Annotated in this window: 38 protein-coding genes; 18 read left to right on the forward strand and 20 right to left on the reverse strand. The window is 35.1% G+C overall.

What is annotated here, in order from left to right; all coding sequences use genetic code 11:
* Positions 1 to 225: 225 nt before the first annotated feature.
* The 3 genes from HNS38_RS13860 (at position 226) to HNS38_RS13870 (ending at position 3,236) form a co-directional block, all read left to right on the forward strand.
* The gene (locus HNS38_RS13860) at positions 226 to 1,167 is read left to right on the forward strand and encodes a nitronate monooxygenase family protein (RefSeq protein WP_172284906.1); all 942 of its coding nucleotides are present in this window, start codon (positions 226 to 228) and stop codon (positions 1,165 to 1,167) included.
* A 325-nt stretch (positions 1,168 to 1,492) separates the two neighbouring features.
* A complete protein-coding gene (locus HNS38_RS13865; protein ID WP_172346622.1) occupies positions 1,493 to 2,623 on the forward strand; it encodes an ATP-binding protein in 1,131 nt (376 codons plus the stop codon).
* Positions 2,624 to 2,654: 31 nt separating this feature from the next.
* Positions 2,655 to 3,236 carry a thioredoxin family protein gene (locus HNS38_RS13870; RefSeq protein ID WP_172346623.1) on the forward strand — a complete coding sequence of 194 codons (582 nt, stop codon included), beginning with the start codon at positions 2,655 to 2,657 and terminating at the stop codon, positions 3,234 to 3,236.
* Between the two features lie 9 nt (positions 3,237 to 3,245).
* Here the strand turns inward: HNS38_RS13870 and HNS38_RS13875 are convergent, their stop codons facing one another.
* Genes HNS38_RS13875 through HNS38_RS13885 form a run of 3 tightly spaced genes read right to left on the reverse strand, consistent with a single transcriptional unit; the run spans position 3,246 to position 7,663 of the window.
* Positions 3,246 to 4,814 (reverse strand): sensor histidine kinase, encoded by a 1,569-nt coding sequence (locus HNS38_RS13875; RefSeq protein WP_172278363.1) that lies wholly within the window; start codon positions 4,812 to 4,814, stop codon positions 3,246 to 3,248.
* A gap of 15 nt (positions 4,815 to 4,829) precedes the next feature.
* Positions 4,830 to 7,097 (reverse strand): TonB-dependent receptor, encoded by a 2,268-nt coding sequence (locus tag HNS38_RS13880; RefSeq protein ID WP_172346624.1) that lies wholly within the window; start codon positions 7,095 to 7,097, stop codon positions 4,830 to 4,832.
* 44 nt (positions 7,098 to 7,141) lie between these two features.
* Entirely contained in the window at positions 7,142 to 7,663 is a 522-nt protein-coding gene (locus tag HNS38_RS13885) for a YfiR family protein (RefSeq protein WP_172278359.1), read from the reverse strand.
* Positions 7,664 to 7,819: 156 nt separating this feature from the next.
* Between HNS38_RS13885 and HNS38_RS13890 the strand changes: the two genes are divergently transcribed.
* Positions 7,820 to 8,116: a YbaB/EbfC family nucleoid-associated protein gene (locus tag HNS38_RS13890; protein ID WP_172278357.1), complete on the forward strand. Its 297-nt coding sequence runs from the start codon at positions 7,820 to 7,822 to the stop codon at positions 8,114 to 8,116.
* A 79-nt stretch (positions 8,117 to 8,195) separates the two neighbouring features.
* Here HNS38_RS13890 and lipB read toward each other — a convergent pair whose 3' ends face one another.
* The 3 genes from lipB to HNS38_RS13905 all read right to left on the reverse strand — a co-directional run bounded on the left by lipB (position 8,196) and on the right by HNS38_RS13905 (position 10,837).
* The gene (gene lipB, locus HNS38_RS13895) at positions 8,196 to 8,909 is read right to left on the reverse strand and encodes a lipoyl(octanoyl) transferase LipB (RefSeq protein WP_172278355.1); all 714 of its coding nucleotides are present in this window, start codon (positions 8,907 to 8,909) and stop codon (positions 8,196 to 8,198) included.
* 19 nt (positions 8,910 to 8,928) lie between these two features.
* Positions 8,929 to 9,792, reverse strand: a complete 864-nt coding sequence (gene lipA / locus HNS38_RS13900) for a lipoyl synthase (protein WP_172278353.1) — start codon at positions 9,790 to 9,792, stop codon at positions 8,929 to 8,931.
* 82 nt (positions 9,793 to 9,874) lie between these two features.
* On the reverse strand, positions 9,875 to 10,837 hold the full coding sequence (locus HNS38_RS13905; RefSeq protein WP_172278351.1) for a phosphatidylserine decarboxylase: 963 nt from the start codon (positions 10,835 to 10,837) through the stop codon (positions 9,875 to 9,877).
* Positions 10,838 to 10,871: 34 nt separating this feature from the next.
* Here HNS38_RS13905 and HNS38_RS13910 point away from each other — a divergent pair, with 34 nt between their 5' ends.
* Positions 10,872 to 11,078, forward strand: coding sequence for an RNA-binding S4 domain-containing protein (locus HNS38_RS13910; RefSeq protein ID WP_172278349.1), 207 nt, complete (start codon positions 10,872 to 10,874; stop codon positions 11,076 to 11,078).
* A 76-nt stretch (positions 11,079 to 11,154) separates the two neighbouring features.
* Positions 11,155 to 11,514 carry a hypothetical protein gene (locus HNS38_RS13915; protein WP_216663728.1) on the forward strand — a complete coding sequence of 120 codons (360 nt, stop codon included), beginning with the start codon at positions 11,155 to 11,157 and terminating at the stop codon, positions 11,512 to 11,514.
* Positions 11,515 to 11,591: 77 nt separating this feature from the next.
* On the opposite strand, the gene HNS38_RS13920 is transcribed toward HNS38_RS13915, so the two are convergent.
* The gene (locus HNS38_RS13920; protein WP_172278347.1) at positions 11,592 to 13,724 is read right to left on the reverse strand and encodes a translation factor GTPase family protein; all 2,133 of its coding nucleotides are present in this window, start codon (positions 13,722 to 13,724) and stop codon (positions 11,592 to 11,594) included.
* A 147-nt stretch (positions 13,725 to 13,871) separates the two neighbouring features.
* On the reverse strand, positions 13,872 to 14,858 hold the full coding sequence (locus tag HNS38_RS13925; protein ID WP_172278345.1) for an adenosine kinase: 987 nt from the start codon (positions 14,856 to 14,858) through the stop codon (positions 13,872 to 13,874).
* A gap of 129 nt (positions 14,859 to 14,987) precedes the next feature.
* Here HNS38_RS13925 and HNS38_RS13930 point away from each other — a divergent pair, with 129 nt between their 5' ends.
* From HNS38_RS13930 to HNS38_RS13940, 3 genes are all read left to right on the forward strand, one after another.
* Complete coding sequence (locus HNS38_RS13930; RefSeq protein WP_172278343.1) at positions 14,988 to 15,230, forward strand: hypothetical protein; 243 nt, start codon at positions 14,988 to 14,990, stop codon at positions 15,228 to 15,230.
* A 91-nt stretch (positions 15,231 to 15,321) separates the two neighbouring features.
* Positions 15,322 to 16,614 carry an MATE family efflux transporter gene (locus HNS38_RS13935; protein WP_172278341.1) on the forward strand — a complete coding sequence of 431 codons (1,293 nt, stop codon included), beginning with the start codon at positions 15,322 to 15,324 and terminating at the stop codon, positions 16,612 to 16,614.
* A gap of 332 nt (positions 16,615 to 16,946) precedes the next feature.
* Positions 16,947 to 18,404, forward strand: coding sequence for an NAD(P)/FAD-dependent oxidoreductase (locus HNS38_RS13940; RefSeq protein WP_172278339.1), 1,458 nt, complete (start codon positions 16,947 to 16,949; stop codon positions 18,402 to 18,404).
* A 267-nt stretch (positions 18,405 to 18,671) separates the two neighbouring features.
* Here HNS38_RS13940 and HNS38_RS13945 read toward each other — a convergent pair whose 3' ends face one another.
* Positions 18,672 to 20,393, reverse strand: a complete 1,722-nt coding sequence (locus HNS38_RS13945) for a C1 family peptidase (RefSeq protein WP_172278337.1) — start codon at positions 20,391 to 20,393, stop codon at positions 18,672 to 18,674.
* A 16-nt stretch (positions 20,394 to 20,409) separates the two neighbouring features.
* On the reverse strand, positions 20,410 to 21,354 hold the full coding sequence (locus HNS38_RS13950) for a pentapeptide repeat-containing protein (protein WP_172278335.1): 945 nt from the start codon (positions 21,352 to 21,354) through the stop codon (positions 20,410 to 20,412).
* Positions 21,355 to 21,560: 206 nt separating this feature from the next.
* Between HNS38_RS13950 and HNS38_RS13955 the strand changes: the two genes are divergently transcribed.
* Both HNS38_RS13955 and HNS38_RS13960 read left to right on the forward strand, forming a co-directional pair.
* A complete protein-coding gene (locus HNS38_RS13955) occupies positions 21,561 to 21,746 on the forward strand; it encodes a hypothetical protein (protein WP_172278333.1) in 186 nt (61 codons plus the stop codon).
* Positions 21,747 to 21,874: 128 nt separating this feature from the next.
* Positions 21,875 to 24,019: a M3 family metallopeptidase gene (locus tag HNS38_RS13960; RefSeq protein ID WP_172278331.1), complete on the forward strand. Its 2,145-nt coding sequence runs from the start codon at positions 21,875 to 21,877 to the stop codon at positions 24,017 to 24,019.
* A gap of 398 nt (positions 24,020 to 24,417) precedes the next feature.
* On the opposite strand, the gene HNS38_RS13965 is transcribed toward HNS38_RS13960, so the two are convergent.
* Positions 24,418 to 25,113, reverse strand: coding sequence for a ComF family protein (locus HNS38_RS13965; protein WP_172346626.1), 696 nt, complete (start codon positions 25,111 to 25,113; stop codon positions 24,418 to 24,420).
* Between the two features lie 41 nt (positions 25,114 to 25,154).
* Between HNS38_RS13965 and HNS38_RS13970 the strand changes: the two genes are divergently transcribed.
* The gene (locus HNS38_RS13970; protein WP_172278327.1) at positions 25,155 to 26,864 is read left to right on the forward strand and encodes an ABC transporter ATP-binding protein; all 1,710 of its coding nucleotides are present in this window, start codon (positions 25,155 to 25,157) and stop codon (positions 26,862 to 26,864) included.
* 1 nt (position 26,865) lies between these two features.
* Here HNS38_RS13970 and HNS38_RS13975 read toward each other — a convergent pair whose 3' ends face one another.
* Complete coding sequence (locus HNS38_RS13975; protein WP_172278325.1) at positions 26,866 to 27,432, reverse strand: hypothetical protein; 567 nt, start codon at positions 27,430 to 27,432, stop codon at positions 26,866 to 26,868.
* A gap of 221 nt (positions 27,433 to 27,653) precedes the next feature.
* Between HNS38_RS13975 and HNS38_RS13980 the strand changes: the two genes are divergently transcribed.
* From HNS38_RS13980 to HNS38_RS13995, 4 genes are all read left to right on the forward strand, one after another.
* The gene (locus HNS38_RS13980; protein ID WP_172346627.1) at positions 27,654 to 28,130 is read left to right on the forward strand and encodes a TlpA disulfide reductase family protein; all 477 of its coding nucleotides are present in this window, start codon (positions 27,654 to 27,656) and stop codon (positions 28,128 to 28,130) included.
* Between the two features lies 1 nt (position 28,131).
* Positions 28,132 to 28,731 (forward strand): thioredoxin family protein, encoded by a 600-nt coding sequence (locus tag HNS38_RS13985; protein ID WP_172346628.1) that lies wholly within the window; start codon positions 28,132 to 28,134, stop codon positions 28,729 to 28,731.
* A gap of 138 nt (positions 28,732 to 28,869) precedes the next feature.
* The gene (locus tag HNS38_RS13990; RefSeq protein ID WP_172346629.1) at positions 28,870 to 30,819 is read left to right on the forward strand and encodes a DUF3857 and transglutaminase domain-containing protein; all 1,950 of its coding nucleotides are present in this window, start codon (positions 28,870 to 28,872) and stop codon (positions 30,817 to 30,819) included.
* Between the two features lie 106 nt (positions 30,820 to 30,925).
* Positions 30,926 to 32,794 carry a DUF3857 domain-containing protein gene (locus HNS38_RS13995; protein ID WP_172278317.1) on the forward strand — a complete coding sequence of 623 codons (1,869 nt, stop codon included), beginning with the start codon at positions 30,926 to 30,928 and terminating at the stop codon, positions 32,792 to 32,794.
* A gap of 75 nt (positions 32,795 to 32,869) precedes the next feature.
* Here HNS38_RS13995 and ahcY read toward each other — a convergent pair whose 3' ends face one another.
* From ahcY to HNS38_RS14030, 7 genes are all read right to left on the reverse strand, one after another.
* On the reverse strand, positions 32,870 to 34,294 hold the full coding sequence (ahcY, locus tag HNS38_RS14000) for an adenosylhomocysteinase (RefSeq protein WP_172278315.1): 1,425 nt from the start codon (positions 34,292 to 34,294) through the stop codon (positions 32,870 to 32,872).
* Between the two features lie 322 nt (positions 34,295 to 34,616).
* Positions 34,617 to 34,949, reverse strand: coding sequence for a hypothetical protein (locus tag HNS38_RS14005; protein WP_172278313.1), 333 nt, complete (start codon positions 34,947 to 34,949; stop codon positions 34,617 to 34,619).
* A 135-nt stretch (positions 34,950 to 35,084) separates the two neighbouring features.
* Positions 35,085 to 35,654, reverse strand: coding sequence for a YceI family protein (locus HNS38_RS14010; RefSeq protein WP_216663729.1), 570 nt, complete (start codon positions 35,652 to 35,654; stop codon positions 35,085 to 35,087).
* Between the two features lie 28 nt (positions 35,655 to 35,682).
* On the reverse strand, positions 35,683 to 36,402 hold the full coding sequence (locus HNS38_RS14015) for a pirin family protein (RefSeq protein ID WP_172278309.1): 720 nt from the start codon (positions 36,400 to 36,402) through the stop codon (positions 35,683 to 35,685).
* Between the two features lie 98 nt (positions 36,403 to 36,500).
* Positions 36,501 to 37,403: a helix-turn-helix domain-containing protein gene (locus HNS38_RS14020; protein WP_172278307.1), complete on the reverse strand. Its 903-nt coding sequence runs from the start codon at positions 37,401 to 37,403 to the stop codon at positions 36,501 to 36,503.
* A 3-nt stretch (positions 37,404 to 37,406) separates the two neighbouring features.
* Positions 37,407 to 38,021, reverse strand: a complete 615-nt coding sequence (locus HNS38_RS14025) for a bifunctional 2-polyprenyl-6-hydroxyphenol methylase/3-demethylubiquinol 3-O-methyltransferase UbiG (RefSeq protein WP_172278305.1) — start codon at positions 38,019 to 38,021, stop codon at positions 37,407 to 37,409.
* Between the two features lie 58 nt (positions 38,022 to 38,079).
* The gene (locus HNS38_RS14030; protein ID WP_172278303.1) at positions 38,080 to 38,871 is read right to left on the reverse strand and encodes a DUF3108 domain-containing protein; all 792 of its coding nucleotides are present in this window, start codon (positions 38,869 to 38,871) and stop codon (positions 38,080 to 38,082) included.
* A 264-nt stretch (positions 38,872 to 39,135) separates the two neighbouring features.
* Between HNS38_RS14030 and HNS38_RS14035 the strand changes: the two genes are divergently transcribed.
* Together HNS38_RS14035 and HNS38_RS14040 are read left to right on the forward strand one after the other, a co-directional pair.
* Entirely contained in the window at positions 39,136 to 39,579 is a 444-nt protein-coding gene (locus HNS38_RS14035; RefSeq protein WP_172278301.1) for a TerB family tellurite resistance protein, read from the forward strand.
* Between the two features lie 148 nt (positions 39,580 to 39,727).
* The gene (locus HNS38_RS14040; RefSeq protein WP_172278299.1) at positions 39,728 to 40,315 is read left to right on the forward strand and encodes a DUF3109 family protein; all 588 of its coding nucleotides are present in this window, start codon (positions 39,728 to 39,730) and stop codon (positions 40,313 to 40,315) included.
* Positions 40,316 to 40,401: 86 nt separating this feature from the next.
* Here the strand turns inward: HNS38_RS14040 and rfbA are convergent, their stop codons facing one another.
* A complete protein-coding gene (gene rfbA / locus HNS38_RS14045; protein WP_172278297.1) occupies positions 40,402 to 41,262 on the reverse strand; it encodes a glucose-1-phosphate thymidylyltransferase RfbA in 861 nt (286 codons plus the stop codon).
* Positions 41,263 to 41,522 lie beyond the last annotated feature (260 nt).

The raw sequence follows: 41,522 nt of genomic DNA on the forward strand, positions 1-41,522 counted from the left end.
TATCACCATTAACAACTGAATTTCAGATAGTTAAAAACCGAACTCAGGTTATTAGATTATCGACATAGATAGCAAATATTCCATTGGTTGCGCTAAGATAAAAATTAAAAGTCATTTTTTGACTCATAAGTAGAATTTTCATTCCTCAAATATACAATGCTATAATAAGTAGAAATACCCATCATCTAATAATTGTCATTTTCTATCTTTGCAAAAAATACATTCATGACAAATAAAATCACAAAACTTTTCAATATAAAATACCCCATCATTCAAGGTGGAATGGTTTGGTGCAGTGGTTGGGAATTAGCATCTGCCGTTTCTTATGCTGGAGGATTAGGATTAATTGGCGCAGGAAGTATGTATCCTGAAATACTGCGAGAACATATCCGAAAAACCAAGAAAGCTACTGATAAACCATTCGGTGTCAACTTACCACTTCTCTATCCTCAAATTGACGATCATATTAATATTATCATCGAGGAGAAAGTTCCTATTGTTTTCACATCAGCCGGAAATCCAAAGAAATATACTGCTCTATTAAAAGAAAAAGGCATTACGGTAGTTCATGTGATTGCTAATATGAAATTTGCATTAAAATGCGTGGAGTCTGGTGTAGATGCCATTGTAGCTGAAGGATTTGAAGCGGGTGGACATAATGGCCATGAGGAGACTACCACTATGGCATTAATCCCTAATATTAGAGCCAAGGTGAATATCCCATTAATTGCAGCTGGAGGTATTGGGAGTGGACAAGCCATGTTAGCAGCCATGGCCTTGGGAGCTGATGGAGTTCAAGTGGGCAGTCGTTTTGCAGCCAGTACCGAAAGCTCTGCTCACGATGCTTTTAAGCAATTGATATTAGATGCTAAAGATGGCGACACTAAGTTAAGTCTAAAAGAAATTGGCCCAGTGAGACTTCTGAAAAACGAATTCTTTGAGCAAGTTGAAAAAGCTTATGCCAATCATGCCACAAAAGAAGATTTGACAGCACTACTTGGCAAAGGAAGAGCCAAAAGAGGAATGTTTGAAGGCGATTTAGTGGAAGGAGAATTGGAAATTGGTCAGGTATCTTCTAGTATTGATAAAATCATGTCTTCTGCAGAAATTATTAAAGAAATGATAGAAGATTATAATCATGCTCTTAAAAGCTTAAATAGTTTATAAAGCAATACTGTCCAATACCATTTCCATTTAAAAAAAAGATTCTTCGCTTCATTGCATTTGTTGCCATTGCAAAAAATCAAGCCTCTTCTTCCTAATCCACCAGTGAACAATTGTCACTCCGAAGTGTAGCCTGCCTGACTTTCGCAGCAAGGCAGGCGAGCTGTCTTTATAATAATGAGATAGCTATTATTTTTAAAGCTTTCTTTTTCAAACGCTTTTAATTCAAAATATACTACAATTCTAGTAACAAAATGTTAGTAACAAAATGTTACTAACATTTTGTTATATATTTTTTCATATCTTTGGTATTCAAAAGGATGAAATCATGAGCAAAAAATCACCAACACCCTTTCCTACAACTACTTATTATGGTCCAGAATACTTCTGCGATAGAGATGATGAGATTCAGAGTTTGAAAAACAACATAAATAATCATCAATCCACTACGCTTATTGCCATAAGAAGAATGGGTAAAACAGGTTTAATTAACCATTTACAGCATCATATTTCAAAAGATTGGGAAACTATTTATATTGATATTTTATCAACAGAAAACCTAAATGACCTTTTAAATAGCCTTTCGACAGCGATTTTAAAAACCCTACCAGAAAAGACAAAAATAGGACAAAAAATCTGGGATTTCTTTAAATCATTACATGTCACATTATCCTACGATCCACTTTCTGGGGAACCAAATGTGAGTTTTAATCTGAAACAAAACGAAAGTAAAACTCAGATTAGAAACTTATTAAACATGCTCGATCAGCATCACAAACCAGTATTAATCGCCATCGATGAATTCCAACAGATTACTTCCTATCCAGAAAAAGGCACTGATGCTTATCTTCGAACTATTGTTCAGCAATTAAAAAATGTAGTTTTTATTTTTTCAGGGAGTCAGCAACATATTATGCATGACCTTTTTTCAAATCCTTCCAAACCATTTTTCAGAAGTACTGCATTCTTGCATTTAGAGCAAATCGACTTTGCAATCTACCAAAATTTCATTGTTCAGCAATTTGAGAAATATAAGAAAAAGATAGACAAAGAAGTGGTTGCAGAAATACTAAATTGGACCAATGTTCACACCTATTATGTTCAATTATTATGCAATAGGGTTTTTTCTTCTTCAAAAAAAGAAGCCACAACAAAAACTTGGCAAGAAGAGGCATCCAGATTATTAAAAGAACAAGAAATGGTTTTCTTCACCTATAGAGAAATGCTCACAAAAGCCCAATGGAAACTCATAAAAGCCATTGCAAAAGAAGGCAAGGTCTATAGTATTACTTCTTCAGCCTTTATTCAGAAATATGCATTTGGAAGTTCTTCTGGAATCATTCGTTCCCTTCAATCCTTACTTAAAAAAGAATTGATAAACAAACAATACGATGAGGATGGAAAACAATATTATAGTGTTTATGATGTATTGTTCCTGCGTTGGCTTGAAGCTCTTTAATACTTATTTATATATTTGTAAATAAAAACCCATGGCAGAAACTCCAACCCTACAAATCCCATTAGGCTTTCAAGCTCCTGATTTTTCTCTTCCTGACACCATCAGCGGGAACACATTAAATTATGCTCAAATCAGAGGAGAGAATGGCACAGTTGTAATGTTTATTTGCAACCATTGTCCTTATGTGATACATGTGATAGAGGAGCTGGTAAAACTGGCTAAGGAATATATGCCCAAAGGAATCGGATTCGTGGCCATCAGTAGTAACGATATTATTAACTATCCTCAAGATACTCCTGAAAAAATGAAAGAACATGCTGCAAAGTGGGAAATGCCATTTCCCTATTTATACGATAAAAGTCAAGAAGTGGCAAAAGCATATCAAGCGGCTTGCACACCCGATTATAATATTTTTAATGAGGAGGATAAAGCTGTTTATCGCGGACAATTAGATGAAGCTCGTCCTAAAAATAATGAAGTGGTGAATGGAAAAGATTTACGAGAAGCCTTAGATAAAATATTAGCTGGACGAGAGGTAAACAAGAATCAGAAACCAAGTGTGGGATGCGGTATTAAATGGAAGAAAGAAGATGGCCTTAGACCTATCTTCTAATAGAAAAATCTAACATTTGGCAAGAGTAAAGCTAAATGTAGTTCCTTTTCCTAGCTCACTTTCTACTCGTATTTTGCCACCTTGCTTTTCAACAAATTCTTTACATAGAATAAGTCCAAAACCTGTCCCTTTTTGTGTAGATTCGCCAATAAGCTTGGTACTCACATCTATTCGGAAGAGCTTAGCAATGTCTTCTGACGCGATACCAATACCTTGATCTTTTATGGATAATTCCACAAACTTATCGTCTAAGTCTCTCGTACTAATCTCAACTTGCCCACCATTTTCACTAAACTTCACCGCATTACTCAACAGGTTTCTAAGAACGGTATGTAATAAATTAGGATCCGCATTTACATTGATGCCCTCCTCAATTTTATTCACCAGTTCTACTTTTGTACTCTGAGCATTCATTTGTAGGAGACGGATGTTTTGTTTCACTATATCATCGAGCTGCATACACCGCAAGTTCACTTCTAAAGTACCACTTTGAGTTCTCGCCCATTGCAGTAAATTATCTAATAAACTTTCCAAATACACAGCTGACTGGTTGAGGCTTTTAAGAAAATAAATCTTCTTGTCTTCCGGAATACTATCAGGATCATTACTTAAAATATCAGTAACTGAAAGAAAAGAAGTGAACGGGCCTTTTAAATCATGGGCAATAATATTGAAAAACTTATCTTTGGTTTTATTGGTTTCTTTGAGCTTTTTCTGGGATTTCAATAATAGCTGATTGAATTCCTCCAGTTCATATTTCTGTTCATTCAATCCAAAAATCATCTTATTGAAATTCTCACTTAAACTCCCCACTTCATCGTTCTGCGCCACTTTCACTTGGATATCGAGTTGCCCGCTTTGAACCAATGAAGCAGCTTTATCTAATTCCTTCAAAGGTTTAATAACCGAACGATTGATATAGCTTGCCAATAATAAAGTCCCAAAAGCTATAGAAGCAGCGATAAAAACAATCAATAGCTTAAAAGCATTCATCGACTTTTTAGATTGCTCCTTTACATCCTCAGATTTCAAGGATAATGTCAACATAAACTCATTAATTTCATCAATTAAGCTAGTAGTTACCAACATCACAGGGTCTGATTCATCTTCTACCAGTGACTGAGCCTGAAATACCAATAATGCATTATTATAATCGTCGAAGGTGGTCAGAATCGCCATTACTTCTTGCTGAGCAGGAACCAGATTGTCATTAAAATATAATTCCAAATGTTGTAATACCTTCTTTTCATCCTCTTCCCAGTTCTCCGATAAAACCCTCAATTCATCTAGGATTTGAGGAATATCGGTATCCAGTAATTGTTTAAGTCTTATTTTATCGGGAGAATGCGTTTTAGGACTCACGAAAACCCAGTTTTTAATCAGCATTTTGGTTTCGGTCACCTGATAAGAAAACTTTTGTAATAAGGCCGTGGAAGGAGAATATACATCTGCCATACTTTGCAGCAGCTTGTAATTATTATTTAAAGCAAAGAAAAGCATAATGGCACCCAATAGAATAGTCAATGTACTCAGGGCATAGGCCAAGCCTAATCTATTTGTTATGGATTTCTTTTGCAAGCTATAAAGTTAACATTATTTCTTTTTACCCCAGCGAAGGCTTACACCAAGCAAAAACTCAGCTCCCACCCTATCACCAAATATAAACTCATAATCATCGTTGGCCAGCATATTTCGTCCAGAAACAAATACCTGATGTTGACCATAGAAGCGGTAGCCGATTTTAAGATTCACAATGGCTTTAGAGTTTATCTTTTTCATTCCATCATAAGTAAACACATTTTGAGTACTTAAGAAGTATACATCGGTATTGGCAGAAATCTTGGAATCTCCTCTATAATTGATATTAAAGCCTCCAGTAAACTTGGGAGTAGCTTTATGAATTTTCGAATCGTTATTAATGATTACAATTAAGGTGTCATTCAGGTCATAACTGCTAGTCACCATATCCAGATTTGTCATTTGTAGGGTTCCAAACAATTTGGCATGAATATGTTTTAATACTAAAGTCTCCACACTTAAACTGGCCCCCATCTGTTTGGAAACTAAAGGAAGGTTTTGCTTAGTTACTTCCAACAAATAACTATTCTGGTTGATTTGATATAGCTCTCCTTCAGGAAGATTATAATTAGTAGTTTGGTTATAGAAGAAACTTCCATCGGCAGTTACATTTTTCGATAAATGCGACCTAAAACCAAACTCAAACAGGTGCATCTCTAATAATTTAAGATCAAGATTCTTATTATAATTGGTTTCTAAGGTGGTATTCCCATATTGAGATATTTCAGAGAAATTGACATGATAATCCCACATAAAAGGACCACGATTGGCTTTAGAGTAAACACCTCTAACCACACTATGTTCATCAATAGTATAACTTGCCGTAAACTGATAACTGAAATAATCATCTTTGGGATATTTAAACCATTCCCATCGTCCAGCAGCAGTTAATCTCAACTTCTCAATCAAAGTATAGTCAAATCTTATAAACACAGCAGTATTACCCAAATCTTGTCGACCACTAAAAATTCCAGATTCCCCTTCGGGTAAATACCTCTGATCGTCATAAAACACATATTGATAACTAATTCCTGGCAATACTTTTAAGTTTTTCCACTTATATAAATACTCTATACTCGATTGAAAATTACCATATACAAATTCATAACCCGGATAACCCAATGCTAAATTCTGTTGTCCTAAATTATAAGAGGCATTAAAGTTTAAGCCTTTGTAATAATACTTAAGATTACTATAGCCTGATAAACTTTGTCGGCCTGTTAAAGAAAACTCTCTGGTATCGAAAAATATGCTTTGTATATCTGACTGCTGAATTCCTGCACTAAAGGCTATCCCTTGGTCTTTTGCTTTTTGATAATAAAGAAACAAGTTGGCTGCTTTTCGCTCTGAAGATCTTAATGGATTAGGGAATTTACTTGCTGTATTTGGCGCGAAATATTTAATGGAATCGGAAGGAACATAACGTCCTTTTCTAACAGTGTCGAAATAATTTTCAAAGGCAAAATAGTCATCTTGAAAGCGATCGAGTTTTTGATAGTTTGCTGTGATTCGTGCCGTAAATTTACTATTCCCTAGTGCAATGTTAGCTTGTAGATCTTGCGAGCCCTCAGCGCCCATTTGAGCTTGCACATGGCTCTCTAAGCCTTCAACATTATTACGTTTGGTGAAGATGTGAATAACTCCACTCACTGCATTTGGGCCATAAAGTGCAGATGAAGGGCCATAAACCACTTCTATTCTATCAATATTCTCCATGTTCACAGGCAATGTTTCCCAAAAAGTTCCACCTTGAAAATGATTATAAACAGGCCGCTCATCAATCATGACTAGGGTTAGAGAGTTTTCACTATAGAATAAAGTTTGACCACTCGGAATATTATCATTTCCACGAATATGGACATCGTAATTTCCATTGGTTTTTTGTCTCACAATTAAACCCGGAATTAATCGAAGCGCCTCTGGAACATTAAGAGCGCCGGAGGCATCAATATCATCACCAGTGATAACGGAAATACTAAGAGGGGACTCAAAATACTTCTCATCAAACTTTGAGGCTGTCTTTACTTCTGGGTTTAAAACTTTCTCGTATAACTCCTCCAAAGAAGAAAGCTTAAACCTTCTCACCAAGGCCATTAATTCTTCTAAAGGCATTTCCAACAATTCACTTTGGGTGATTTTTCTGATCTCATCGGTACTCATACTTTCCACCTCTTTTTGCGCATGCAAAACAGGTGTAATCACAAGAGAAACAAGAATCAGAATAAGTATCTGAATATGCTTTCTATGGGTCAAGTTTGTATTATATTTTGTTTCAGGTTTCAAAAGTTAAAATTAAGTTCTAATTATATATTATTGTTTACGTGATTTTACTGATTTTCGATTTCTATTTTTCCGAGCTGAATTAACATATCACTCAGCTTTAAACCTTTATCTCTAATTAATTCTGGCCTAATGATAAATTCAAGGCCATCACTAGTTTCAAAAAGGTTAATATCGGTAAATTTTGCGTTTTTATAGTCACTAACCAATAATATTGGTCTGTTTTTTATCCAAGAAGCAACCTCAGGAATATATTTACGTTTAGAATAATCCACATAAATTAAATCAGCTAAAACCAAATCCTCAACTTCGTCAATATAGTCTACTTGAATAAGTCTGTCGCCAGCTAATTTAGTTTCTGCGATCTTTAAAATAGATTCATAGGTGTTTTTATCTCCATATATCACAATATGAAAATTCTCATCAGATTCAATAATTGGCCATTCTATTCGCTTAATAAAATTATATATATAGAGAGATTTATAATTAGACATTTGCCCAAACACAAACTGGGTAAGAACCACAAAGGTAATCACCATCAATATTTTATGTATTGGAAATTGTCTCATATTATTAAGCAAAGGTAGAATTTAATTTTTCTTTAAAAAAACATATTTCATTCTATATTAACACAAAAACAAGGCCAAATTAATCTCTAAAAGTTGCCTAAAGAACTTGTTTTTTTATTAACGAAATCTATTATTTTTGCAGTAAAAATTAGAAAGATGTTCGATAAACTAATGAGTCAGATGGGTCCTATGAAAGAGGCCATGGATCAAAGCAAACAAAAATTAGAAACCATAACTGTTAAAGGTGAAGCAGAAGGTATTCAAGTATATATTAACGGAAACCGTAGAGTTACCGAAATTAAAATAAGCCAAGCACTTATTGATGAAGGTGACAAGGAAGCCATAGAGGAATTATTACAAGTAGCTACTAATAAAGCTCTAGAAAGTGCCAATAATGTGAATGAGATGGAAATGGCAAGTGCAGCACGTGGCATGATGCCAGGCATGTTCTAGAAATCCTAAACCCATAAAAAGAAACCCCAAATGCTATCATTAGTGTTTGGGGTTTCTTGTTTCTTCATGTAATAAAAAGCTATAAATCTGCATATTCAATCTCAAAGACTTTTGCCATATTATCTTTTACTTTGGCTTTCACCTCCTCAAAATCTATTTCTCTTCCCAATTCTTTTTGTAAACTAGTCACACTCTTATCTAAAAAACCACATGGATTTATATAATTGAAATAATCGAGGTTGGTATTGATATTTAAAGCAAAACCGTGCATACTCACGTGCCTACTCACCTTTACTCCAATAGCACAAACTTTTCTCTGTGGCAAAATATCCGTAGCTTTTAACCAAACGCCAATAGCTCCCTCTAATCTACCACCCTTTAATCCATAATCGGCAATCGTTAGAATGATAGCCTCCTCCAAATTATAAATATATTCTTTTACGCTCATTTGCATCTGTTCCAAATTAAAAATAGGATAGCCTACCAATTGCCCTGGTCCGTGGTAAGTGATATCTCCTCCTCTATTGGTTTTTATAAATTGAGCATCGCGAGCTTGTAGTTCTATTTGATTAATTAGCAAATTCTGTGCATCACCACTTTTGCCTAAAGTATATACATGAGGATGTTGACAGAAAATCAAATGCTGAAATTCGGCTAACTTCTCACATTGTGGCAAATTAAAATTTTGTCTTTTTAATCCAATCAACTCATCGAACAAACTCTCTTGCCTGTCCCAAACTTCTTGATATTCAGATAGCCCTTCTAAATCTGAAAAATAGGTTGTGTTTTCCATTTGGTTCTAATTTCGAGGTTTAATGAATATGCTTTTCGGCTAAATAGGAGGAGCGAACCAATGGACCACTCTCCACATGACGGAACCCTTTTTCTAATGCAGACTTACGATACATTTCGAAAATATCTGGATGCACATATTCTACGACATCGAAATGCCAATCGCTAGGACGTAGATATTGACCAATGGTTAAAACCTGACAGTTTACTTTTCTGAGGTCATCCATGGTTTCCAGAACCTCTTCTTGTGTCTCACCAATTCCAACCATAATTCCAGATTTACTCACCAAACCAAAATCGCCAATGTTTTTAATCACTTCTAAACTGGTATCGTATTTGGCTTTATTTCTCATTTTTGGGGTTAAGCGACGAACTGTTTCCATATTGTGAGAAATCACTTCTGGGCGACTTTCCATCACCGTTTTTAAATCTTCATAATCACCTTGAAAATCTGGAATTAGACTTTCAATGGTGGTATTTGGCATCTCCTCTTTGATTTTTGTGATGGTTTCAGCCCAAATAGCAGCTCCACCATCTTCCATATCATCTCTATCAACCGAAGTTAAAACAACGTGTTTCAGATTCAATAGTTTCACCGATTCCGCTACTCTTCTGGGTTCATCATAATCAACAGTTTCTGGTTTTCCTGTTTTCACATTACAGAATCTACAAGCTCTAGTACAAACATCACCGAGTATCATTAATGTAGCGGTTCCACGTCCCCAGCAATCTTCCATATTAGGACAATGACCACTGGTGCAAATGGTATTTAACTTATGCTTTTTAATGATCTCTTTAACTCCGATATAGGTTTTTCCCATTGGGACTTTTATCTTCAACCAGTCTGGTTTTAGACGTTTATTTTGTTTTATAGTAGTTGGCATATTTTCTATTTTAAGGCGGCAAATGTAATTTTAAAAATTCAAATAGATTGTTTTTTACACTTTTTTTGGTTTTCTCTATTTACTACTTTACTCGAGCCACTCCTTCACCCATCAACACAGAGGTTTCAATTTGATTCTGACTATTTAATAATAAGTCTGAATCTATTTCAATTTTACCCTCCTCAAAAAACAATATCACTGTTGAACCTCCAAATTTGAAATATCCTTTTTCTTGTCCTTTTTCAATGAAAGGGTCCGAGTAAGTAGTAACCATACTTCCGACCATGGTAGCTCCAACTTCCGACATAATAACATCTCCAAAATCTTCGGTTTTAATGACTGTATACTCACGTTTATTTTGTGCAATCAATTTTATTTTTTTCTTTAATGCAATGGGCGAAACAGAATAATAATCTCCATCTATCTTAGATTCAAAAGCTACCTCTCCACCTATTGGGAAATGATATCGATGATAATCTGTTGGACAAAGTCTAAATATCATTAAACTACCATTTTCATATTTTTGAGCTATTTCGTCATTCTGAAAATAATCGTAGACATTGAATCTATAACCTTTCACAATGAAGTCTTGTTTAGAAATATCGGAGTAGGCCAACACTTTTCCGTCTGCAGGAGAAACCAAAACTGAGGAGTCTAAATTGATTGGCCGGGCTTCTTTTTTTAATTTTCTATAGAAAAAATCATTAAAGCTTTCAAAATCCTTCTTTACGGCTTCTGACAAATCCATTTTAAAATCCGAAACGAAGTCCTCTATCTTCTCTTTAGAGGAAGGCTTATCCATTTGCTGGCCATACCAAGAAGAAAGGAATTTATTCTTTACCATGGTATTTAAACTCAACTCACCGACCGGATTATAATAAAGCCAATAAAGCCAAGCTTCACCGGGAACTTTCTCTATTCTTTCTTCTCCACTTGTTCTTTCTACATAAGTGATGGGCTCTATCTCTTTAAAAGGAATGAAGGCCAAAACAATAAAACCCACTAATAAAAAGAAAAAGATATTTTTAAGATTCAGATTGCGCATTTGTTCTATATTTGAGGCCACAAATTTAGAAATAATGGAGTTTGAATTAGGACAAAAAGAGTTTATTGAGTTAAATAAACTGTTAAAGCTTTTAGGCTGGGCAGAAAGTGGTGGTAGAGCTAACTTATTCATAAGTGAAGGCGATGTAAATGTTAATGGCGAGGCTGAGTTTAGAAAAAGAAAGAAGCTCGTCAAGGGCGACATCGTTGAATTTATGGACCTGAAAGTGATCGTAAAATAAAACTCTTCCCTTTTTTTGAGTTCTTGACATTTCAGCTCAAAGCCATTATCTTTGAGAAAAAAAGCTAAAGATGTCAATGTCCTCAACATTCAAATGGGCTAATTTCTCTCGGTTAACTGCCCGCATATTGGGTTTGATTTTTGGAATCCTCATTTTTATATTTGCCTTGCTTTCTGGTGCCGAAGCATATGGTAATGATTTTATGGCTATTCTCAAAAACAGTCCAAATGCCTTACCTTGGCCTTTCTTTCTATTGCTCATTTGGTTAGCTTGGAAAAATGAATTTCTTGGGGGAACCATCATCACCATAATAGGCATCGCTATGCTGTTTTTATTTCAAATTATTGGAAATTTCATGATTTCCACTTTTGTCATAATATTAATGGTTCTATTTATTGGGAATTTGTTTTTATTGAGCTGGTGGTTAAGGAAATAAAAAAAGCCTCCGAAAATCGGAGGCTTGTGCAAGTAGTTTAGAAATTTATTTAATTAAATAAGAATCTTCTAAGAAGACTAATCTTCCTCATCCAAAGACTCTTCGTATTCTTTCAATAGTTTATCCTGAACATCAGTAGGAACTTGCTGATATTGGTCATAAGTCATACTAAATGTACCACGACCAGAAGTCAAGGAGCTTAAAGAAGTAGAATATCTGTGCATTTCAGCCAAAGGTACTTTAGCCTTAATGATTTGATAATGACCATCGGCTTCCATACCCATAATCATCGCTCTTCTTCCTTGGATATCTGTCATAACAGCACCCATGTTGTCTTCAGGAACTCTAATACTTAAATCATAAACTGGTTCCATAATTTTTGGTCCAGCATGCTTAAAAGCATCACTAAATGCAAAACGACCCGCTAATTTAAATGAAATCTCATTAGAATCTACAGGGTGCATTTTACCATCATAAATATAAACTGAAATATCGCGAGCATAAGAACCGGTAAGAGGTCCTTGGTCCATTCTCTCCATGATACCTTTAAGGATAGCAGGATTGAAGCGTGCATCAATAGCACCACCAACAATACAATTGTTGAAGACTAATTTACCACCCCAAGGTAGTTCATGCTCTTCTGTTCCTCTAACTGGGAAGTCAGTAGGCTTAGGCATATCTTCAGAATAAGGTTGGATGAACATATGAACTTCACCAAACTGCCCACTACCACCCGATTGCTTTTTGTGACGATAGTCTGCATAAGCAGATTTCGTAATCGTTTCACGATATGGAATCTTAGGAGCATAATATTCAATATCAATATGATAAACATTATCAAAATACCACTTGATGGTATTTAAATGTAGCTCACCTTGTCCTTTAAGGATGATTTGACGTAGTTCTCTACTGTGCTCCACAATAATTGTAGGGTCAGATTTACGCATGTCATTCAAAATAGAACCCATTTTTTCATCATCAGCAGAAGCTTTAGCCTTTACAGCAGTACTAGCAATTGGCTCTGGGAACGGAATAGGCTCAAACTTTAATCCTGATATTTTAGCATCAACCAAAGTATCATTCGTTTTAGTATCTTTTAATTTAATTGCCGATGCAATATCACCAGGATAAACTTCAGCAACCTTATCTCTCTTCTTACCAGCAACTACCATTAATTGTGGCAGTCTTTCTTTATTACCATGACGAGAATTAATCAAATCCATTCCCTCGGTTACTTTACCACCATATACTTTAAAGTAAGAAACCTCACCCATATGGGGCTCTACACTAGTTTTAAAAACGAAGAATGCAGTAGGGTCGGATTGAGAACAAGTAAATACCGTTCCGTCAGTAGCAGTTCTAGGTCTTCCTGATGGAGCAGGACAAGAATGATTAACGAAATCCATTAAACGATTAACTCCTACACCAGTTTTAGCACTAGTACAGAAAATGGGGAAGATAGCTCTGGTTCTCATACCTAAACGAATACCTTCTCTCATTTCTTCAAGAGTCAATTTATCATTTTCGAAATACTTCTCCATTAACTCATCACTACCAGCAGCAGCATTTTCCATTAACTTCAAAGATAATTCGGCAGCTTTATCAGCTTCAGAAGCAGGAATATCAACAATTTCACATGCTCCGCCACCCTTAGGGAATTTCAACATCTTATTTAACACTAAGTCGATGATGCTATCAAAACCTTCACCGGCATTGACTGGATACTGAGCTCTTGATACTTTATCACCAAAAAACTCTTTCAACTGACTTACAGTTGAATCGAAATTAGCTTTTTCGTGATCTAATTGATTAGCAATAAATAAAACAGGTGAATTAGATTTCTCAGCTTGACGCCATGCATTTTCTGTAGTGGCATCAACTCCTACATGAGTATTTGTTACTAATAATGCGGTCTCGACTACTGAAAGTGCAGAAACTACTTCACCAACATAATCATTGAATCCTGGAGTATCAATAATATTGATTTTTTTTCCGTCAAATTCAGTATACATGATTGTAGAGTGAACAGAGTTCTGTTTTTTAATTTCAATATCGCGATAATCAGAAACTGAGTTTTTGTCGTCAACTGAACCTTTTCTGTCTATCACTTTTCCTTCAAAAAGCATGGCTTCGGCAAGAGTAGTCTTCCCGCTTTTCGCCCCGCCAACAAGAGCCACGTTTTTGATCTCATCTGTTTTATATACTTTCATATTGCTATATTTTTAATTAAAAAAGATTATTTTCTGTTTGAAAGGCTTGCAAATTTATTTAAAAACTTTGTAAAAGGAAATAGCACAAGCAATTAAATGATTTTCAATCCATAGTTTAGAATGATTCAACCAAGCCTTTCCTAGGCCTTAACTGGCCTTAATTTTTACTACTTCTTCTAGAATTTCTACCCAAGTATTATCATTAATGGAAGCTCCCATTTCTTCAATTACTTTTCCGGCTAGTAAAGAACCTATTTTTCCTGCTTGGCCTAAAGATAATCCATTGAGATATCCATATAAAAACCCGGAAGCATAATAGTCACCTGCTCCAGTTGTATCAATTGGCTTGGCTTCTATAACTTCAATTCGGGTTGTGTTACCTTCTTTCAAAATCAAAGAACCATCTTTTCCCACTTTTACTATACTGATATCAACTTGTTCAGCTATAGCTTCTAAAGCTTTCTTAGGGTCTTCAAAGCCTGTAAACGATTTAGCTTCTTCTTCATTAGCAAATAAAATATCAACATAGTTGTCTGCCATTCTCTTTAAGAAATCTAACTTTGCATCCACCACATTGAAACTTGCTAGGTCTAAGCTCACTTTCAAACCTGCTTCTTTTGCAGTTTTAACGGCTTTCTCAATCAACTCTTCATTAAATACTAAATATCCCTCAATGTGAAGAACATCGTAGCCTTTAAACAATTCAGGTTGAATATCGTCAGCAGAAAGCTCAACAGCTGCACCTAAATAGGTAGCAAAAGTTCTTTCCGAATCTGGGCTAACCATGGCTACTGCTCTACCAGTCTCTGTTTCAGAATAAAATAGAGAAGGGCTTATATTACTTTTTACTAGATCGTCTTTAAATATTCTACCAAAATCATCATTCCCAATTTTACCAACAAAGGCTGTTTCCATGCCTAAACGGGCAATTCCATGTATGGTATTGGCTGCGGAACCACCACTAGCTAAAGAACTTTTTAAATGAGAGGTGAGTTTTAAAATTTCATTGCTTTTTTCTGCATCCACCAATTGCATACTTCCTTTTGGAAATTCTATTTGAGATAATATATTATCATTTTCCAAAGGGGTCATGATATCAACTAGGGCATTTCCCAAGCCTATAACTTTTGCCATTTTATATTCTGTTTTATTTTTAGAGATGCCAAATGTAGTAAATTACGAGCATATTATTTCCACATTATTTTTAATGAATGTTAAACGAAAAATAGTAACTTTAGCCGTTCACTTAAAAAACAAATAATTATGACAGAATGGAAATGCACAAACTGTGGAAACAGAGAAGTTTCGGACATTAAACCTACGGTATGCCATATTGAGTGCTGCGGCGAAATTAACACCTTCGAAAAATATGCAGACCAAGTTTTACCGAAAGCTTATACCTGGAAATGCACCAATTGTGGAAATAGAATTTCTACTTTAGCACCACCTATTGTTTGCCCAATCACCTGTTGTCAAGCTACCAATTCCTATTCTCCTATGGCATAGCATAGCATGACTTAATTTAGTAAAAAGAGTCTTTGAAAGTCAGATTTAATTCTGGCTTTTTTCATTTCAAGAGCTTCCCTACTTTTGCAAAATGAAAAATCCGATCTTAAAGCTAGCCCTCCCCAATATACTCAGCAACATCTCTGTTCCGCTAGTGGGGATGGTAGATTTAGCTTTAATGGGGCACATGGATTCTGAAATCCATTTAAATGCCATTGCTATTGGTGGTAGTATTTTTAGCTTTATCTATATGAGTTTTGGTTTTTTAAGGATGAGTACAACCGGTTTTGTAGCACAAGCCCATGGCCAAAACAATAGCAATCAGATTGTTCAGGTTTTCAGCCGTTCGATGATGGTCGCTTTTTCTGTGGCTTTAGTATTAATGAGTTTACAAATCCCAATAGGTAAACTTGGAGTAAATTTGCTAGGAGCTAGTGAAGCCATTAATTCAGAAGCTTTAAAATACTTTCACATTAGAATATTTGCCGCTCCAGCCACATTAGGCCTTTATGCTATCATGGGATGGTTTATTGGTAGGCAAGACACCAGAACTCCTCTTTACTTAGCATTACTTATTAACATTGGGAACATCCTTTTTAATATCATTTTCGTTTTTGGATTGGATATGAAATCGGAAGGCGTGGCTTGGGGAACTTTAATAGCTCAATATATAGGTTTTACTACTGGATTATTTGTACTGATAAAAAGAAGCAAACCCATGTGGAAAAATTGGACTTTGATCGAAATGCTAGAATCCTCTGAATTGAAAAAGTTCTTTGGTGTAAACAGAGATATCTTTATCCGCACTATTCTTTTACTTGTCAGCCTCACCTTCTTTACCGCTAGTTCAGCTCGAATGGGACAAGAAATACTAGCCATCAATACGCTCCTCTTTCAATTCTTTTTATTCTTCACTTATTTTATTGATGGATTTGCAAATGCCGCGGAAGCTTTAGTTGGAAAGCATATTGGTGAAGACAAACATGCTAGCCTCAAACCTTTGGTCTACAAAATTTTTACTTGGGGATTTTTCATCAGCCTTCCATTTTCTTTATTATACTTTCTTTTTGGAAGTCAAATCATGGGAATACTAACCGACCTTCCGCATTTAATACAAAGTGCCCAACCTTATTTTATCTGGATCGGAATCATGCCCATCATCAGTTTTGCTGCATTTATATGGGATGGGGTTTATATAGGTGCTACAGAAGCTGTACCTATGCGAAATTCAATGATTGTAAGTTCTCTTTTTGTGTTCTTTCCTCTATTTTTTGTGCTATACCCTTTATTTGGAAATCATGGATTGTGGTTTGCATTTATCGCCTTCTTAATGAGTCGAGGTTTATTTTTACATTGGATTTCGAAAAAGTATATTTTTAAATAGAATCTCATCCAGTTTTATCAATTCACGCTTCGGTTTGAAGTAATGAAACTAAAAAACCATATCAAATACAAACCCAAAAGTCTATAAACGCCTTCCTAATTTAGGTATATAAATACCAAAATAATTCACAAAACTAGTCTTATTCGAATTTTTATGCAAAGCTCTATCTACTGATATATCTGTGTTACATGGGTTTTTAACTAAATTCTAGAAAATAAATTAGTGCGACCAATGCGCTACAATGATATTTTTCATAACTTTGTAAGCAGCTCATTTTTAAATAACAACACATTTAATTCGGAAATAGTCAAAACTAATCAAAATCTAACAATATGGCAAGAGTTATAGTTCTTGGCGCAGGTATTTCTGGTCATACGGCCGCCTTATATTTACGCAAAAAGCTGAATAAAACACACGAAGTAATAGTAGTGAGTCCCAATAGTAATTACCAATGGGTTCCATCCAATATCTGGGTTGGCGTTGGCTTGATGAAACCAGAGGATGTTATTTTCAAACTAAAACCAGTTTATGACAAACAAGGCATCCAATATAAACAAGCCCTAGGAATGTCTATTCACCCAGAAGGTGATGACAAAAACGAAACGGGCTTTGTAAGGATCAAATATGTAGACCCCGAGAAGCAAGGTCAAGAAGAAGATGTGGCTTATGATTATCTGGTAAATGGAACTGGTCCAACTTTGAACTTTGCAGCAACTGAAGGCCTAGGCCCCGATAAATATTCAAATTCTGTTTGTACTTACGACCATGCAGCCCATGCATGGAAAAACCTAAAAGTATCATTGGAAAAAATGGAGAATGGGGAACACCAAACTTTCTTAATTGGCACTGGACATGGAATGGCGACTTGCCAAGGGGCTGCTTTTGAATATGCTTTAAATATTGCTTTCGAAATCAATAAACGAAAACTCCAGAAAATGGCAGATATCGTTTGGATCACCAATGAGTACGAATTAGGTGATTTCGGAATGGGAGGAGCCTATGTAAAAAGAGGAGGCTATATAACTCCAACTAAAGTTTTTACCGAATCGATTTTAGCGGAGTATGGTATCAGTTGGATTAAGAGAGCAGGAGTTTACAAGGTGGAAGAAGGTATTGCGTATTACGAGAATCTTGATGGTGAAATGAAAGAACAAAAATTTGATTTCTCCATGCTCATTCCTGGTTTTAAAGGAGCCAACATGAAAGCCTTCGATAAAAAAGGCGAAGATATTACTGCTAAAGTATTTGTACCAAATGGTATGATGAAAGTAGATGCAGACTATAGTGGCAAACCATACGACGAATGGAAAGCTAGTGATTGGCCAGAAATTTATCAGAGCCCTGCCTATGATAATATGTATGCCAGTGGAATTGCTTTTGCACCTCCTCATGGAATGTCAAAACCCATGAAAAGTAAAAACGGAACTCCCATTTTCCCAACACCTCCAAGAACAGGAATGCCTTCTGGAGTAATAGGTAAAATTGTAGCAGAAAATATCGCCTACAGAATAAAAACTGGTCGAGAAGGCCATCCTCACAAAGCTTCTATGGCAAAACAAGGAGCTGCATGCATTGTATCTGCCGGCTATGGCCCATTATCTGGTCAAGCTGCTACCATGACTGTTTCTCCTATTGTTCCTGATTGGGAAAAATATCCAAAATATGGTAGAGATATTAGCAAAACAGTTGGTGTTGTAGGACTTGCTGGCCATTGGATGAAATTATTTATGCATTATATGTTTCTTTATAAGGCTAAAGCTAAACTAGGCTGGTCATTAATTCCCGAATAAAAAAAACTAAAATATATTATTATGGCTAATTTACACGAAAGGTTAAAAAACACACCTTATAGCAATCAGTCCTTCGCAACCCGTCCCTCAAAATGGACTATGTTTTGGAGAAGGTGTTTAATTGTACAGATTTATCAATTCTTTGCTTTGAATTTAAAGATCATGAGAATTGTGGTTGGTGGACACTCTTAAGCAGAAATAAAACAAATAAAAAAAGCCAGATAAATCTGGCTTTTTTTATTTCTCAATTTATAATAGTCATTAATGCTATTTCTTTACTTTATATTTTTTCGCAGCTGGGTTTTCCGATTTAAATCTATTCAATCTTTCTTGCCATTCACCACTTTCTTTTTGTGACTTTATTACCTTTTGAATGAGGTGAGGTCTATAGGTATTCAGGTTTCGTTGCGTACGAGCAGTAGGAATGGGCGAGCTATCTCCCTTTTTAGGCTTGCTTGTCATTTGCATGCTTTTCAAATTTTTCACATTACCTGTAATGATACCATTTTCAATTCTAAGAGGTTCACCATCGGCACCAGTAAAATAGAAATAATTATTGGTCTCATCTGACTCACTTATACCATCAAAACCATCAGCAATCATCACTAAGTAATAGTCTCCGGTATACTCTGGTATGGTATATTGAAAATAGAAAGACGCATCCTCTTCTCCATAAAGTGTTTCAGCCACACCAGCTCCTGCTGGCACATCAATATAATTCCACCAGTTAGCAGCCATACCATAAACATCTCCCATTTCTTCTGTTAAAAGCCCATCTTCTCCATAATTTCCATAATCATCAGAATAATAATCATAGATTAATATATCGAATTCACTAGCATCATAAGCATTGTATATCACATAGGATATATTCCAATCTTCACTTGCAAGAATGGCTTCCTGGCCAATATTATAAACTTCATAGGTAATAACTCTATCTAAAGGACTACTACTCTCTGGGTTCGTTTCATCAATAAGATTCCAAGCAATAAGGTCTTTTCCACTTGAATTATCTTCTTCAGGATTATAACCTATTCCAGGTTCTATTGCCGCTACAAAAGCAGCAAAACAGAACTCGTCAACAAAGAAGTCATAATCAACCCATATACGACCACTATTTCCCCAAGTAGTATTCCAAGAGTTTACAACTTCAAATGCTCCTCCGCCAATACCTTTATTGTCATTATAGCCAGAAAGAGTCATGGCATGATAAGCATGCTGACCATTATAGGCATAAGAATCTGAAGAAATCACATCATCGGAATTCCAGGACATAAAATTATCTCCCAATTTAGCACCGAAAGCAATAGGACGTCCTTGGGCCAAATATTTTTTCAAGAGGTTAATTTTTATTTCTGAATCCACTTGACTATTTTGAGTTAACTCGGGAATCTCTCTATAATTATCAATTTTAAAATTATTAGCCTCATTATCCCAAGAAGATTGGGTAGCTGAAGAACAGTCGCCTAAACTCTCATAGGGAACAGTTGAATGTGTAGCTATTCCAGAAGATAACATGACATCAAAGGCATATTCAAAATTTGTTCCATCACAACTGGAACCTTTTAAATTATTAGGAATAGCCCAAAATAAATATTTAGGACTAAATTGCTTGGAAGGATCTTGTAAATCAGTACTTGAATAACCTTTGTCTTGTGCTTCTAAAGCTGTGCGCAAATTATAACCGACAGCCCATGATACACAGGTTCCATATTGACCCTGATCACCAATAGGAGGAAAATTAGACAGCATACTAACTGAACTAGGTAAATCATTGGGATCAACAGGTTCGGGATCAATAACCACATCGTCTTCAATCTCTTCGTGATTTTCATCTGTTGCTCCATCAAACAGCCAACCTAATACTATTGCCAATTCTTCGTCTTCAAGTAACAAGTTTCCATCCTTATCACATGAAGAAAGGCTTACTGACATAACAAAGGCAAATACTATAGTGCCTATTATTGAAAGGTATTTAATATTTTTCATATCGCGATATTTTAAATTAATTCTGTATTATTTGTAAGGTAGATATTTGAGCTTTTGAAAAATCAATTGATAGACCTTTATCACTATTTATATTATCAAGTTCAGGCATTCCAGATAAAAACCTGGAATTGTCAACTGAGATTTCTGCTTCAATTATAGCATTATTAAACTTCACAGGAAAAGTATAAACATTTCCTTTCATTTCGATTGGTGCATTAAAAACAGTCTGTTGAAATTCAACTCTTCCCATATAATTTCCATTATTCATAATGGCTTTTTTATGCAAAATCACGTAATTCATAATAAAATTATCGGTGGCTTTGATTAAAGATAAATCTAGATGGTCATAAAACACACATGCCCCAAACTGAACATCTCCATTAAAAGTAGCATGCTGAAAACTAGCCAATCCAAAGAATTCTGATTTCAAAAAATTAACATTACCATTAAAACAAGTTCTTTGGGCTTTAAATTTGCCATTAAAAATACATTCAGCAAAATAATTGTCAATACTTCTAAAATCAGCACCTTCAATATCTATAATACCTTCAAAAGTACTCTTTGAAAAATTGGCAAGCCCATTCACGACAATTTCTTTCAAAATAACATCAGCATTAAATTCACAATTAATGAAAGTAATGTTTTTTATAAAGCTGATTCTATGATCAGTTTTTCCTTCACTCTTATATGCCAGAATATTATCTGAAAAAGAACAATTGATGAAAGTTATTGAGGATGATATCGTTCCTCTTTTAATATGAGGTCCTTCCACATAATAATCTGTGAGCTTTGTAAAGTCAAGTTCACCTTCTATTATAGCACCTGATATATAAATATCTTTTCCTTTGGTAATACTCCTTTCTAAAGAGGAGACTTTTACTGTATTGTCATTTTCCTGAGCAATCATACAAGAACTGATGTTAAACAAAAGGGCAAAAATGAGAATGGCATATTTATTCATCTGACTATAATTTATTTCAAATATATAGTTTTTATTTTTCTTTCAGAGCTAAAAAAGGGTAAACGCTATCTGCCAACCTTTTTTTGCCTTGTATAACTTGATAATGGATATTTCATTTTGTATTTTTAATCTTTCTTAACAAAGCCATTTATACTAAATATTAGCTCGACCAGTTATTTAATAAAGCATCAAAAAAAACTGAGTCTATGTTGCATTATTGTAAAATGATACTTGAAAAAATGACTATTGATACGAGTCTATTCAAGAAAGAACTTAAGAAAGCTTATAAAATGCTCACTCCAGAAGAGTCTATAGAATTATATAACTGGGGAAAGAAAAGATTCCCAAACCTAGTAACCATTCATCCTAATCAGCTTATACTAGTTAGCTAAGGTTTGCTTGCATTGCTATAGCAAATTAGAACTGTTCCATTTTGATGGGTAAATGTGTCATTTTATCATTTTGCTCATTCTAAACCTCTATTTTTGTCTTTCTAACAAACGTTAATAATTAATCCATAATGAGAAAGATATCTTTATTATTGTTGATGGCAGTTATTATGCTATCGGCTTGCGAAAACAAAGCCCCAGAAAAAGACATGACTGAAAATCCATTTTTTGCAGAGTGGGATACTCCATTTGGCGTTCCTCCATTTGATAAAATAAAAGAAGCTGATTATATGCCAGCTTTTGAAAGAGCCATTGAAATTCAAAACGACGAGATTGCTGCTATAGTAAACAATACTGAAGCTCCTACTTTTGAGAATACCATTATTGCTTTAGACAAAAGTGGTGAAGACTTAAGAAGAGTGAGTGGTGTATTCTTCAACTTAACTGAAGCTAACACTAACCCCGACTTAACAGCTATTACTGGTAAAATCGCACCAAAATTGGCTAACCACAAAGACAACATCATGCTCAATGCTGGTTTATTTAAAAAGGTGAAAGCCGTTGCTGATCAACAAAAAGATATGAATATCGAAGTCGAAAAAGGAAACGATCAAGCATTAAACCAAGAACAAAAAGCATTGCTTGACATATTATACAAAGGATTTATTAGAGGAGGTTCCGATTTAAACGATGCTGACCAAGCAAAGTTAAGAGTCATCAATGAAAAATTAGCTTCTTTATATCCTAAGTTCGGTCATTTATTACTAGAAGAAGGTAATAACTTTTTCATGTTGATAGAAGACGAGAAAGAATTAGCAGGCTTACCAGCCTCAGTAAAAGAAGCAGCAGCTGTTGTCGCTAAAGAAAAAGGTAAAACAGGATGGGCTTTCACATTAGATAAGCCAAGCTGGATTCCTTTTATGCAATATGCCGATAACAGAGCAAAAAGAGAAGAACTCTATACTGCCTGGATGAATCGAGGCAAAAAAGAACCTTATAGTACTAATACAATTATTGCTGAGATTCTAGTTTTAAGAGAACAAAAAGCTCAACTATTAGGTTTCAACAATTTTGCAGAATATGCCATTGCTAAAAACATGGCTCAAACTCCAGAAAATGTGTATAAACTATTAATGGATCTTTGGAAACCATCATTAGCAAAAGCTACACAAGAAGCTTTTGAATTACAAGCCATCATGAATAAAAGTGGCGTAAAAGGTGAATTAAAAAGCTGGGATTGGTGGTATTATACTGAAAAATTAAGAAAAGAAAAATTCGACCTTGATGAAAATGAATTGCGTCCTTACTTCTCTTTAGAGCAAACTAAAAAAGGTGCTTTTGAATTGGCAGGTAGACTATATGGCCTTAAATTCAAGAAAAGAACTGACCTTCCCGTTTATCATAAAGATGTTGAGACTTATGAGATTTTAGAAGCTGATGGAAAAACTCATGTGGGTATCTTCTATGTTGATTTCTTCCCTCGTAGCTCAAAAAGAGGTGGCGCATGGATGGAAGCTTATCGTAAGCAATCAGGTGCTGGAGAAGATTTTGTTGCTCCAATTATTGTAAACGTATGTAATTTCACTAAACCAACAGCCGATGCTCCATCTTTATTAAGTATTGATGAAGTGGAAACATTATTCCATGAATTTGGACATGCTTTACACGGTTTCTTATCTAATGTGGAATACCAAAGCATTAGTGGTACTTCAGTGAAAAGAGATTTTGTTGAACTTCCTTCTCAAATTATGGAGAACTGGGCTTTACAACCAGAAATGTTAGAGCTATATGCTTTTCATTATAAAACAGGTGAATTGATTCCTCAGAATTTAATAGAGAAATTACAAAAGAGTAGCCAGTTCAACCAAGGCTTTGTGACTACAGAGTATTTAGCTGCTAGCTTATTAGATATGGCTTATCATACTGCACCAAAAGCAGCAGATGTTGACATGAATATTTTCGAGCAAAACACTATGGATGAACTGGGTTTAATTGATGCTATCATTCCAAGATATAGAACGAACTATTTCTCTCATGCATTTAGTAGTGAAGGATATGCAGCTGGTTATTATGTTTATATCTGGGCAGCCGTATTAGACAGTGATGCCTTTGAAGCATTTGCTGAACAAGGTTTATTCAACCGTGAATTAGGTCAAAGCCTAAGAGACAATATCATCTCAAGAGGTGGTTCAGATGACCCAATGACGTTATTTGTAAACTTCCGTGGCCAAGAGCCAAGTATTGATCCTCTTTTGAAAAAGCGTGGTTTGAAGTAAAACAATTTTCAAAAAAAGATAAAAGATGTCATCGCTTAGAGCGATGACATCTTTTTTTTATGCAATAGAGCAAGACCATTTAATAGGTTAATACTTCATTCAAATACGAGGCGGCAGATTTCTCAAACCCACAGTTTACTATTGTAAATGAGGACTTTAAAAAATAGGCAACGAAGTAGTTAGATGAAAGATTGGCTTTAATAGTCCAATTTCAATAATTATGCAATTCCCTTAAAACTACTATCTAGTGTCAGCAAGAAAACTACTGATTTTTGGAGTGCTTTGTCAGAAGGCGTCAAGTTCGAGGTTTTCGCAGTTTTGAAAATCAGGCGTTTACATTTGTAAATAACTATTTTCAAAACAAGAGTAACGAAGAAATTGGCGTTTTCTGGCAAGCACTATCTATGAGCAGCTGCCATACTCACCATACTAATTTTTACTCCTTCTACTTCCAATAACACCTGTGCACAAGCTTCTAAAGTAGACCCTGTGGTAATCACATCGTCAACCAATAGAATATGCTGATTTTTCAACTTATCGACCTCCTCTACTTTAAATTTATTCTTCACATTTTCCCAACGCTCGAGTTTGGTTTTTTTAGTTTGAGTTTCTGTTTCAGAACTTCTAATAAAGCTAGTATAATCATAAGGAATATCCATGCTTTCCGACAAACCTTTTGCTATCATTTCTGCCTGATTATAACCTCTAATTTTTTGCTTTGAATGATGAAGAGGCACTGGAATTATCAAATTAACATGCCTAAAACATTCGCTTTTCTTTAGAAAAACGCCATATCTTTTACCCAAATAAACCCCAATTTCAGGTTGCTTTTTATACTTCAATTGATGAATCAGATTCTGAACCTTGTTTCCTTTATTATAAAAATAGAAAGAAGATACCATCTCGATTGGAATCTTTCCCCAAAACAAACTCAATAAGGGGTTTTTAGGGTCTTTATGATAGAAGGTTTTAGGTAAGTGAATCAAACAGTGAGAACAAATGACTTCCTCATGACGAAACAAGGTATTACCACAAGCCATGCAGGTTCTGGGGTAAATCAAATTCAAAAAATCTTCTAACAAGGATTGAATCATAATGATTATATTTGATGCGTTAATCTTTAATCTTCATTCTATTGACATCCACCATAGAGATATCAAATTTAAGTATAGCTTTTCCTGAAGCCACAAGCAAAAAAGTGGTGGTTAATGATTTGTGTTTAACCATTCCCCGTGGTAAAACGGTAGGATTGGTGGGAGAATCGGGATCTGGAAAATCCATCACCTCTATGGCTATCATGCAACTACTCCATCAAAAAGCAGAAATCACTGAGGGCCAAATCATACTGCAGCTCAAAGATAATGAAAAAGAGGAGCTATTACAAATGAAGCCAGAAAAGTTCCGAAAATTGAGAGGAAATAGAATCTCGATGATTTTCCAAGAACCCATGAGCGCATTAAACCCAGTTCAAAAATGCGGTAAGCAATTAAGTGAAGTTATCGCTATACATCATGAAGTATCTGCAAAAGAGCTCAAATTAAAGGTTCTTCAAATAATGGAAGCCGTTCGTCTTCCTGATATTGAAAGATTGTATAAAAGCTATCCTCATGAACTCAGCGGTGGACAAAAACAAAGATTAATGATTGCCATGGCTATGGCCAATGAACCAGAACTCTTAATAGCCGACGAGCCTACCACTGCCTTAGATGTTTCTGTACAAAAAACCATTTTAGATCTCATTAAAAACCTCAAAGAGAAGTATAATACTAGTGTATTATTCATTACACACGATCTTGGAGTAGTAGCAGATATCGCAGATGAAATTGCAGTCATGTTTAGAGGAAAACTAGTAGAAAGTGGAAAAGTGGAGCAAGTATTGAATAACCCTCAACATGATTATACAAAAGCCTTAATGGCTTGCAGACCTCCTCTTGACAAAAGACCAAGAAGATTAGCATCTGTTAGTGATTTCTTGCAAGGCCACCAATCTAAAGAAATAGTTTATATAGCTCCAAAAAAAAGGAAGGCTATTCATGAAAACATGTATTCCAAACCTCCTCTGTTAAAGATAGAAGACTTGGTGGTTTCTTATGTGATGAAAAAAAATATTTTGGGGAGGGTAAAACAAAGACATCAAGCTGTAAAATCAGTCAACTTTGAATTATACAAAGGCGAGACTTTGGGTTTGGTGGGTGAATCGGGTTGCGGAAAAACTTCTTTGAGTAGAGCATTATTGGGATTGCTAAAAAGTGAATCGGGTAAAATCTGGTGGGACAAGCAAGATATCCTCCAGTTTTCAAATCGAGAATGGAGGCAATTTCGTCAGAAAATGCAGATCATCTTTCAAGACCCTTATGGCTCATTAAATCCCGCCATCAGCATAGGTCAAACAGTGATGGAGCCCATGTTGGTCCACTTAAACTACTCCAAAACTAAAGCCAAAGAAGAGGCTCTTTTATTACTCGAGAAAACAGGAATCACTCAAGACCAATTTAACAAAAAGCCTTCAGACTTCTCAGGCGGGCAGAGACAAAGAATCTCCATTGCTCGAGCGCTTGCCATGAAACCAGAAATTATCATTTGTGACGAATCGGTTTCCGCTTTAGATGTATCAGTGCAAGCTCAAATCCTCAACCTCCTCAACGATTTAAAAGATGAATTCCAGCTCTCTTACTTGTTCATCTCCCACGATTTATCAGTGGTGAAATATATGAGCGACAGAATCATGGTAATGCAAGAAGGGGAGTTTGTAGAAATAGAAGAAGCCGATGAGTTATATAAAAACCCAAAAAACGAATATACCAAGATGTTGATTTCTTCAATTCCTGGCACTCTTGGTACTTAAACTAGAAAGAGAAAGAAGCACCAAGCATAGGCTTTATGGAAACATTACGAATATTTGTGTCATTTAACAATATTTCTAAACCCGTTTCAAAAGACCATCTTTTGTATCGATACGATACTCCAACTCCAATATTTACATATATATAATCATCATCTCTATCGGCAATAAAATCATAACTAGGATATTCTATATGCCCATGACCTATCCCCAATTGAGCAAATGGTTGAAATGTAAATTCTCTGAAATATCTTCTATAATTCAGACCAAATTCAAAATTTTTATAAGAATTAGAAACAAATAGGTTAGAAAAAAAGGCATCTGCGAATACCATATCTTTATTAGATATCATATATCCAATTCTTGGTGATATGTTAATATAGGTCTTCTCACCTTCATAAAAGTTCACTCTTATATCTTGAATACCAATATGAAACTCCCCTTTCTTAGGCCTATAAATAAAAGTATTACTTTCAGACTTCGGTGCTTCTTTTGTTTCATTTTGGCCAATTAAGGCAAAAGGCAGTGTCAACAACAGCCCTAAAACAATTAGTAAAGATTGTTTTATCATGATTATTTAATTTGGATAATTTTAGACAAATATAAAACAAACATGAAGTAAAGAACAATTAAAAAGTCCAATATACCTGAATAAGGTTTAAAGAGTATCTAAAAATCACAGATTTCCTAAATGATGAATAATAACAATTCATTATAAATTCAGTTTGAGTAAAAGAAAACAAAAGCGAATTCTTTGTTGTATTTTTGTATCACACTTAATAATAAGGAATTATGAAATCTTTTAAAACATTTATCCTTTTCATCTTACTGGCTCCTCTTATAGTTATGGGTCAAAACATTGAAGTCATTAAGTTTCATGAATTAGAAAAAAAATACATGAATGATTCAGACACCTTATATTTGGTCAATTATTGGGCCACATGGTGTAAACCCTGTGTAGAGGAACTTCCTGATTTTATCAAACTGAATACTTTACTGAAAGATCAGAAGTTTAAAATGATTTTAGTCAGCTTAGACTTTCCTTCGCAGATTGATTCAAGAGTCAAACCATTTATTAGAGAAAATGGAATTCAAGCAGAAGTGGTAGTATTAGATGATGATGCTAATGTTTGGATTAATAAAGTAAATAAAGATTGGGATGGCGATATTCCGGTCACACAAATCATTCAAAAACAAAAAAAGGAATTCTATAATTCCACCTTAACCTATTCAGAGCTTATAGATATTACCGAAATTAAACTAAAATGAAATGAAAAAAATTAATCTTTTTATATTATTGCTTCTAGTGACTTCCTTCACATTTGCTCAAGGCTATAAAATTGGTGATGAGGCCATGAACTTTAACTTGAAAAACATCGATAACCAAATGGTTTCTCTTTCAGAATATAGTTCTGAAAAAGGAGTCGTAATCATTTTTACCTGTAATCACTGTCCTTTTTCTGTGGCCTATGAAGACAGAATTATTGCCTTAGATAAGAAATATAAGGACTTAGGATTTCCAGTAGTGGCCATCAACCCTAATGATCCCATCTCCTATCCTGAAGACTCTTTCGAAAACATGAAAATAAGAGCCAAAGAAAAAAGATTCTCTTTCCCCTATCTTTTCGATGAGAATCAAGAAGTATATCCCGTTTATGGAGCCACAAAAACGCCACATGTTTATTTGTTAAATAATGAAAATGGCAAATTTGTTGTTTCCTATATAGGAGCCATTGATGATAATTCAAAAGATGCATCACTGGTGGAAAAAACCTATCTGTCTGATGCCATTGATGCTCTCTTAGCTGGTAAGAAACCTGAACCTAACCTAACTAAAGCAGTAGGCTGTTCTATTAAAGCTAAAAAATAGAGAATGCTTAACCAAGCTAGCTGTTAAACCTTTTTTCAGGTTAATTTATAACCCATTAAAACGATGTCTTTAAGGTCGTTTTAATGGGTTTTGTTTTACAAATATTCCTAACTTAGCCCATCTTTTAAAAACAAACACATGAAAAAAATATCCATAATGATGGCTATGTTATTCTTTGCGCTGATACTTCAGGCTCAGAATATGCAAGATCTCATCGCTAAAGCAGGAGATTCCAAAACATTTCCTAAATCTGATGTGGTAGTGATTTTTGACAGCACCTCTGTTGAAATGCAACCTACTGGTCTTAGTTATTACCAAATGCATAAATTGGTTAAAATCTTAACCTTACAAGGTGCAAAAAACAACCATGTGGTAAAAGTGGGTTACGATCCTCTTTCTGCTTATGTGGAAATTCAAAAAGTAATTATACATAAAGCCAATGGAGATACTAAAACCATTGAAAACCCAGTACTAGATTATGCGGCACCAGCAAGAGCTATTTACTGGGGAGCACGTGAAAAGATGATTGAAGTTGGTCGTTTAGAGCCAGGAGATGCATTAGAAATCATCACCTTTAAAAAAGGCTATACTTATGCGCTTTTACAAGGAGCTAGTGATGATGACAATGACAAATATATACCTCCAATGCGAGGCCATTTTTATGATATCGTTCCTTTTTGGAGCAACGAACCCATACTGGAAAAAACGTATGTTTTAAGTATCCCTAAGGATAAAATGTTGCAGTATGAGATATTTTATGGAGAGTTAACTTCCAAATTACAATTCCAAGGGGAGCGCATTGAATACATATTTACGAAAAGAAACATTATGCCTGCTGAAAGAGAATCAGGAATGGTGAGCAAAAACAATGTAAATACCAAGCTGTTGATGTCAACAAGTCCTGATTGGTATGCCAAAGGAAAATGGTTCTATACTGTAAATGAAGATTATGATGCCTTTACACCGACTCAAGAAGTTCAAGAATTTGTAAATGAACTTCTAAAAGGGAGCAAAACAGAGTTAGATAGTATTTCTGTTCTCACACACTGGGTTGCCGACAATATGAGATATTCGGGCATATCCATGGGCGAAGGAGAAGGGTTCACCTTACATAATGCAGAGATGAACTTCACCGACAGATGTGGTGTTTGTAAGGATAAAGCCAGCTTATTAATTTCATTCTTAAGAGCTGCAGGATTTGAATCTTATGCCGCCATGACAATGGCTGGTGAAAGAATAGATGATGTACCTGCCGACCAGTTTAACCATTCGGTAACAGTGGTTAAAAGAAGAAATGGCGATTATCAGTTACTCGACCCTACTTGGGTTCCCGGTGTTAGAGAATTATGGTCGAGCGCTGAGCAACAACAAGGTTATTTAATGGGATTACCCGATGGCGCCGATTTAATGTACACTCCTATTTCTCCACCTGAAAACCATTATGTGAGAATCAATGGGAAATCTAAACTAGATAAAGCTGGTTTACTAAAAGGTAGCTTTACCATCACTGCCGAAGGGCAATCTGATGCTTCTGTGAGAAGAGTATTCTCCGGATTACGCACAGAATGGGACAAGAATTTAGAGAAAGAATTACTAAATCTACACCCCAATGCTCGATTAACTAAAGTCACTCATACTGACAATGATAAATATTTAGAAGAACCCGTTTCCATTACTTATCATTATGAAATTCCAGATTATGCCTTTGTAGGCGCGAATGAAATTATCTTCACTCCTCCAATGGCATCTGGCGTATTCAAAAGAGCAATGGCACATCTTTATACCAATACTGCTGCAGAAAACAAGAAATTCGGATTTAAAGATCGTTGTTCTCGATTAGTAGAAATTAATGAAGAGGTTGAACTACCTAAATACGATGAAGCACTTCCACTTCCAACTGCTGATAAAGTTTCATCTGAATACGTTAGCTTCGATGGTGGATATGAGCTAAATGGAAAGAAACTCCAGTTTTCTGAAACCATAAGCTTAGGAAAAAGAGTTTATGAAGCTGAAGAATGGCCAGAGTATCGCCAAGCAGTCCTCAACCAGAATCATTTTGCCGATCAAAAAATCATCTTGAAGAAATAACAAAACTCTGTGCCGTTTTGGTTCCTTTAATGTTACTGTGTGATTTAATTATTACACAAAGAACCACGAAGAAGTCACCAAGAGGCACGAAGAAAAAAGAAAAATCATGAAGAAATATATTATCCTAATAACAATAGCATTTCTGACAACAATGGGCTTTACTCAGGAAACAGATGCTGTTTTCAAGAAAATAAAGAAAGAACATATTATGCATACCGATGGCAGCATAGAGTTCAAATACTATAAAGAGGTAAAATTACTTACTCCTTATGCGTTCAACAGATTATTCGGAGAAACTTTTGTGGTTTACAATCCAGACTTCCAGAAACTGAAAATCCACAAGTCCTATACCATTATGAATAATGGACGCAAAGTGGAGGCTCCTGCAAACGCATTTAATATTGTTTTGCCAAGAGCGGCTTCTGATTATCCAGCCTATAATCAAATGGAAGAAATGGTGATTACCCATACTGGATTAGATGTGGGTTGTACCATTTATTTAGAATATTCTGTGATTTCAAAACCTGGATTCATGACAGAAATGATGGGCACAGAAATCCTCTCAGAGAGTGTTCCAGTGGAAGATTACAAAGTGGTGATTAAAGTTCCAGCGAGAAGAGCATTGAAGTTCGAATTAATGAATAGTGAATTAAAACCTGAGGAGTCTAATAATGGTAAATACCGTTCTTATAAATGGTCTTTTGGTAAAATTAGTCAACGAGCTTTTGAGCAATCCGCTCCTGCTAATTACAATTTAGCCCCAACATTATCATTCTCTACTTTCCCCGATATGACAAGCGCATTAAACGCCTTTAATGCCAATAAAGCCATGGATGATCAATTACCTTCTAGTTTATTGAAGAAAGTAAATAACTGGAAAAAAGAAGCCAAAACTAAAATGGAATTGGCTTTAAACATTCAGAAATATATTGCAGATAATATTTCGAGCAAACATTTCCCCATGGAATGGCATAATTACATGCTTCAAACTCCAAGTCAAGTTTGGAATGCTAATATTGGAAATGATATAGAGAAGTCTATACTTCTATCAAAAACACTACAAGCAGCTGGATTTGATGCCAAAGTAATGGGGTTCATGCCAGAGAAACTATGGCACAGCCAAATCGCTGACCTTGCAAACTTCAAGCACTTTGGTGTTTTGGTTCAAATAAAAGGGCCGGAAAGCTTTGTATTATCAGCCACTCAAATCAATCAGAAATCTATGGATTTAGATTTTCCAAGCGATTTAATGCTGGATTTAAAAACAGCCAAGGTCATTACTTTGAAGAAAATAAAAGCTGGAATTTATCTGAATGCTCAAATCACTATTGATCCCGATAACCAAATATTTGGTCAGCTACAATTCAAACTCAATGGAAGCTGTTTCGATGCTTTGGCTTTATATGAAGACACCAATAGTATTACTAGGAACTTCAGCAATGGCTTAGCCTTTGACAAAGAGAAAAAGGTTGAAGCCTCATACTCAGGAAACTCAAATGCTAAATTCACCATTGCCATTAAAGACGAAGGAAAAATCGAAAAGCAAGAGAATTATTATTTCTGGAAACTTCCTCAAATGAGAAATGGCATTGCAGCTCAACATTTTAATACTTTGCCTGCAAATAGAGAGTTTCCTTTAGTAGTAGAAGCAATTGAGGAGGTCTACGAATATTCTATCACCCTACCGAAAAGTGTGGAATGGGTAGAAAAAGAAGTTTTAATGGAGTATGACGAGTCTTTTGCCAAAATGAAAGTAGAAGTCAAAAGAAAAGATGGGAAAATCTTTGTGACAAAATCATTAACCATCAATCCTGTCATCATTGATATGATGGCCGAAAAAGGCCCTATGAATGTTCATTCTCAAAAGATTGAAGTTTACGAACGAACATTGAGCTTAGAAGAATATGCTATTTTCCGTCAGATGATGATTGATTGGAATAGTGATAGCGCTAATGAACTGGTGCTCAAAAGGTAAAGCCACCAAAACAAAAAAAAAAGATGTCATAGCTTAAAGCGATGACATCTTTTTCTTGTTCCGATAAGCTAAACTCTAATATCTATAGTGATCAGCTTTATAAGGACCTTCCACTTTAACGCCAATATAATCAGCTTGTTCTTTAGAAAGTTCTGTTAATTTCACACCAATTTTTGCTAGGTGTAAACGAGCTACTTCTTCATCTAAATATTTAGGTAAGCGATAAACGCCAACTTCATACTCATCTTTCTTCTCCCAAAGGTCAATTTGAGCTAAAGTCTGATTGGTGAAAGAATTACTCATTACAAAACTTGGGTGACCTGTAGCACAACCTAAGTTCACTAAGCGGCCTTCAGCCAATAGGAAGATAGAATGTCCATCAGGGAAATTATAACGATCAACCTGAGGTTTGATATTGATTTTCTCAACACCAGGAATGGCTTCCATTTGTACCACTTGGATTTCGTTATCGAAATGTCCAATATTACAAACAATAGCTTGATCTTTCATTTGACTCATGTGCTCAGCTGTAATGACGTCTTTGTTACCAGTAGTAGTCACAAATACATTTCCTTCTTTAACTGCTTCCTCCATGGTAGTTACTTCAAAACCTTCCATAGAAGCTTGTAAAGCACAAATAGGATCAATCTCAGTAACTATAACTCTAGCACCATAAGATCTCATAGAATGAGCAGAACCTTTTCCTACATCACCATATCCTGCAACCACAACAACTTTACCTGCAAGCATCACATCTGTAGCTCTCTTGATACCATCAGCCAAAGACTCACGGCATCCATAAAGGTTATCAAATTTAGATTTAGTAACGGAATCGTTCACATTGATAGCTGGAACTAATAATTCACCATTTTCAAACATATGATATAAACGGTGAACACCTGTTGTTGTTTCTTCAGAAACACCTTTCCATTCAGCAACTGTACGTTCCCATCTTGTAGGGTCCTCTTTTAATAATCCTTTAAGAAGCTTTAAAATCTCACCTTCTTCCTCAGTTTCAGGCTTGTAATCTAAAACAGTTGCATCTTTTTCAGCAGCATACCCTTTGTGGATTAATAGAGTAGCATCTCCACCATCATCAACAATAAGTTGAGGGCCTTTTCCACCAGGAAAATTTAAAGCTTGATTTGTACACCACCAGTATTCTGATAAAGTTTCGCCTTTCCAAGCAAACACAGGAACACCAGTAGCAGCAATAGCAGCTGCAGCGTGATCTTGCGTAGAAAATATATTACAGCTACACCATCTTACATCAGCGCCAAGAGCCACCAAAGTTTCAATTAAAACAGCAGTTTGAATGGTCATGTGTAATGAACCCATGATTCTAACTCCGTTCAATGGCTTAGTTTCACCGTATTTTTCACGGAGAGACATCAGGCCTGGCATTTCGCTTTCTGCGATATCTAATTCTTTTCTTCCCCATTCGGCCAAAGAAATATCGGCAACTTTATAAGGAAGATTTGTGGTAAGTAATTCTGACATAAATTTATATATTATTATTCTTAACTATTTTAAGGGGAGCAAAGATAGCAATATTTTATAGGGATCTTAAATCGAAAAATCAAATTATTGTTAATCTATTGGTCTGGATTTTATGCTATTACGCAGAACACTAAATTCTAAACTAAGAAATGTGCTAAAAAAGCTAAATTCTGAATTAATACTGGCCTGGAAATCAAGGCCAATACTCATAAAATCAAGAGGAATTAGCTTAAAACCAAGCTTTAAAGGAAGTCCTAATTTAGAATAGTTTTCGGTAGCATATTGATAACCAGAAACAGTATGGTATAATTTTGCTCCTCTATTACCCCCCCCATACTAAACTCAAGCCAAACTGACATTCAAATCTAAAAACACGACTCCCAAAATATCTTCCCAGCATGAAACTAAGATCATTTCTATTCTCTCTAGGCTCCGATGGACCAAACAATTCTATCTCATTAAATCGCAGAAAACTTCCAGTATAAATATCCTTAAGTGAAAAAATATTAACCCCTAAGCCATAAGATTTCCAAGGTTTTGTATTCACATCATAGCTCATTCCAATCTTAGGATTAATAGAATATTTATTAGTATTACCTTGAGCCAAGACTGAAACTGAGAAAACAAACAGGAGGATGGTCGCTAATAATCTCATAAACTGATTTAAGCAACAAAGTTACAATTTACAACACCCCTTTTCCAGTTATACACTCATTGCCACATTCTTCATTCCATAAAAAACCTCAATTTAATGATAATAAAACCATCAAATTGAGGAGATACTATTATTTTATTTTGTAACCAAAGTCACTGTAAGCGTAAAATCATCATAAATCATTTTATCGCCTAAGCCCTCGAAAAAAGAACCAGAACCGTAGCGAACATCATATTTAGAACGATCAACTACTACTGTGGCCATCATTTTTCCATCATCTTTTTTCACTTCAAACTCAATAGGTAAAGTAATGTCTTTTATGGTTAACTCCCCCATAACACTGGCTTTATCCTTTTTGAATTTGGAGCTTTTACTAATCACAAGTTTGGCTGTTGGAAATTTTTCAACTCCGAAAAAATCTTCAGACTTTAAATGACCTTCAAGCTTGGCTTTGTATTCAGCATCTTCAATATCTGCATTTACAATACTGCTCATGTCGATTACAAATTCACCTCCTTTTAAGGCTTTGCCTTCCATCACCACATAACCTTCTTGTAAACTAATGCTTCCATTATGTTCTCCAGTTACCTTTTTTCCCAACCATTCTAGGCTCGATTTATCGGTATCTATTTCTACTTTCTGTGCCATTACACCTACACTTGCTAATATGATAACGGCTGCTAATATTGATTTTATTGTATTCATCATTATTGTTTTTAATTGTTATTTAATTCTACTTAATATTCGGAACTTCTATGCACAATACATAAGCCGACCGATTGGCCTTTATTTTTGTTTCTTGAATTTCTGATAAACTCATGGCATCTCGTGCTTCTAAAGCCTCCCCTTCTATTTCAACCTCTCCATCAATAATAAAAAGATATACACCATAACTAGACTCCTCCAGGTGATAATTTATCGAAGAATTTGCTTCCATAAATACTCGTGATATTTTAGCTTCTTGATGAATCGTCAGTGCATTACCATCGGGTTTAGTCACGCTGGTAACTAATTGTTGCCACGTATTCTGAGCTTCTTCTGGATGAAAATATTTCTGATCATAAACAGGCTTTACATTGCTTTCATTTGGAAATATCCATAGTTGTAGTAAATTGATATCTTCGGATTTACTGGCATTTTCTTCAGAATGAAATATTCCAGTACCAGCACTCATCACCTGAATTTCATTTACTCCAATCACCTCCTCATGATTCATGGAATCTTTATGACTTATTGCTCCTCGCAAAGGAATGGTAATAATTTCCATATTATCATGGGGATGCTCTCCAAATCCTGTTCCGGCTTGAATAATATCATCATTCAAAACCCGAAGTGCACCAAAATGCATTCTATCTCTATTCTGATATCCAGCAAAACTAAAGCTATACCTGGCTTGTAGCCATTGATAATTTGCTTCACCTCTACTATCAGATTTTATGATGTTTTTCTTCATTTCTCCTCCTTGAATTTTATAATGCAAAGATAACGGCAAGGTTCAAGGTGAATGATATCAAAATCCAAGAGGATGATGTCAAAATCCGATATAGCTAGTTAAGAGTTTGTTAAGGACTGTCGAAACTGAGTGAAAGATATATTTTCTTCCTTTTTAAAGAAGCGACTAAAATGTGAGGATTCTTGAAATCCTATTTGAAATGCAATTTCTTTAGAACTAAGTTCGGTGTGCAATCCCAAGCGCTTAGCTTCCAAAATCAATCTTTGTTGAATGAGTTCTTTTGCAGTCTTGTTCATACTTGACTTTATTACATTATTCAAATAGTCTGATGATATTTTTAATTCTTTGGCATAGTCAGCTACTTTATGCCATGATTTGAAATTAGATTCTAATAGGGATTTAAAACTCTTGACTAGTTGCCCACCAGCTTGTAGAAACTGATCGCTATCTTCAGCTTTTGGAGGATGAGAATAAGGACTACATTCTATTAGAAATAGTTTGAGGTAAGCTCCAATTTTATCAAATTTAAAAGGATCGTTTTTGGGGAGTAGTTCGCGAATTTTGTAGACGAGTTCTTGGAGTTGATAAGCCGAATCGTGTGAGATTTGAATCGGAGGAGTGCTTCCGATATCGGAGAAAAGGTTGAGGTTAGAAATAAAAGTATCACTGATATCATTCTTGGCTAAAAAATCGCATGAAAACAAAATCACCATTCCCTTTGGATTCTCTGAATGGTCCACTTGATGCACTTGACCAGGACTCACAAAGAAGATATCGTTTGGTCGCATTTCGTATTCCTTATAATCGATAATATGCCGACCAGAATAATTTTGCGACCAAAGCACCGTGTGGTAATTGTGGCTATGCGGCGTATCAGTATGATGCCCAAACATCTCTATAACTTCCTCAACAGAACGGATAGCAAAATCCACCACCTGTTCATTATGACGAAGTTCATAAGCTGGAAAACTCCCTTCCTCTTGATTGACTCTTTTACCCATCTACTAAATCTTCCTTCCCATATATCTAATTAGTGAACTTTTGCCTTGATGAAACTCACCTTCATTTAAAACAGCGACCTCCTCAGATAACTCTATAGTTTCAAATCCTAAAAAATCTTCTTCAATCATTTCTTTAGTAAATAGCATCTTCACGTCTCTTGGGCCACTTCCTCTCTCATTCTCTTTACTAACTTCAAGATGAGATTGCGAAAAGCCTTCTAGTATAACGATTCCATACTTTTTCAAATATTTTTGATATTTTTGATGAATTAGCTGACGTATTTGAGGAGGGAAGTGAGCAAAAATCAGGACTAAAATATCATAACTTTCCTCTTCCAATTCGATATTTTGAAGATTGGCAACATGATATGTAATAGAAACTCCTTTTTCTTTTGCTAATTGCTCAGCCTTTCTTTTTCCACCATCACTAAAATCGATGGCAGTTACACCGAATCCTAATTGAGCAGCATAAACCGCATTTCGTCCTTCTCCTTCTGCAGGAAACAACACAGAACCCTTTTGATGGACTCGATTTAAAACTGTTTTTAAATATTTATTAGGCGCCATACCATAAGCATATTCATCACCTTGGTATCTCTCATTCCAAAATTCTTTCATATCACAAAGTAAACAGAAGTATACTTAAGAAATAAAGCTTTTATGTTTTTTAACAGGATTACTTGTTCCTTTTCTTCTTACTGAGTTTAGAGCCCAAAGGATATTTAAGGTTCTTGTATTCGAATAGTTCCCCTTTAATAGAACCAACAATAATTTCTGATTTCACTAAAATAGGTATTCTATTTTTATCATCAGTAATCCAAAGACTCATAGGATAGGGATTATCAAAAACCTCCCCAGTTATCACCATAGGAAGAAACTTATGGCAACGAAATTTCCCCATACTGGTTTCTACAATTTCAATTCCTTTGTAAATAATAGCAGAAGTATATACCGAATCATCTAAATAGAAATCTATTGGGAAATTATCATCCACCTGAATACTATCTATATCCAGGTTTCGAGCAAAATAAAAAGCGGACACCATATCCTGAGTATTCAAACCAATAGAAATTTCTTGTTGACGAGAACGAGCGGTCATGTTCAAGTAATCAAAATCTACATCATCTTCCACCTTATATCCGCCTTCATTCGTCCTTCGAACAAACCGGTAAGGTTTTAAAGATTCTTCATCGAACCATGATTCAAATTTATCTCGAACTTTAAAAAAGAAATCAAAAGAACCTGTTGAACGGCCACTACCAATGGCATGAAATGTTGTTCTTCCATTAAAGAAATCTTTGTCTTTGGCAATTTCCAAGGTTGCTTTTCCAGCATAAACCTTTCCTATTAATGGGGCATCATAATACACCCAATATTTAAGACTCTCACCTCTTTCGAATGCTAAGCTTTCCTTTCCTTGTGAAAATACCAAAAACCCACTAAGCATAAAAGCTAGTAGCATAGTCATTTTCAGTAGGATCCTCTTGATTTGGTTCATAGCATTGAATAAAAAGCAAACTTAAAAAAATATTAAGCGAGGTTTAGGTTAAAGAATACTAAAATTCAACAATTATTACTTAATAACAAAAAGTAGCTCTATTTCTATTTTAGCTCAAAACACTAAATAAACAAAGCCAAACGGAAAATAGTTTTTTATACGCAAAAAACAATTTGATTTAGGAAAATAACAATGTTTTCTTATATTTGTAGGGTAATTATAATTAATCACATTATGGCATTATTTTCATTTAAACAGCTTATATACGGTGGAATGGTAGCTATTGCTGGTGTTGACGGCGAAGTTACTTCCAAAGAAACGAAATTTGTAAATCAAGTTTTCGACAAATATTTAAAAATAAACTCCAAGGAGAAAAAAGAAGTCCTAAACGTTTGGGATGAAAAAGGTGATGACACCTTCACTGAAATCCTTATCGAGGAACTCAAAGATTTTCCAAAAAGAGATCAGATTGAAGCTTTTTCATATATTATGAAATTCATTAGCTGGTCTAAAACACAGTATAATCAAAGTAAAGCAGAGTCTACAAAAGGAGTCGATCCTATTAGAGCAGAGATGGATTTATACCATAAGAAAGCCGAAATGATTATGCGTTCTTTAGATTTTAATTCTAAAGAATATGCTGCGGCAACAAGAACAACAAGAACTGCAAAAAAATAGTTCTGTTAAGATATTTTAAAAGAGGATATTACTGATGTAGCATCCTCTTTTTTAGTTCTATATTTCCCTTTAACTTCATGATATCTAAATTGTATATATATAATCTTCACTATACCCTGTTATCTATAAATAATTTTACTTTTGCCAAATGATATCAATAGGAAAAACAATTATTTCGGAGGAGGTTGTCAAGAAACAATTTAGTTGTGACTTAAATGCCTGCCATGGTGAGTGTTGCATTCAAGGAGACAGTGGAGCTCCTTTAGAAGAGGAAGAAATAGGAGTTATAGAGGATTGTCTTGATGAGATAAAACCCTATATGACCAAAAGTGGAAAAGCCGCCGTTCGTAAAAATGGTATTTTTGACTATGATAGCGATGGAGACTTTGTAACTACCTTGGTAAAAGGACAAGAATGTGCTTTTGTATATTTTGAAGGTGAAATCGCCTTATGTGCTATTGAAAAAGCATATAGAGAAGGAAAAATCAATTATTACAAACCCATCTCTTGCCATCTATACCCCATCAGAATTAGTCAATATAAAGATTTTGAGGCCATCAATTATCACAAATGGGAAATTTGCGACCTCGCTTTACTTAAAGGTAAGAAAGAGCAATCGGCCATTTACGAATTCCTAAAAGAGCCACTCATCAGAAAATATGGTGAAGACTGGTATAAACAACTGGATGAAGAAGTGAAATCTGGTCGCTACGATGAGATTTTAAATAGAGAGTAGTAATGATGCTAACAAAAATAAAATGGCAGAATAAATATTTATTCTGCCATTTTATTTATCAGCACTATTCTATACTAGGTCAAAAGCTAATTTAAAATATTCATTAAATATTGACCATAGCCACTTTTTACCAACGGCTCGGCTAACTTTCTCAACTGGTCTTTGTCAATAAAGCCCATTCTATAGGCGACTTCTTCTATTCCTCCTATCATTAAACCCTGTCGGTTTTCGATGGCTTCCACAAACTGAGAAGCTTCATTTAATGAAGCGAAGGTTCCGGTATCTAACCAGGCTGTACCACGTCCAAGGATACCAACTTTTAGTTTACCCTCTTCTAAATAATGACGATTTACGTCGGTAATTTCATACTCACCTCTAGCACTTGGCTTTATATTTTTTGCTACTTCTATAACTGAGTTATCATAGAAATACAGACCAGGAACAGCATAATGACTTTTCGGTTTTTCTGGTTTTTCTTCAATTGTGATAGCGTTGTGATTATCATCAAACTCTACTACACCATATCTTTCTGGATCATTTACGTGATAAGCATATACAACACCACCATCAGGATCGCTATTAGCCTGAAGTAATTTACTTAAACCTTCTCCATAAAATATATTATCTCCTAAGACCAAAGCCACTTTATCATCACCGATAAACTCTTCACCTAAAACAAAAGCCTGTGCCAAACCATTAGGTACTTTCTGTACCTTATAACTAAATTTCAAGCCCAAGTTTTCTCCTGTTCCAAATAATCTTTCAAAATGAGGAAGGTCGTGTGGAGTTGAGATGATTAAAATCTCTTGTATTCCTGCCATCATAAGCACTGACAATGGATAATAAATCATTGGCTTATTATAGATGGGCATTAATTGTTTACTAACGGCTAAGGTTAAAGGATGAAGACGAGTACCGCTTCCTCCAGCTAATATAATTCCTTTCATAGGTTGTTCTTTTTTAACTTTAATCTAAGTTACAAATAAATAACGAAGATACAAAACCCTTGATATGGAATGACAGGGCAAACGCACACTTTGTTAAAAAGCTATTTTTAGAAGAAAATAGATTAATCTATAGGTATAATGCTAGCGCGGAAATGTTTTCCGTGCGAAAATATTAACATTAAGGAATGTATTTAAATCACACGGATTGCAAATCCGCGTTAGCTTTGTTAAAAATAATTAGAAAAATAAAAGTACGCGTT

The organism is Lentimicrobium sp. L6 (assembly GCF_013166655.1).
Lineage (GTDB): Bacteria > Bacteroidota > Bacteroidia > Bacteroidales > UBA12170 > UBA12170.

Bases quoted from the DNA above. Each gene is read 5' to 3' on its own strand.
- HNS38_RS13860 (WP_172284906.1), top strand. From the start codon at position 226: ATGACAAATAAAATCACAAAACTTTTCAATATAAAATACCCCATCATT.
- HNS38_RS13865 (WP_172346622.1), top strand. From the start codon at position 1,493: ATGAGCAAAAAATCACCAACACCCTTTCCTACAACTACTTATTATGGT.
- HNS38_RS13870 (WP_172346623.1), top strand. From the start codon at position 2,655: ATGGCAGAAACTCCAACCCTACAAATCCCATTAGGCTTTCAAGCTCCT.
- HNS38_RS13885 (WP_172278359.1), bottom strand. From the start codon at position 7,663: ATGAGACAATTTCCAATACATAAAATATTGATGGTGATTACCTTTGTG.
- HNS38_RS13890 (WP_172278357.1), top strand. From the start codon at position 7,820: ATGTTCGATAAACTAATGAGTCAGATGGGTCCTATGAAAGAGGCCATG.
- lipB (WP_172278355.1), bottom strand. From the start codon at position 8,909: ATGGAAAACACAACCTATTTTTCAGATTTAGAAGGGCTATCTGAATAT.
- lipA (WP_172278353.1), bottom strand. From the start codon at position 9,792: ATGCCAACTACTATAAAACAAAATAAACGTCTAAAACCAGACTGGTTG.
- HNS38_RS13905 (WP_172278351.1), bottom strand. From the start codon at position 10,837: ATGCGCAATCTGAATCTTAAAAATATCTTTTTCTTTTTATTAGTGGGT.
- HNS38_RS13910 (WP_172278349.1), top strand. From the start codon at position 10,872: ATGGAGTTTGAATTAGGACAAAAAGAGTTTATTGAGTTAAATAAACTG.
- HNS38_RS13915 (WP_216663728.1), top strand. From the start codon at position 11,155: ATGTCCTCAACATTCAAATGGGCTAATTTCTCTCGGTTAACTGCCCGC.
- HNS38_RS13920 (WP_172278347.1), bottom strand. From the start codon at position 13,724: ATGAAAGTATATAAAACAGATGAGATCAAAAACGTGGCTCTTGTTGGC.
- HNS38_RS13925 (WP_172278345.1), bottom strand. From the start codon at position 14,858: ATGGCAAAAGTTATAGGCTTGGGAAATGCCCTAGTTGATATCATGACC.
- HNS38_RS13930 (WP_172278343.1), top strand. From the start codon at position 14,988: ATGACAGAATGGAAATGCACAAACTGTGGAAACAGAGAAGTTTCGGAC.
- HNS38_RS13935 (WP_172278341.1), top strand. From the start codon at position 15,322: ATGAAAAATCCGATCTTAAAGCTAGCCCTCCCCAATATACTCAGCAAC.
- HNS38_RS13940 (WP_172278339.1), top strand. From the start codon at position 16,947: ATGGCAAGAGTTATAGTTCTTGGCGCAGGTATTTCTGGTCATACGGCC.
- HNS38_RS13945 (WP_172278337.1), bottom strand. From the start codon at position 20,393: ATGAAAAATATTAAATACCTTTCAATAATAGGCACTATAGTATTTGCC.
- HNS38_RS13950 (WP_172278335.1), bottom strand. From the start codon at position 21,354: ATGAATAAATATGCCATTCTCATTTTTGCCCTTTTGTTTAACATCAGT.
- HNS38_RS13955 (WP_172278333.1), top strand. From the start codon at position 21,561: ATGTTGCATTATTGTAAAATGATACTTGAAAAAATGACTATTGATACG.
- HNS38_RS13960 (WP_172278331.1), top strand. From the start codon at position 21,875: ATGAGAAAGATATCTTTATTATTGTTGATGGCAGTTATTATGCTATCG.
- HNS38_RS13965 (WP_172346626.1), bottom strand. From the start codon at position 25,113: ATGATTCAATCCTTGTTAGAAGATTTTTTGAATTTGATTTACCCCAGA.
- HNS38_RS13975 (WP_172278325.1), bottom strand. From the start codon at position 27,432: ATGATAAAACAATCTTTACTAATTGTTTTAGGGCTGTTGTTGACACTG.
- HNS38_RS13980 (WP_172346627.1), top strand. From the start codon at position 27,654: ATGAAATCTTTTAAAACATTTATCCTTTTCATCTTACTGGCTCCTCTT.
- HNS38_RS13985 (WP_172346628.1), top strand. From the start codon at position 28,132: ATGAAAAAAATTAATCTTTTTATATTATTGCTTCTAGTGACTTCCTTC.
- HNS38_RS13990 (WP_172346629.1), top strand. From the start codon at position 28,870: ATGAAAAAAATATCCATAATGATGGCTATGTTATTCTTTGCGCTGATA.
- HNS38_RS13995 (WP_172278317.1), top strand. From the start codon at position 30,926: ATGAAGAAATATATTATCCTAATAACAATAGCATTTCTGACAACAATG.
- ahcY (WP_172278315.1), bottom strand. From the start codon at position 34,294: ATGTCAGAATTACTTACCACAAATCTTCCTTATAAAGTTGCCGATATT.
- HNS38_RS14005 (WP_172278313.1), bottom strand. From the start codon at position 34,949: ATGAGATTATTAGCGACCATCCTCCTGTTTGTTTTCTCAGTTTCAGTC.
- HNS38_RS14010 (WP_216663729.1), bottom strand. From the start codon at position 35,654: ATGAATACAATAAAATCAATATTAGCAGCCGTTATCATATTAGCAAGT.
- HNS38_RS14015 (WP_172278309.1), bottom strand. From the start codon at position 36,402: ATGAAGAAAAACATCATAAAATCTGATAGTAGAGGTGAAGCAAATTAT.
- HNS38_RS14020 (WP_172278307.1), bottom strand. From the start codon at position 37,403: ATGGGTAAAAGAGTCAATCAAGAGGAAGGGAGTTTTCCAGCTTATGAA.
- HNS38_RS14025 (WP_172278305.1), bottom strand. From the start codon at position 38,021: ATGAAAGAATTTTGGAATGAGAGATACCAAGGTGATGAATATGCTTAT.
- HNS38_RS14030 (WP_172278303.1), bottom strand. From the start codon at position 38,871: ATGACTATGCTACTAGCTTTTATGCTTAGTGGGTTTTTGGTATTTTCA.
- HNS38_RS14035 (WP_172278301.1), top strand. From the start codon at position 39,136: ATGGCATTATTTTCATTTAAACAGCTTATATACGGTGGAATGGTAGCT.
- HNS38_RS14040 (WP_172278299.1), top strand. From the start codon at position 39,728: ATGATATCAATAGGAAAAACAATTATTTCGGAGGAGGTTGTCAAGAAA.
- rfbA (WP_172278297.1), bottom strand. From the start codon at position 41,262: ATGAAAGGAATTATATTAGCTGGAGGAAGCGGTACTCGTCTTCATCCT.